We start from the raw sequence: 57,671 nt of genomic DNA, 5'->3' as shown, positions 1-57,671 counted from the left end.
AACCATCCGCATCAAACCGTCCATTCCGACCAAGGAAAAGCTGCTGTACCTGCTGTTGATCTCGCTGATCGTGGCGGGAGTGGGTCTGGTCGGCGTCCGTTACTCGCAAATCTCGCAGTACAACTACGAAATCCAGCGCCTGAAAAAAGAGATCAAGGAGACGAAGGAGCAAAACGCCGCGCTGCTGCTGCAGGTCGAGCAGTTGAGCAACAGCGACCGGATTCTCAGGGAAGCGCAAAAAATGGGAATGGTTTACAATCCGGAAGCCGTGCACCTCATCGGTCAACCCAAGGGGAAGTCCGCGCGGCAGGGATCGCCGCAGACGAGTCCGGCGAACGGGCCCATGCCGAATGACCAAAATGCGAAGACGAAACAGCCCGCTCCGCCGAAAACGAATTCCTGACGGGGACATGCGGATACGGCCGTACTCACAGGTTCAACATGCTGACATCAGCTTCACCGACAGGGGATCGGAGAAGCTTTTCTTTTTAGCCGCCCCCCCTGCACGGCGGGGCGGCCATCATCCGTCGTGTTGGAGGGAGAGGGCATGGACACGAAACGACGCGTCAACTGGCGGATCCTGCTTCTGGCGCTCTGCACCATCTTGCTGTTTTCCGGCCTGACGGTGCGCCTCTGGTGGCTTCAGACCGTGGAAGCGGCAAAGCTTTTGGACTACGCCAAAATCCAATGGGACGACATGGAAAAAACGCTGAAGCCCAAGCGGGGAGAGATTCTCGACCGCAACGGCGAGAAGCTGGCCTTCGAAGGCAAGGCGTACACGGTAAACGCCAGGCTGAAGCCGCAGGACGAGAAGGACCAGGATTACGTCAAAGACCCGTACTACACAGCCTCCAGACTGGCGCCCATTCTGAACGCGCCGGTGGACAAACTGCTCAAATACCTGACGAACCCCACCGCCAAAGTGGTGGAACTGGGCCGCTGGGGCAACAAGATTACGGAAGAACAGCGCAACCGCATTCTCGCCCTGCAGTACCCGACGCTGCCGAACGGGCAAAAGGTGGATGAGAACCAGCTTCCCGGCATCACGCTGATCGAAACCACCCGCCGCTATTACCCCAACGACAGCTTTGCCACCCACGTCCTCGGCTATCTGGACTTTGAAGGCACGCCGCGCATGGGCATCGAGCTGCAGTTGGACAAGGAACTGCGCGGCGAAAAGGGCGAGATGCAGGTGCTGACGGACAGGCTGGGATATCAGCTCCCGGACGGGGAGCGCAAGTACAAACCGGCCAAGGACGGCCTCAACGTCTACCTGACGATCGACCGGACGATCCAGGGCTACGTGGAGCAGGCGCTGGACAAGGCGGAACAGGAGTTCAAGCCGAAGGGCATGACGGTGGTCGTGAGCGATCCCAACACGGGCGAAATCCTGGCCATGGGCAACCGGCCGCAGTTCAACCCCAACGAGTATTACAAAGGGATTCCCAACTACACCAACCACGCCGTCACGAGCATGTTTGAACCGGGCTCCACGTTCAAGATCATCACGCTGGCGGCCGCCATCGAAGAGGGACTGTTCAACCCGAATGAAACCTACCAGTCGGGTACATACAGGAAAATTCCCGGTCCGCCGATCCGCGACCACAACAACGGGGCCGGCTGGGGCACGATCACCTTCCTCAAAGGCGTGCAGCGCTCCAGCAACGTCGCCTTTGTCATCCTGGGGTACGACCGGCTGAAGCAGGACCGTCTGAAAAAGTACTTCAAGGACTTCGGGATGGGCCAGCTTACCGGCATCGAGCTGCCAAACGAAAAGGCCGGCAACCTGAACAACCTCGAAAATCCGCGTTCGCCCCGCGACGTCGCGGTTACCACCTTTGGCCAGGGGGTGACGGTGACGGCCATCCAGCAGGTGATGGCGGTGGGAGCGATCGCCAACGGCGGCGAGCTTTTGAAGCCGCACATCGTCAAGGAACTGCGCGATCCCAACACCGGCGCGGTGGTCAAGCGCAACGAGCGGGAAGTGGTCCGCCGGGTGGTGACGGAATCGACCGCCAAGCAGGTGCGCGACATTCTGGAGACGGTCGTCACAGCCGATGAGGGTACGGGGAAAGCGTACAAGATCGAAGGCTATCACGTCGCCGGAAAGACCGGTACGGCGCAGAAGTACAACCCGGACAACGGTCAGGTCATGGAAGGCCACTACATCGTCTCCTTCATCGGCTTTGCGCCCAAGGACAATCCGCGCCTGCTCGTCTACGTCGTGGTGGACGACCCGCAGGTGGGCGAGTCGTATCGGACGTGGGGCGCCAAGGTGGTGGCGCCGATCTTTACATCCGTCATGGGGCGCAGCCTGCAGTATCTGCAGCTAAAGCCCGACCTGCAGCAGGTGCAGCAGGCGTCGGACAAGACGACCGCGGCGGCCGCTTCCCTGACGCCGGTACAGCCCGTCAAGGAGCTGACGGTGCCCAAACTGGTCGGCATGTCCACGACGGCCGCACAGCTTCGGGCCCAGCAGGACCAGTTGGACGTGAACGTGGTCGGAACCGGCACGAAGATCGTCAGCCAGTTCCCGGCCGCTTATGAAAAAGTGCCCCCCGGCACCCGCGTGATCCTCGTGACGGATCGGGTCAAAGGGGCGAAAATGCCGGACTTTACCGGCAGGTCGCTGCGTGACGTGATGGAGTTCGCCTCGCTCTTGAACATCCAGGTCACGCAGGTCGGGACCGGTTTTGTCACCCAGCAGAGCATCAAGCCCGGCACCGTGCTCAACGGAGGCGAAAAGCTGCAGGTAACGCTGCAGCCCGCTTCCCAACTGCCGCAGACGCCCGCCGCGACCGGAGCGCCGACAGGAGGCGCCCCGCCCGGCGGGGCATCGGGAGCCGCGTCAACCGCGCCGGTTTCGGCGGCAGAGGGCACAGCCGGCTCGGCAGGTCAAGTCCCGCCGGGCAGACAGCCGGATGCCGGCGCCGTCCCGGCAGGCGGTACAACCCCGGCGCCGTAAGTTCTAACCCGTCCCCCCCGCGAATAGGGTAGGAAAGAGACAACCTACGCCGTGAGGGGGGACTCGCTTTGCGGGTATCCAATGTAACTGTGCGCCGCCGCATTTTTGTCGCCTTGGTGATCGGCATCGTCCTGTACACCGCGCTGATCACCCGTCTCGGATACGTGCAACTGGTGCAGGGGCCTTGGCTGCAGGACAAGGCGTTGAAGCTGTGGAACCGCAACATTCCGTTCGAAGCCAAGCGGGGACGCATTCTCGACCGCAACGGCGACGAACTGGTCACCAACATCAGCGTTCCCACGGTCATGGCCATCCCGGTCCAACTGGAAGATGCGCGCGAGACGGCGCGGAAGCTGGCGGTCATTTTGGGCCAGGACGAAGAAAAGGTCTACAAGGACATTACGAAACGAGAGATGATTAACCGCGTGCCGGGAGGACGGAAAATCTCCACGGAGAAAGCCAAGCAGATTCAGGAGCTGAACCTGCCCGGCATCGAGGTGGTGGAAGATACCCAGCGCTTCTATCCGCACGGCACGATGGCCGCCCATCTGCTCGGTTTTACCGGGATCGACAACCAGGGACTGACCGGTCTGGAACGCTTGTACGACGAGTATCTCAAAGGCCAGCCCGGTTACGTTTCGTACCTGGCCGACGCGCGGGGAAAGACGATGCCCGGCGGGGAGGAGCAGTATATCGCCCCGGTTGACGGGATGGACATGTACCTGACCATCGACAGCACGATTCAGTTGTTTATCGAGCGGGAACTGGATCAGGCGATGGTCGCCTATCAGCCTGACGACGTGCTGGCGATCGCCATGAATCCAAAGACGGGCGAGATTCTCGGCATGGGCAGCCGCCCCACCTTTCAGCCCGACCGTTACAAAGACTATCCGTCCGAGGTGTACAACCGCAACCTGCCGATCTGGAAGACGTATGAGCCCGGATCAACGTTCAAGATCGTGACCCTGGCCGCCGCGCTGAACGAAGGCGTGGTCAGCCTGAACGAAGGGTTCTACGATCCGGGCTACATCGTCGTCGCCGGAAAGCGGCTGCGCTGCTGGAAACGGCAGGGGCACGGCCAGGAAACCATGCTGGAAGTGGTGGAAAACTCCTGCAACCCGGGGTTTGTGACGATGGGGCAGCGGCTGCAAAAGGAGCGGCTGTTTGACTACATCAAAAAGTTTGGCTTTGGGCAAAAGACGGGCATCGATCTGATCGGGGAGGAAAACGGCCTGCTGTTCAACATGAACCGGGTGGGGCCGGTGGAATTGGGCACCACTTCGTTCGGCCAGGGCGTGTCCGTCACGCCGATCCAGCAGATGGCCGCCGTGGCTGCGGCGATCAACGGCGGCAAGCTGATGAAGCCGTATGTGGCCAAAGAGTGGCGGGACAGCGTGACCCATGACGTGGTGGGCAGGACGCTTCCCACCGAGGTGCGCCAGGTGATCACGCCCGAGACATCCGCCAAGGTTCGCTACGCGCTGGAGAGCGTCGTGGCGCGCGGAACGGGGAACAAGGCGTACATCGAGGGCTACCGCGTCGGCGGCAAGACCGGTACGGCGCAGAAGGTAAAAAACGGCAGGTACGTTAACGGGGAGTACATCGTCTCCTTTATCGGCTTCGCGCCGGCGGACGACCCCCAGATTCTGGTCTATTTCGCCGTCGACAACCCCAAGGCGCTCGCCTTCGGGGGGCTGATCGCCGCGCCAAGCGTCAAAAGCATTATCGAATCGTCGCTGCAGCATATGGGCGTGCCGAAACGGAAGAACGGCATCGCGCGGGAGTACAATCCCGCCCTCGGCCAGACGCGTTACGTGGAAGTACCCAACATGGTGGGACTTTCGATGCAGGAAGTAGTCACCACCTACGACACGCTGCCGCTGGTCGTCTCCGGCAAGGGATCCCACGTGATCAGCCAGTCGCCTGCCCCGGGAGTAAAAATCGAGGAAGGCTCAAAAATTCGTATCCATCTGGGTGACAAATCGGCCGATTAGCTATACAATGAGATTTCGGAAGCGGGGTGGGGAGGCTTCACGGGAGCCTCACCCGCCGCGTTTTGTAGAAATCGCAAGGCTTTTGTCTATAATAGGGAGAGAATGGGGTGCCTGTTTTATGCTGTTACGGGATCTGCTTGCTCCTCTGTTGCCGGTGCGGGTAACGGGAGACGACAGCTTGGAGATTACAGGATTGACGGCAGACTCACGCAAAGTACAGCCCGGCTGCTTGTTTGTCTGTCTGACAGGCTTCACCGTGGATGGTCATGCCTTCGCGGCGCAGGCGGTGGAAAACGGAGCCGTCGCCGTGCTCGCGGAACAGGATGTGGACGTGCCAGCGACCGTTGTCCGGGTACCGGATACCCGCCGGGCAATGGCTATGCTGGCTGACCGTTTTTACGGGTCGCCTACGCGGGAGCTGAAGCTGATCGGGGTGACCGGAACCAACGGCAAGACGACCACCACCCATCTGATCGACAAGATCCTGCGCGACCAGAACAAGCGCACGGGGCTGATCGGCACCATTCACATGCGGATCGGCGATGTCACCGAAGAGGTGAAAAACACCACGCCGGACGCGCTGGACCTGCAGCACGCTTTTCGCCGCATGCGCGATGTCGACACGGAATACGCGATCATCGAGGTGTCCTCCCACGCCCTGGAGCAGGGGCGCGTACGCGGCTGCGACGTACATACCGCAGTCTTTACCAACCTGACGCAGGATCACCTGGATTTTCACAAGACGATGGAGAACTACCGCTACGCCAAGTCGCTCCTGTTCTCCCAACTGGGAAACAGCTACGATCCCGACCGGTTGAAGACGGCCGTGCTGAACGCCGACGACGAGGCGTCGAAGCTGTATGCCAGGGTTACACCCGCCCGGGTGATCACGTACGGCATCGACAATCCGGCCGACGTGCGGGCCGCCGAGATCGAGATCACCAGCCGCGGCACGTCGTTTACCGCCCACACCTTCGCCGGTTCCATCCGGCTCAATCTGAAGCTGGTGGGCAAATTCAACGTCTACAACGCGTTGGCCGCCATCGCCGTCGCTCTGGCCGAAGGCGTGCCGCTCGACGAGATCAAGGCGAGTCTGGAGGCGGTGCCGGGCGTAAACGGGCGGTTTGAACCCGTCGACGCGGGCCAGCCGTTTGCCGTGCTGGTTGACTACTCGCACACGCCGGACAGCCTGGAAAACGCGCTTGCGACCGTCAAGGAGTTCGCCAAGGGGCGGATTTTCTGCGTGGTCGGCTGCGGCGGAGACCGCGACAGGACCAAGCGCCCAATTATGGCGCGGATTGCAACAAAATACGCCGACCTGACCGTCTTAACGTCAGATAACCCGCGCTCCGAGGATCCGCAGGCGATCATTGACGACATGCTGGCGGGCCTCACCGAAGTGGCCAAGGAGCGATACGTCTCCATGGTGGACAGAAGGGAAGCGATCCGCTACGCCGTGGCGCAGGCCAAGCAGGACGACGTCATCCTGATCGCCGGAAAGGGACATGAAACATACCAAATCATCAAAGGACAGGTGCTGCCGTTTGACGACCGTGAAGTGGCCCGGGAGGCCATCGCCGAACGGCGGAACGAATAGAGGCACGCGTCCATGAATAGCATCAGAGAAAGGAGGGTCGGGCATGTTCGCTGACAATGTACTACTCGTCACGATCGTCGCCGCGTTTCTCATTGCCGTACTGATCGGTCCGCTGTTCATCCCCGTGCTGCGCCGCCTGAAATTCGGGCAGGCGATCCGGGAGGAAGGGCCGCAATCCCACCAAAAAAAGGCAGGGACTCCCACCATGGGTGGGACGATTATCCTGATGGCACTTATTTTTACCGTGCTGAAGTTCGCCAACATCACTACGGAAATCCTGTTTTTGATGCTGGTGACACTTGGATACGGATTGATCGGATTTTTGGATGACTACATCAAAATCATCCGGAAGCGGAATCTCGGGCTGACCGCCAAGCAGAAATTTACCGGCCAAGTCCTCCTGGCCGTCGGCGCGTATTACCTCCTGGTGCAGATGGGACACGATACGACGCTGCATCTGCCGGGGACGCCGTGGAAGCTGGAGCTCGGCCTCTTTTACTTCCCGTTTCTGCTGTTTCTCTTGGTAGGCACGACCAATGCCGTCAACCTCACCGACGGACTGGACGGCCTGCTCGCCGGGACGGGCGCGATCGCCTTCGGGGCGTACGCCATCATCGCCTGGATCAGCCAGGATTTTGACACGGCCATCTTCAGTGCGGCCGTCGTCGGGGCCGTTCTCGGCTTTCTCGTCTTCAACGCGCATCCCGCCCGCGTCTTCATGGGGGACACGGGGTCGCTGGCGCTCGGCGGCGCCTTGGCGGGAATCGCGATCATGACCAAGACGGAGCTGCTGTTGGCCGTCATCGGCGGCGTGTTTGTCGTGGAGACGCTCTCCGTCATTCTGCAAGTCGTCTCCTTTAAAACGAGAGGGAAGCGCATTTTCCGGATGAGTCCGCTTCATCACCACTTTGAACTGACAGGGTGGTCGGAGTGGCGCGTTGTCGTCACCTTCTGGCTGGTGGGCATCATCTTTGCCGGACTGGGCGTGTACCTAGAGGTGGTGGCAATGCGATGAAACGTTATCACAATCAGCACATTGTCGTGTTGGGCATGGCAAAAAGCGGTGTGGCGGTGGCAAAACTGCTGCACCGCTTTGGCGCGCATGTTGTCGTCAACGACAAAAAGCCGCGCGAGGAAGCGGCCGGAGCCGACGAACTGGAAGCGCTCGGCATTCCGGTCATCTGCGGGCATCACCCCGATGACCTGATTCACGAAGGCGTGGCGCTGGTGGTGAAAAACCCGGGCATCCCCTACGAAGCGCCGCCGGTGGCCAAAGCGCTGGCGCTCGGCATCCCGGTGGTGACGGAGGTGGAGCTGGCCTACCTCATCTCGCAGGCGCCGATCATCGGCATCACCGGTTCCAACGGCAAGACCACCACGACCACGCTGATCGGGCTGATCCTCAAGGAAGCGGGCATCGACTCCCTGGTGGGGGGCAACATCGGCACGGTGCTGTGCTCGCTCGCCGAAACGGCCCGCCCGGACCAGCTCCTGGTGGCGGAGCTGAGCAGCTTTCAACTGATGGGGACGCAGGCGTTCAAGCCGCATATCGGCGTGCTTCTGAACCTGTATCCGGCCCACCTCGACTACCATCACACGATGGACGAGTACCTGGCCGCCAAGCTGAAGCTGTTTGCCAACCAGACGGCGGACGACATCGCCATCCTGCCGTACGACCAGCCGGACGTGCTGGCCAAATGCGGGGAGATCAAGGCGGCCACCTACTATTTCAGCAAGCGGCAGCCGGTGCCGCAGGGCGTATATGTGGACGGCGGGGACATCGTCTTCGTCGGGCCGGAGGGGGAGCGGGACGTGATCATGGCCGCGGCCGACCTGTCCGTCGCCCATCTGGACAACGCCCTGGCAGCCGCGCTGGTGACCAGGCTGGCAGGAGCGGACAAGCAGTCCATCGCCAAGGTGCTCTCCACTTTTCCGGGCGTGGAGCACCGCATGGAGTACGTGGCGACGATTCACGGCGTCAAATACTACAACGACTCCAAGGCGACCAACCCGGAAGCGGCTTCGCGGGCGCTGCAGGCCCTGGACGAACCGATCGTCTGGATCTGCGGCGGGCTGGACCGGGGCGTGGATTTTCGCGAGCTGGTGCCGGTCATCGGGCCGCGGGTGAAAGCGGTGGTCGCGCTCGGACAGACCGCCCCGATTTTGCTGGAGCGGGCTAAAGAAGCAGGAATTACCAGGCTCATCCATGTCGATACTGTGGAAAAAGCCGTTCTTGCCGCCAGCGGCGAGGCCGCGCCGGGCGACGCGGTGCTGCTCAGTCCGGCGTGCGCAAGCTGGGACATGTTCCCTTCGTTCGAAGTGCGGGGGAGCATGTTTAAGGACGCTGTGCATAGACTTAGAACAAGCCTAGCATAACGTCCGTCCCATACAGCAGGGTTGCTGCCATCAGCGAAGGACGGCGCGAGAAAGGATGACCTGTCACAATGAGCAAGTCACGCTCCGCTCCCGACTTCGTGATTATTTTTGCAACACTTTTTTTATTGGGAATAGGCATCGTGATGGTGTACAGCGCCAGCGCGATCGTGGCGCAGAAGTTCAACGACCCGTTTTTCTTTGCCAAGCGGCAGTTGATTTTTGCCCTCCTGGGGATCACCTCCATGTACCTGACGATGAACCTGGACTACTGGATCTGGAAGCGGTGGGCCAAAATCGGGTTTTACGCCAGCATCGGCCTCTTGATCCTGGTGCTTGTCATCGGCATCGAGGTGAACGGCTCCAAAAGCTGGCTGGGCATCGGCGCCTTCGGGATTCAGCCGGGCGAATTCGCCAAGCTGGGCGTCGTCGCCTTTTTGGCCCGCTGGCTCTCCGACAATCAGAAGCAGATCGTGCAGTTTCGCAAAGGGCTGGTTCCCGCGCTGGCGATTCCGGCCGTCTGTTTCGGCCTGATCATGTTGCAGCCCGACCTCGGGACGGGTACCGTGCTGATGGGAACCGCGCTGGTGATGATTTTCGCCGCCGGGGCAAAGATCAGCCACTTCGCCGGTCTGGGCGTGCTCGGCCTGGCCGGGTTTGTCGGCCTGGTCCTGTCCGCGCCGTACCGGATCAAGCGGATTACCTCGTTTCTCGACCCCTGGCAGGACCCGCTGAACACCGGTTACCAGATCATCCAGTCCCTGTACGCCATCGGTCCCGGCGGACTGTTTGGCCTGGGGCTGGGGCAGAGCCGGCAGAAGCACTTCTACCTGCCGGAGCCGTACAACGACTTTATTTTCTCGGTGATCGCCGAGGAGCTTGGCTTTGTGGGCGGAACGCTGGTGCTCCTCTTGTTTTTGCTGCTGTTGTGGCGGGGCATGCGCACGGCAATTACGGCGCCGGATTTGTTCGGCAGCCTGCTGGCGCTGGGCATCATCGGGATGATCGCGATCCAGGTGGTCATCAACGTCGGCGTGGTGACCGGCATGTTTCCGGTTACCGGGATCACCCTGCCGTTTTTAAGCTACGGCGGCTCGTCGCTGACGCTGATGCTGACCGGGGTCGGCGTGCTGTTAAACATTTCGCGTTTTTCCAGATAGAATAGAAGGTGATCGTATGCGTGTCGTCCTCACAGGCGGAGGCACAGGTGGACATATTTACCCGGCGCTTGCGGTGGCGAAAGAAGTTTCCCGCCAGGAACCGCAGGCGGCCTTTTTGTATATCGGCAGCAAGCACGGCTTGGAGGCCCAGATCGTGCCGCGGGCCGGGATTCCGTTTGAAGCGGTGGAAATCGCCGGCTTGAAGCGGAAGCTCACCCTGGACAACGTGAAGACGCTGTGGAAGTTTTTCCGCGCCGTCTCCGCTTCGAAACGGATGCTGCGGAGCTTCCGGCCGGACGTGGTCGTCGGCACCGGGGGCTACGTCTGCGGTCCCGTGGTCTACGCGGCGGCCCGGCTGGGGATTCCCACCATCATCCACGAACAAAACGTGGTACCCGGCCTGACCAACAAATTTCTGGCCCGTTTCGTCGACAAGGTGGCCGTCTCGTTTGCCGAGTCCCTGTCGTTATTTCCCCGGGCGAAAAGCGTGCTGACCGGCAATCCCCGGGCGACGGAAGTGATGCACGGAGACGAGCGGGCGGGCCGTTCGTTTTTGGGCGTCGGCGGGGACAAGCGTATCGTCCTCATGTTTGGCGGCAGCCGCGGGGCGAAAGCGATCAACGAAGCGGTGCTGGCCATCGTGCCGGAACTGGAGCAATTTGAGGATACCCACTTTGTCTACGTGACCGGCGAGGTTCACTACGAGGCGATTTCCGCCGCCTTGCGGGAAAAGGGAAACCTGCCGCGCAACATTTCCCTCCTGCCGTTCGTCCACAATATGCCGGATGTTCTGGCGGCCACGCATGTGCTGGTCAGCCGGGCAGGCGCATCCACGCTGGCGGAAATCACCGCCTTGGGCATCCCCGCCATCCTGATCCCGTCCCCGTACGTGACCAACAACCATCAGGAGAAAAACGCGCGCGGACTGGAGAAGGCCGGGGCGGCCGAAGTGATCCTGGAGCGGGAGCTGACAGGCGAGCGGCTGCGCCAGTCGCTGACCGGCCTGCTGGACGACCGGGAGCGCTGGACGTCCATGCGGGACGCCTCGCTCAAGCTGGGCATGCCGCAGGCGGCGACGGAAATCTATCGGCTGATGAAAAGCCTGTGAGGCGAAAACTGACGTCTGGGCGATTGTCACGCCGTTATGGGCGATCGCATAGGATGAAGCAAACACGTGATAAGACATAGGTCCGACCTAGCATGTGTATCAGGAGGTTCACAGATGAAACAAATCGCAGATGAGTTGAGGCAAGCAGGTATTGGAAAAGTGTGGACCAATGAACCTCTCGCCAACCATACGACGTGGCGGATCGGGGGTCCTGCTGACTTGTTAATCCAGCCCAAGGATAAAGCATCCTTGCTGACAGCCTTGCAAATCATCCATCGTCACGAAATTCCTTGGAGTGTTATCGGGCGCGGCTCCAACCTTCTGGTGAGGGACGGAGGGATTCGCGGAGCCGTGCTCAAGGTGGCTGAGGGCTTGAGTCACTGCGAGTTCAGGGGCGAAGAGGTGTGTGTGGGTGCCGGATATTCCATGATCCGCCTGGCGGTGGAGGCAGGCAAGATGGGGTTAACAGGTATGGAGTTTGCGGGAGGCATTCCTGGTACAGTAGGCGGGGCCGTCTACATGAATGCGGGGGCGCACGGATCAGATCTTTCACGTATTCTACTAGAAGCCGAGATACTCTTCGAAAATGGCGAGGTAAGGGTGTTGAGCAATGAAGAGCTGAGCTTCAGCTATCGTACGTCTCTCTTGCAAAAGCGCAAGGGGATCGTGCTCGAGGCGCGCTTCCGGCTGCGCGAGGGCGACCGCAAGGAGATTGCGGCCACGCTGGCTTCGTACAAGGATCGCCGCCGGCAGACGCAGCCCCTGCAGATGCCGTGCGCCGGCAGCGTGTTCCGCAATCCGCCGGGGGATCACGCCGGACGGCTGATCGAGGCGGCCGGGTTAAAAGGCTTTCAGATCGGAGGAGCTCAGGTCTCTGAGATACACGCCAACTTTATCGTCAATCGCGGAGGGGCCACGGCTGCCGACGTCCTCACCCTGATGGATCACATCAGATGTACGATCAAAGAAAAATTCGGCGTCGAGATGCATCCGGAAGTGTTGGTGGTGGGCGAGGGGTAACACGGAGGTGAAAGTTTGGAGACTTTTACGATCGAAGGCGGAAGACCTCTGTCCGGCTCGCTTCGGATCCAAGGAGCAAAGAACGCTGCCCTTCCCATCCTTGCCGCATCCGTTTTGACGGAAGGGCAATTTTATATCTACGACGTTCCCCACCTCAAGGACATCGAGGTGATGCTGCAGATCCTGACGGCCCTGGGGGCCAAGGCGAAGCATGCGGACGGATGTGTTGATCTGGATACGACGTCTGTCTCCGTACCGCACGTGCCAGATGAACTGATGGGCCAAATGCGTTCTTCCATTTTTCTGGCGGGGCCGCTCCTCGCTCGCCTGGGCGAGGTAACCATATCCAGACCGGGCGGATGCGATATCGGGGAGCGCCGGATCGATCTGCACCTGGCGGGACTGACCGCACTGGGCGCGAAAATCGAAGAAGCGGAAGGCTTCATCACGTTTCGGGCACAGCAGCTGCGCGGGGCCAACATCTTTCTGTCCTTTCCCAGTGTGGGAGCGACGGAAAACATCATGATGGCGGCAGTGCTCGCCAAGGGGACGACCCGCATCTGCAACGCGGCGCGTGAGCCGGAGATTGTAGACCTGCAAAATTTCCTGAACGCCATGGGAGCGCGGATCCGCGGCGCCGGCACCGATACGATCGAGATCAGCGGCGTTCCGCGTCTGCGTTCGGTCAGCTACCGGATCATTCCGGACCGGATCGTGACGGGCACCTTTCTGCTGGCGGCCGGCGTCGCCCAGGGACATATCGAGCTGACCAACACCATTCCCGAACATCTCACCGCCCTGATCGAGGTAGCCCGTAGCTGTGGTGTTGAAATCAAGACCTACCATGATATAATGGAAGTCAAGAGTACGACTCGTCCTCGCGCCTACGAACGGATCATCACCTCTCCCTTCCCGGGGTTTCCGACGGATTTGCAGGCGCAATTGATGGTGTTTTTGGCGCAGGCCAGGGGAACGAGCGTCATCAAGGAAACCATTTTTGAGGGAAGGTTCAAACATGTAAACGAATTGGCGCGAATGGGCGCCTCCGTATACGTCGACCTGGGGTCCGCGATCATTCGCGGCGTCAACAAGCTGACGGGAACGAGCGTGGAAGCAACCGATTTACGGGCAGGCGCTGCGCTTGTGCTCGCCGGGTTGGCCGCGGAAGGCACCACCACGGTTGCGCAGATTCATCACATCGACCGCGGGTACGAACGGCTGGAGCTGCAGCTTCGCCAGCTCGGCGCCGAAATCACCCGCACGTCGACATAGCTCAGGTAAGGTTGCAGAGTGACAAGCGGCATAAGGCTATGCCGCTTTCCCTGTTTTGTATGGTGTCAGATATTCCATGACCATCCATTTTTTGTGTAGAAACCGTGTGTACGAAGACGCCGCGCATTCGGTGTTTCGGGCTTGCGCGCGCGACAGTTTGTTTAGTGAGGAAGGGTAGGCTCATGGCGGTATACGAAGAACGCATTCCGCATGTCAAGGAACAGCGCCCCAGGCGCAGAGGCAATCGCAAGCTGGTGTTTCTGCTCGGCCTGTTCTTTCTGATCGTTCTCATCATCGTGTTTATTCGCTCTCCATACAGCAAGGTTCAGCAGATTCAGGTGTACGGCAACGATATCTACCCTGCCGAGCAAATTGTGAAAAACTCCGGCCTGGTCATCGGGATGCAGTTTCTCAACGTGTGGGAATCCGATGTGCGGACAAGCCTGAAGCCGCTGGAAGGCATCAAGGAGGTGTCCGTCGAGCGTTCCTTTCCCGGCGTGATCCGACTGCACGTGCAGGAGTACCGGCGCGTCGCGTTCTGGAACGGACAGGACGGCAGCCGCTACCCGCTGCTGGAGAACGGGCGGGTGCTCAGACAGGTCAATTTTGCCAAACGCGTGGTGGACAGGCCGCTGATCAGTTCCTGGTCGGCACCGGAACTGCTCCCGCAGCTCGCGAAGGCGCTGGCCAAGATGTCGCCGGGCGTGCTCGGCGAGATCTCCGACATCGCGCTGACGCCCACGGTGTACGACAAGCAGCGCGTGACGCTGTACATGCGCGACGGCAACGAGGTGCGAAGCGTGCTGTACAAACTGGACACCATGCTCAACTGGTATCCGACGATCGCCAAGGAACTGCCGCAGGGCGTCAAGGGAGTGCTCTCCCTGTTTGAGCAGCCGTGGTTCGTGCCGTACGGAACTCCGGATGCGCCGATCCCGCTGCAGTCCGGTGAAGCACAGCCTCCACAGTCTTAGTATCGTGTAAAAGGGGAAGCAGCCAATGGGTCGCCACAAGTTTCAGTTGTATTTAACCATCGTCACGTTCTGCACCGGCTTTCTCGTCGCCACTTCGATCGAAACGACCAAACTGCTGCGGACGGAACGTTTGAACGACCTGCAGTTTCAGCAGGAGACACAGCTCAACGAGCGCATCCTGGCGGAAAAGGAGCAGAACCGCCAGCTCGAGGACCAGCTCTTGGACCTGCAGCGTCAGGTGGGCAAGGTGGAGGAGGCGATGGCTCAGCGCAAGTCGGAAGCGGCGGAGATTCTCAGCCAGTTGGAAGCGGCGCGGATGATGGCGGGTGTCGTGCCGGTCGAGGGACCGGGCGTCGTCGTGACGATGCAGGACAGTCAAAATGCGGCGAACAGCGCCGACGTGACCAACTACATCGTCCACGAGCAGGATGTGCGCCTGGTGGTCAACGAACTGCGGGCCGCCGGAGCGGAAGCGATCAGCATCAACGGCCAGCGGCTGGTCAGCAACTCGTCCATCCGCTGTGTCGGCCCCACGATCATCGTCAACGGCATCAAGTCGGCCGCCCCGTTCGTCATTACGGCCATCGGCGATCCGAACACGCTGGAAAGCGCCCTCAATCTGCCGGGCGGCGTCCTGCAGACGCTGCGGGATTTCGTGCAGATCGAGGTGGCAAAAAAGGACAAGGTGATCCTGCCTGCCTTTGTCGGTGACGCCAAAACCAAACACTCCTAGCGAAGGAAGCGTTTCCCATGTCGCAAAAAAGCCGTAAAATCACGTTTATTCTTGCCTTTATTAGTGCTATCATAGGTGTTATGTTGACGGTACAGCTTCGCAGCAACCTGCATCCGGTGCACAAGGAGTCCCGCAGCATCGCAGAACTGCGCACGACGCTGCAGAAAGAGTTAGAAAGACACAAGAATCTGCTGGCCGATATTTCCAAATACAACCAACTCTACTATCAGTACGAGACGGCTCTCAACGAAGACGAGAGCATCTCGGTCATGAAGGAAGAGTTGGCGCGCAACCGCCGCATGGCGGGCATGGTCAGCGTGGAGGGAGAAGGGATTGTGCTGCGGATCGTGGAAGCCCAGCAGCCGCCGGCCGATCCGGCGGTGGACGGGTCCCCCCACGAACCGGCTGCAGGCGGCTATACGGTCGACGACGAGGATTTGCGCTGGCTGGTCAACATCCTCTTTGCCAACGGCGCGCAAGCGGTTTCCATCAACGGACACCGCCTGATCGCCACAACGTCCATCCGCTTGGTCGGCGACGCCATCCAGATCGACACGAAGACGATTCAGCCGCCGTATGAACTGAAGGCGCTGGGGGAGCCGGATGTGCTCCTGTCCGCCTTGAAGCTGGAGGGCGTGGAGGAGAATTTCAAGCTCGCCAACAAGACCATTGTGGCCGAGAAGCGGGACAAGCTCATCATTCCCGCCAATCGTGAGCCGCACGTCATCCAATACATGAAACCTGTCAAAGAAAAAGGAGATTCGTAACATGTGGCTCCCGCTCGTCGGTTTGATCGTCGGCATCGCTGTCGGCTTGCTGCTGGATTGGCGCGTGCCGCAGGAATACGCTAGCTACCTCTCCATCGCCCTCCTGGCCGGACTGGACACGATTTTCGGCGGCATCCGCTCGTACCTGGAACGTACGTTCAACGTGCGCATCTTCATGTCCGGTTTCTTTTTCAACACGCTGTTTGCGGCCGGACTGGCCTTTATGGGCGGTTTTCTGGGCATTGACCTGTACCTCGCCGCCATCGTTGCGTTTGGGGTCCGCCTGTTCAACAACCTGGCGGTCATCCGCCGGATCGTATTGTCCCGCTGGATCAACGAGCAGGAGTAGGGCGCTTTTTGGGAGGAAGGTCATATTTTTACAAAAATTCATGATGAAAAAAAGGGAATGGTAGTCCTGTGTGGAATAAAATACGCAGATGCATTCACTACTCGAAGACGAAAGTCGTAGCAGGGGAGGTGTCACAGGTTTGGTAAGTAATGAACTTATCGTCAGCCTAGATATTGGAACGTCCAAAGTACGCGTCATGATTGGCGAGGTCAACAACGGTTCCATCAACATCATCGGTGTCGGTCAGGCTCACTCCGAAGGGATCAAAAAAGGGGTGATCGTCGACATCGACCAAACCGTGCATGCCATCCGGGAAGCTGTTGACCATGCGGAACGCATGGTAGGAGTATCGATTGACGAAGTGTATGTCGGTATTACCGGGAACCACATTGAGCTGCATGAAACTCAAGGGGTTGTCGCTGTTTCCAGCGAGGACCGTGAAATACGAGAGGAAGACATTCAACGCGTCATTCAGGCAGCGAAAGTTGTTGCCATTCCGCCTGATCGGGAAATTATCGAGGTCGTACCGAATGAATACATCGTGGACGGACAAGGCAGCATCAAGGATCCGCGCGGCATGATCGGCGTCCGGCTGGAAATGGAAGGAACAATTGTAACCGGACTCAAGACGGTCGTACATAACATTGTGCGCTGCGCCGAACGCACCAACCTGCGCGTGGCGGGAATCTTCCTGCAGCCGCTTGCCTCCAGCACCGTGGCGCTTTCCAAGGACGACAAGAACATGGGTGTCGTCCTGGTCGACATCGGTGCCGGTTCCACGACCATCGGTGTATTCAAACAGGGGAAACTGGCTGCCACCACCGTCATTGGCATCGGTGGCGACCATATCACCCATGACATTGCGCTTGGCCTGCGTACGCATACCGACGTGGCCGACCGGGTCAAGATGAAGCACGGCTGCGCCTTGATTGACGAAGCTTCCGACGACGTCACGTTTAAAGTGACCCGCATCGGCAGCGATGTGGAAAAACAGTTTACCCAGGTGGATCTGGCCACGATCATCGAACCGCGTGCAGCGGAGATTTTCAACCTCGTGGAAGAGGCCGTGTACAAGCTGGGCTTCCGCGACGAAATCGCCGGCGGGTACGTGCTCACGGGGGGAACCGTGGCGATGCCGGGCATGCTGGAACTGGCCAAGGAAGAACTGGACGCGCCGGTCCGCATCGCCATCCCGGATTACATCGGGGTACGGGATCCCGCCTATACCACCGGCGTGGGTCTGATTCAGTACGCCCTGCAGCAGATGGAGCGGCGCAGCGTAAACAACACCGCTCCGTTTAAAGGGGCGCAGAAGCAGGCCGTTTCCAAACCGAAGGAAGGCGGCGGCTTCATGGAGAAAGTGAAAAACTGGTTCAGCGAGTTTATCTAACCGACTGCAACCGCAAAACATTTCCAATCGGGCGAAACGGCAGAGGATTGACAATATCCCGCACACGGCCAAACAATACGGGCGTCTGCCGTTTTGCCCGCAGGCTTCATCAGCCGAAGCTTTTCTCAAGTTGAATTGGGGAGGACTAGCAAGATGCTGGAATTTGATATGGATATGGAATCCTTTGCGCGAATTAAAGTGATTGGTTGCGGCGGTGGCGGAAGCAACGCGGTGAACCGCATGATTGCCGGCGGCGTCAAAGGAGTGGAATTCATCACCCTGAACACGGACGCGCAAGCTCTTCAACTGTCCAGCGCCGAGATCAAGCTGCAGATCGGGGAGAAGCTGACGCGCGGTCTGGGTGCCGGGGCCAACCCGGAAATCGGCAAGAAAGCAGCGGAAGAGAGCCGCGAAATGATCGAGAACGCCCTGCGCGGCGCGGACATGGTGTTCGTGACGGCAGGGATGGGCGGCGGTACCGGTACCGGCGCCGCTCCCGTGGTCGCTGAAATCGCCAAGGAACTGGGCGCATTGACCGTAGGCGTGGTCACCCGTCCCTTCTCGTTTGAAGGGCGCAAGCGCGCCATGCAGGGGGAAATGGGCATTGCCGCACTGAAGGAAAAAGTGGACACGCTGATCGTGATCCCGAACGACCGTCTGCTGGAAATCGTGGATAAAAACACGCCCATGCTGGAAGCGTTCCGCGAGGCGGACAACATCCTGCGCCAGGGCGTGCAGGGCATTTCCGACCTGATTGCGGTGCCGGGCCTGATCAACCTGGACTTCGCCGACGTGAAGACGATCATGACCGAACGCGGCTCCGCCCTGATGGGCATCGGGGTGGGCAGCGGAGAAAACCGTGCGGCCGAGGCAGCTCGCCGTGCCATTTCCAGCCCGCTGCTGGAAACGTCCATCGACGGCGCTCGCGGCGTGCTGATGAACATTACGGGCGGTACCAATCTCAGCCTGTACGAGGTGAACGAAGCCGCCGACATCGTGTCGTCCGCTGCCGATCCGGACGTCAACATGATCTTCGGCGCCGTCATCAACGAGGACTTGAAGAACGAGATTGTGGTGACAGTCATCGCCACCGGTTTTGAAGACAACCAAAAACAGGCGTCAGCAGCCCGTCGTACCCAGCAGCCGATCGCGACCAACCGTCCGACGCCGATCTCCAATGCCAATACGGGCCGCAGCAAGGAAGAGGAAGAAGAAAAATCGTTCTTCTCCATGAGCAATCTGGACAACCTGGACATCCCGGCGTTTCTGCGCAACCGCCGTCGCAACAAAAAATAGGGAAAGACAGAAAAAACCTTGTTCCGCAAAAGGGACAAGGTTTTTTTCGATTTTCTGCGACGGGACAGCGGGACGGGTCAGCGGTAGCTTTCGCTGGTGCGTCAGCGGTAGCCTTCGCTGGTGCGGCCCCGGTAGGAATGAATATGCCGGTCGTTGAGCGTCGTGTCGCCCGCGAATGTGTGATAATGGCCGCCGCCGGGAAGCGAAATGGGCGGACCGGTCCATCCGCGGAAATAGTGAACGTGGCCATCGTCAAACGAGGTGACGCCTTCGTAGTAGTGGACGTGACCCCGCCCCGTCCCCCGGTAGGGACCCGACGTCCGTCCCTGCACCTGGTGGCGGTGCCCGTTGTTGAAACTGGTTCGGGTCGAATAGGCATGAATGTGTTCCGGGGTGTCGGCGAAGCGGATGAAGTCGATGGAATGGGTGTGCTGTTTTTGCCGTTTTCTTCGCAAGGGAATACCGCCTTTCGAGAATGCCGTTTCCTATATAACATGCAGGCTGGGGGAAAACGGCAACGGTAGATGCCTACCGCATCATGCCAAATCCCGAGAACGTGCGGAACCTCGTCCCAGGGAATGTTCGTTGGGCGACCTGAATGCCGTTTATCAACAGAATATTGCAACAATGGAAGCTGTCCGGATTTACAATTGACATCGATAATCATTATCAATTAAACTGATCTTGTACCTTCCAGTTTTGACCATCGCAAGGATGTCGTCACGGAAGTGCGCGTCTTTGTCAGGGATACCCACGCGCTGCCGGTCACGGCCAACGCTGCACGCTGCTGTCCGCGGCGGGGCAGAAACGCCGTCGCATGTCCGGCACGCCAATCCATTTCATCAATCAATCAGGAGGGGCTTCATGGAAAAAGTGATAGAGCTTCTGCACCAACGGATGCGTGAGCACCGGCAAAGCGACCGGCCGCTTTGCGCGTTCGTGTACGATCTGGAACACCTGCGCCGTCATGCCGCCCGGCGGATCGATTCGCTCCCGCCGTCGTGCCGGCTGTTTTACGCCGTCAAGGCCAACACCAGCCGTCCGATCCTGGAGGCCCTGGCTGGCATCGTCCACGGCTTTGAAGTGGCCTCCTTGGGGGAGATTGAAAAAGTGAGGGCGGTTGCTCCGGACATCCCGATCATTTTCGGCGGTCCCGGCAAGACCCGCGAGGAGATTGATGGGGCGATGCGCCACAACGTCAGCCTGATCCATGTGGAAAGCGAGCATGAGCTGCACAAGGTGGCCCACATCGCCGCCGCACGCGGCATCCAAATGCCCGTGCTGCTGCGGGTGAACCTGCGCGGTCCGCTGCCGCAGGCGACGCTGGCGATGGCCGGCCGTCCCACGCAGTTCGGCATTGACGAGGCCAGGCTGCCGGATGTGATCCGGATCGCCCGGCAGTACGAGTCCGTTCGGATCGAAGGGTTTCACCTCCATTCGATCTCCAACAACCTGGACCACGGACAGCATCTCCACCTGATTGACACCTATCTCGACCGGCTGACGGGCTGGATCGAGCAGTTCGGTTTGACCGTCACCTGCCTGAATGTCGGCGGCGGCATCGGCGTCAACTATGCCGACCTGGGAAGGCAGTTTCGCTGGAACGACTTTGCCGCCCGCCTCGGCCCCCTGCTCGCGGCCAAGTGTCCGCCCGGCGTCACCGTCGTATTCGAGTGCGGCCGATACCTGACCGCCTCCTGCGGCTACTACGCCGCCGAGGTGATCGACCTCAAGGAAAATCACGGTAAAAAGTATGCCGTCATCCGCGGCGGCACCCATCACTTCCGCCTGCCGGCCTCCTGGCAGCACAGTCATCCGTTCCGGATCATCCCCCGGGAAGAGTGGGCGTATCCCTATCCCCGCACGGAATGGACCGATGCGGCGATCAGCGTCGTCGGCCAGTTGTGCACGCCCAAAGACGTGCTGGCCCAAGACGTCCCCGTCCCCCGCGTGCGGATCGGCGACATCGTCCTGTTCCTGTACGCCGGAGCCTACGGGTGGGCCATTTCCCACCACGACTTTCTCAGCCATCCCCACCCGGAGCATCTGTACATCGGGGAGGACGGCCAGGCATTCGCGTATGGAGGTGCCAGCCGCGCAGAACGTCTTGGGTAAACGGGAGCGGACGGAGCCGGCTGCCGGTGCGGAAGGGAAAGGCTTCGCGCCCGGCGGTCCGGTTCGCGCTCGGCTCCGTCCCGGGCGGTGTACAAACTGCGTAGGGCAGCCGGAGGGAGAAGATATGCGGCGACAGGTTTCCCTGTGCCGTGTATCTTCTTTTTTTGCCGCCCCAATGATATAATGACAGACGGACTCGACGTACGTCCCATCGAATCGTGTTCCGGCAGCGGGTGCTTGCTGACCCTTTGTTTCCCGGCGGATGCAAAGGGTTTTTTCGCTTTGCGGCAGGCTGTCAGAAGGTTTTCATACATACGGAAAGGAAGAGTGAACGATGAAACGATCCCTGTGGCTCGTAATGGGTGCGCTGGTAATGGCGCTGCTTGGCGGCTGCGGCGGCAGCGGACAAACCGCGGGCGGCCCGGACCAGGCGCCCACGCCGGCGGCGGCCGGCACAGAACAGAAGTCCGGCCAGACAACTTCTCCAGGCGCCAAACAGACGAGCTATCCCCTCACCGTGAAGGATGCGACCGGGACCGCCCATACCTTTGCCAAGGCCCCGGAGCGGATTGTCTCCACGTCCCCGGCCGAAACGGAAATCTTGTTTGCCCTGGGGCTTGGCGACCGCGTGGTGGCCGTCTCTGACTACGACGATTACCCTGAGGAAGCCAAAGCCAAGCCGAAAGTGGGGGGCGTGGTCAACCCCAACGAGGAGGCGATCATCGCCCAGCGGCCGGACCTGGTGATTACGGGTATTTCCATGCAGGACCAGGTGGCGGAAAAGCTGCGCTCGCTTGGCCTGGTCGTCTGGAAGACCAACCCCCGCACGACGGCGGACATCATGAACAACATCCTGCTGATCGGGCAGATTACCAACCGGCAGGAACAGGCGGAGTCGGTGGTCGCGCGGATGAAGGAAGACATCCAGCGGGTGAAAAACGCCGTGCAGGACGTCAAGCCGAACGAGCGGAAAAAGGTGTACGTCGAATTCGCGCCCGGCTGGACCGTCGGAAAGGGCGAATTCATGGACGAGCTGATCACGCTGGCGGGAGGCGTCAACATCGCCGCCGACATGGAAGGCTGGAATCCGATCAGCGAGGAGAAGGTGCTGAAAGAAGACCCGGACGTGATTCTGTACGCGAGCGGCGTGACGGATGAGAAAAGCGGCCAGACCCTGGAGCAGATCATCCGCAAGCGGAGCGGTTGGGACAAGATGAAGGCCGTTCGCGATCAGCGGGTCGTCGGCGTGGACCAGAATCTGCTGTCCCGCCCGGGCCCCCGGATCACCCAGGGGCTGTATGAGGTGGCCAAAGCGATTTACCCGGATCGGGTGAAATGATGAGAACGCGATTGTTTCTGTGGGGAGGAGCAGGCTGCCTGCTCCTTTTCCTGTCGGTCGTGGTCAGCTTGTCGCTGGGAGCGGCCCAACTGCCCCTCTCGCAGGTCTGGGCCATCCTGCTTCATCAGCTTCCGGTGATCGGCCAGCATGTCCCCGTCGATTGGCCGGCGTCGTCCGAGCAGATCGTGATGAAAGTGCGTTTTCCCCGTATCATGCTGGCTGTTCTCGTCGGGGCCTGTCTGTCGCTGGCCGGCGCCGGTTTTCAGGGCGTTCTGCGCAATCCTTTGGCCGATCCCTACACGCTGGGAGTCGCTTCGGGGTCTGCCGTCGGCGCCGCTTTCCTCATCCTGTTCGGCTACCAGTTTGTCCTGCTTGGCCAATGGACCGTTCCGATCGCCGCTTTTTTGACCGGCATGGGCAGTCTGTGGGCGGTCCTCCGGCTGGCCAACACGAACGGCACGTTTCACGTCGAAACCCTGCTGCTGTCGGGCGTCGTTATCCAGGCGTTCCTGGGGTCGCTGGTCTCGTTCATGGTCTCGCTCTCCGACCAGGTAGTGAACGAGATCGTCTTCTGGCTGATGGGCAGCCTGGCGTACCGGGGGTGGGCGTTTTCGTCCGTGCTGGTTCCCTACCTCTGTGGCGGACTGGTCGTGCTGGCCGCTTACAGCCGGACGTTAAACCTGTTTGCGCTGGGCGAACGGCAGGCCGCTCACCTAGGGGTTCATGTGGAACGGACGAAACTGGTGGTCTTGTGCGTGTCCGCTTTGCTGACCGCCGCTGCCGTCTCCATCGCCGGGGTCGTCGGCTTTGTCGGATTGGTGGTGCCCCATCTGGTTCGCCTGCTGGCGGGGCCGGACTACCGCCTGCTGCTGCCGTTGTCGGTGATTTACGGTGGCGCGTATGTGCTGTGGGCGGACACGCTGGCACGAACGATCCTGGCCCCGACGGAGATTCCGCTTGGGGTGGTCACCGCCTTTCTGGGCGCGCCGTTCTTTGCCTATCTGCTGAAGAAAAACAAACGGCTGGCGAGGAGGTAGACGGATGATACGGGTCGACGGAGTGGGAAAGGCGTACGACGGCATTCCGGTCCTGCACGACGTTCATTTTTCGGTGGAAAGCGGAGAATGTTTCGGCATCATCGGCCCCAACGGCAGCGGGAAATCCACCTTGTTGAAGCTCTTGTCCGGCGTCGAATCTCCCGATGCGGGGCACATCTGGCTGGACGGCCGGCCGATCGAAGCGCACTCGCGCAAGGAGCGGGCCCGCCGGATTGCCGTGCTGCAGCAGGAGCCCCTGCCGGCCGTCGGCTTTACGGTCAGGGACGTGGTGGAAATGGGTCGGTTTCCGTTTCAGAATTGGCTCGGGGAAGAGCGGGAGGATGCCGCCCAGTTGATTGACGCAATCATCCAGATGCTCGGATTGAGCGACCTGCAGCACCGCACGCTGGAATGGCTGAGCGGGGGAGAGAAGCAGCGGGTGGCCTTGGCCAAGGCGATGGCCCAGCAGCCTCGGCTTCTGCTCCTGGACGAGCCGACGACGTACCTGGACATCGGCTATCAGGTGCAGCTCATGGATATGGTCCGCGCCTGGCAGCGAAAGGAGGGGGTGACCGTGATCGCCGTCCTGCACGATTTGAATCTGGCGTCGCTGTACTGCGACCGGCTCCTCCTGCTGCAAAAGGGGCGGCCGTGCCGGATCGGAACCCCGCGGGAGATTGTGCGCGCCGATGTGATTCGGGAAGTGTACGGCACCCAGCCGATCGTAATTGATCACCCGGTGCGCCAATCGCCGCAAATCCTGCTGCAATCGGGAAGCGAATAGCGGCTCATCGCGGGCGTGTCCGAAAAAAGGAGGGATCGTCATGATCGTGCTGGTTACAGGCGGCGCGCGGAGCGGCAAGAGCACGTTTGCGGAAGCGTACGCCGCCCGTCTCGGTTCACAAGGGGTGTACATCGCCACGTCCCCCGTTTTTGACGAGGAACTGCGGGAGAGGGTACGCCGCCATCGTCAGCGCCGCGAGCGGTCGCCGTTTTCGTGGGAGACGTTTGAGATTCCGTACGACCTCGCCGGCATTTTGCGCCGGCTCTCCTCCGAACCGGCGATCGGCTCCGGCGAGCGCGTGGTTCTGGTCGACTGCCTGACGCTCTGGCTCTCTAATTGGCTGCTGAGACATGAGCGGGATCAGCCGATGGAGCACACGCTGGAAAAGGTGGACGAACTGGTGGAAGCGCTGCGGTCGTTTCCGGGAACGATCATCCTGGTCTCCAACGAGGTGGGGTACGGCATCGTTCCCGACAATCCGCTCGGCAGGATGTTCCGGGATGCGGCCGGTATCATGAATCAGCGGGTGGCGGAAGCGAGCGACCAGGTGTTTCTGGTGACGGCGGGCATTCCGGTGGAGCTGAAATCGCGCGCCTTTCGCCTGTGACGATCAAAACGAAAAAAGGGGCTGTCGTGCGTATCGTAGCGACAGCCCTCAGTGTGTAGACAACGTGACTGCTGGGGGGAGAAGCACGTTTCCGTCATCCGCTCCTTGCTTTACCCACCGAACACAAGCTAACGCTCGCGTTCGGCGGGGCCCAGTTAACGCCCAACAGGGAAGCCCAGACTGCACGCTCCTCACCGATTTGCGGGGGAGCGCCAAAGTCGTATCGCTACGCAGCCCATTCAGAGGTGGCGCTCCTTTTTCCCGCAAATCGCTGCTCCGCTCGGTAGGGCTCACAAGTCGCTCTGCCTGGAAACATGCTTCTCCTTCGGTACAATCGGTTTGTTTTCAGACTGAGGGCTGTCGTACGCATTGTAACGACAGCCCTTTCCGTTTGCTTTCGGTCATGCGCCCCGTCCGAAACCGCCCGCAGTCCGCTTGGTCCCTTCTACAAAAAATCCGAAAAAACACGGTCAAGAATTGACAGACTTTACATACACATTGATATATACTGTCTTTGCCGGGCGGGGGTGAAGGCAGAGTGATCGTCTATCTCGATATCATTCTACTCCTGAATATGGCCATTGATACCTTGCTGCTCTGGTTTACGGCCTATTTTCGCAAAGAGCGGGTAATATGGTGGAGGATCCTGCTGGCTTCTCTGTTCGGGTCTGTGTACCTGGTGTTTTTCTTTCTCCCTTCCTTCGCCTCGATGTACCAGTGGACCGTCAAGCTGCTGTTTTCCGTCCTCATGCTGTGGATCGCGTTTGGCAATCGAAGACTGCGCGCCTTCCTGCAAAATCTCGCCATTTTCTACTTCGTGGCCTTCATCTTCGGCGGCGGTGTGTTTGGCCTGCAGTATTTCCTCGCCTCGCACAACGAGATCCTGAACGGGTTGGTGTCCCTCCACAGCGACGGATTCGGCATCGGGTTCAAGCCGACACTGGGCGTTCTTGCCGTGGGGTTTTCCCTCGTCTGCGTCCTCAGCCGGAAGAGCTACCATGCCGTTCAGGAGCCGCGACGGATCGAGGCGTTCCTCGCCGAGGTGACGGTGACGATCGCAGGGGAACGCGTCGTCTGCCGCGGACTGGTGGACACCGGCAACCAGCTCCACGAGCCGATTACCCGCCAGCCGGTGATGATTGTGGAGAGCGAACTGGTTGCCCATATCCTGCCGGCTTCGCTTCGCCAGCGGATCGCCGGCGGCCCGACGGCATGGGAAAACCTGGACGGCCTCTTCGAGCAGGTGCCCGCGGAATGGCAGCCGCGGCTGCGGCTGATTCCCTACCGCAGCGTGTCCCGGGGGATGGATGTTCTGCTCGCCGTCAAGCCGGACGAAGTGATCATCGTGCAAAACGGCGCCCGCTACTGTACCAGGAAAGTGCTGATCGGTCTCAATCCGATCCCGTTGGCCGCCGACGGCCGGTATCAAGCCATCGTGCACCCCGCCATCATACAAAGCGATGACCAAAACCTTACTCCCTTACGCGAACAGGAGGGCTAGTATGTATGTGAAACTTCGCCTACAACTCCAATTGCTCTGGTACCGTTTCCTGCTGTGGATTGGTGCACGCGCCGAAGAGATCTACTACATCGGGGGAAGTGAAGCCCTGCCGCCGCCGCTGACCAGAGAAGAAGAAGAGATTCTCCTGAGCCGGCTGCCGTCCGGCGATCCCGCCGTGCGCAGCATGCTGATCGAGCGCAACCTGCGGCTTGTCGTGTACATCGCCCGCAAGTTCGAGAACACGGGGATCAACATCGAGGACCTGGTCAGCATTGGGACGATCGGCTTGATCAAGGCGGTCAACACGTTTGATCCGGAGAAAAACATCAAGCTGGCCACTTACGCTTCCCGCTGTATCGAAAACGAAATTCTCATGTACCTCAGGCGGAACAACAAGATCCGCTCGGAAGTGTCGTTCGACGAACCGCTCAACATCGACTGGGACGGCAACGAACTGCTGCTCTCCGACGTGTTGGGGACGGATAACGACACCATTTACAAGAATATCGAAGACCAGGTGGACCGCAAGCTGCTGAAAAAAGCGCTGGATAAGCTGACGGAGAGGGAGCGCATCATCATGGAGCTGCGCTTCGGATTGGCGGGCGAAGAAGAGAAGACGCAAAAGGACGTCGCCGATCTGTTGGGCATCTCCCAGTCGTACATTTCCCGCCTGGAAAAGCGAATTATAAAACGGTTGCGAAAAGAGTTCAACAAAATGGTGTAGCGCATATTTTCCCAGTCGAAGGAGATACTGTTCCTAAACCGTGCCAGACAGTGGCAGCGCCACTTGCTCGTACTACCGCCTTCACACGGCTCCGCTCTCGCCGGAAGCTCGGCCATCGCCGAGTTTTCTTTCATCCGGCCATGCGTCGGTACGCGGCCTTTCAAGACAACCGGGTTGGGAACTTTCTTGCTTCGAGGAGGGAAAGACGTGACGCGCAACAAGGTAGAGATTTGCGGGGTGGACACCTCAAAGCTTCCGGTGCTTACCAACAAAGAGATGAGGGACCTGTTCGAACGCCTGCAGAGCGGCGAACTGGCAGCGCGGGAGAAGCTGGTCAACGGAAACCTGCGGCTGGTGCTGAGCGTGATCCAGCGCTTCAACAACCGGGGCGAGTACGTGGATGACCTGTTTCAGGTGGGCTGCATCGGACTGATGAAGGCCATCGACAACTTTGACCTCGGCCAAAACGTGAAGTTTTCCACGTACGCCGTGCCGATGATCATCGGGGAGATTCGCCGCTACCTGCGGGACAACAACCCGATCCGCGTATCGCGGTCCCTGCGGGATATCGCCTACAAAGCGCTTCAGGTGCGGGACAATCTGACCAACAAGCACTCGCGGGAACCCACCATCACCGAGATATCCCAGGAACTGAACGTGCCCAAGGAAGACGTCGTGTTCGCGCTGGACGCCATCCAGGACCCGGTCTCGCTGTTTGAACCGATCTATCAGGACGGCGGCGATCCCATCTACGTGATGGACCAGATCAGCGACGAGAAAAACAAGGATGCCACCTGGGTGGAAGAGATCGCCCTGCGCGAGGGCATGCAGAGGCTGGGCGAACGGGAGAAGATGATTCTCTCGATGCGCTTCTACGAAGGAAAGACGCAGATGGAGGTGGCCGAGGAGATTGGTATTTCCCAGGCGCAGGTCTCCCGGCTGGAAAAAGCGGCCATCGCCCACATGCAAAAACACGTGCAATCGTAACGCTCATCATATGCCGCCTCCGTGCCAACAGCGACGGAGGTTTTTGTTTGCTGTTTATTTACGCTTCGGATTAATGCAGATAACATGCGGGATGGGCTGATGGAACGTTCCCCGCAATTTGTGCCGCAGGGGTGCCGTGATTTCGAAAGGCATTTCGCTTTGGAGCGAAACCAATTGGTATTCCCCGGAAAATGACAGGATCAGGTACGTCAAGTGCCGATCGATTCTGATCTGCTCCAGACGAGTCTCAAATGACGAAAGCTTCGCAAATTCCTCCTCAACGACAAAAAAAGCATTCACCTCTGTCAGCGCGGCCAACTGATACCCTTTCGACCGGGCGACTCTCACCAGCGCGGCCACCGAACATCCGGTGTGGTTGTCGTAATCGGGGTAGATGTCGATATGAGCCGGCATGGTCGGATTGTATTCACAGATGATCACACGCGGTCTGAGGGTGGTCAGGCTTTGAAAAATGTAGTAGTCGTTCCCGTCAATGTCAATCGACAGCAGGTCGATTGGTTCCGTGATGCCCCGTCGGTGCAAAATGGTTTCCAAATGGTTGTCTTCGTCGATCCCGACCTTTGCCAGGATCGGCACGCACGAATAGTTTCTCACATTGTCCAACTGCGCAAGAAACTTGTTTTGTTCCGCTTCAATCAATACGCCTTTCCAGTCTTTTGTCCATAAGGCGGCCGTATTGGACAGAAAGAAGCCGTCCCACGCGCCAAATTCCACGCATACTTTTGACGTGGTGCCGATGATCTCGAAAATCTTTTCAATGATGCCATCCTCGCCAAATTGGGAATGAATGGTTTTGCGAAAATCAAGCAATCTGGGTTTCCGGGTCGTGTCGCCTGTATCCACCGCCGAGAACCTCCTTTGCATGGCCAACCTCTCACGATACCTTATGTATGGCAAAGAAAAGTGTGTGTCCGCAATTGACCAAGCTGATCGGCCAGGATGGCGGCGCAAACGACTTGCCGTGACGCCGGTCCAATCTTTCTCCGCTTTTTCACGGGGCATATTTGTCTGCCCGGTCATATACTTGAACTAACGGAGAAAAAGTGGGTGAGGAAAATGGTCAAGATCTCGGACTTCCAGACCAAAGAAGTGGTGAACATTTTGGATGGCAAGCGGCTGGGGCAGATATCCGACCTGGAGATAGACCTGCGCCACGGGCGGGTGGAGGCGATTGTCGTCCCCGGACCGGGCAAATTCCTCGGGTTCTTTTCAGCGGGCAACGACTACGTGATTCCCTGGCGCAACATCATCAAGATCGGCAAGGACGTCGTTCTGGTTCGCCTGGAGGAGTCGCTGCGGGTAGAGGCGAAAACCAGCGGGGAAGACGAATACCGGGCATAGAAAGGCGAGAGAGAGCCTTTCTTTTCTTTTGGGCTGTGGTATCATAAGCCATATAAGGAAGGTGACAACATGAACGAACCGTTTGTTGGCAGAGAGGGCGGCGCGCTGCTTCATCTGCGGGAGTGGGAAGAGCGCTTTCCCGGCTTGGCGGCCGGGTTTACCCTCAGGACCGGGGGTGTGAGCGAAGGGCCGTACCACTCTTTTAACATGGGCCTGCACGTGGGGGACGACCCGGAACACGTGGTGGCCAACCGGCGCAAGCTGGCGGCGGAGCTGGGCATGCCGTTTGAAGCCTGGACGTGCGCGGACCAGGTGCACGGCAGCCGGGTATGCCAGGTGACGTTCAAAACCAAAGGTGCGGGCAGGGAGAGCCTGGACGACGTGATACCGGCGACGGACGGCCTGCTTACGGATCAGCCGGGCGTGCTGCTCACGTCCTTTTATGCCGACTGCGTGCCGCTGTTTTTCCTCGATCCGGCGTCGCGGGCGATCGGCTTGGCCCACGCCGGCTGGAAGGGGACGGTGGCGCGTATTGCCGAGGAAATGGTGCGGGCGTTTCAGCGTCACTACGGCAGCAGGGCGGAGGAGCTGCTGGTGGCGATCGGTCCTGCCATCGGCGGCTGCTGCTACGAAGTGGACGAACGAATCATGGAACGGGTGCGGACGGCGGCTGCTCGCTGGGAAGCGGCCGTGATTCCCAGGGAAAACGGCCGGTACATGCTGGATCTGCCCCGTCTGAACGAGGAAATATTGGCGGAATGCGGCGTCGCGCCAGAGCGCGTGCTGCGCACGGGATGGTGTACAAGCTGCCGGACCGACCTGTTTTTCTCCCACCGGAAAGAGGCGGGGAAAACGGGACGGATGGCGTCGTTTATCGGGTGGAGAGAGTCTGAAAAGGAGCTGTGAACGAATCGTGACGAGAGAGAGGGAAATGCTGAAAGAGAGGCTGGCAGCCGTCGAAGAGCGCATCGCGGCCGCCTGCGCCCGGGCCAACCGGAAGCGGGAAGAGGTGAAAGTCATCGCCGTCACCAAGTACGTCGACGCCGACACGATCGGCGATTTGCTGGCCATCGGGGTGGAGCACATCGGGGAAAACCGCGTGCAGGATGCACTGCCCAAGTTCGAGCGCTACGGCCACCTGGGGACGTGGCACTTCATCGGCCATCTGCAGACCAACAAGGTAAAAGACGTTGTAGGGAAGTTTCCGTTCATCCACTCGCTGGACAGGCTTTCGCTCGCCCAGGAGCTGAACAAGCGCGGCGAAGCGCTGAACCGTGTCGTTTCCTGTTTTCTGCAGCTCAATATCTCCGGAGAAGAGACAAAATTTGGGCTTAGTCCCAATGACGTATTGGCTTTTTTGCAGGAAACCAGTAATATGAAACATATAAAGATCGTCGGATTGATGACCATGGCGCCTTTTGTCGAAAATCCCGAGGAGGCGCGTCCCGTGTTCCGCGGCCTGCGCGAATGGAAAGAGCGGATCAACGGCTGGAACTTTCCGCACGCCGCAATCGACGAGCTGTCGATGGGCATGTCCAACGATTTTGAAGTGGCGATTGAAGAAGGAGCGACATATATCCGGCTCGGTTCGGTACTGGTAAAGCCGGAATCACCGTAACTCCGCACGAGAGGAGGATGGCCATGGGCGTAATGAACAAGATCATGGGGTTCCTGGGATTGGAAAACGAAGAGTACATCGAAGAGACGGTGGAAGAGGAGCGCGAAGAGCAGGAGCGGGAGTCTTTCACCAAACGGCAGCCGGCGCCTCGCGCCAGCAACGTGGTGCCGTTTCAGGCGCGGGAAAAGGAGGGCATTCGGTTGATTCTATGTGAACCACGGCATTACAGCGACGCGCAGGACATCGCTGACAACCTCCGTCACCGCCGGCCGGTCGTCGTCAACCTGCAGCGGGTGGACAAGGAACAGGCCAAGCGCATCGTCGACTTTTTGAGCGGAACGGTGTACGCGCTGAACGGAGACATTCAAAAGGTGGGCGACTACATCTTTGTCTGCACGCCGGATCACGTCGACATCCAGGGTACGATCTCCAGTGTCGTCGAAGAGTAAGAGAACTCAGCAAAAAGGGTGAGTGAATGACAACGGCCATATTTACCATCGTGTATTACGCTTTTACCGTCTATCAATTCATGGTCATTGCCTACGTCCTCATGTCGTGGGTGCCGCAGATGCGGGAAACGCCCATCGGCCAACTGCTGGAGCGGTTGGTGGAGCCGTTTCTGGCGCCGTTTCGCCGCTTTATCCCGCCGCTCGGCTTTATCGACATCTCGCCGATCGTGGCGCTGATCGCGCTCAACTTCGCCCACAGGGGCCTCAATGCGATCCTGCAGCAACTGCTGCTGTGAGGTGCGTGACGGCATGAGCGTGTTTGATCATTTTCGAAAAGAGGAACGTCCCTTTGCGGAACGGGCGCTGGAGATGCTGACGCTGACAGAGCGGAAGCAGGCCATGCGCCTTACTGATTTTCTGGACCCGAGGCAGCTTGCGATCATGCAGAGCCTCACCTCGCAGGTGCGTGACGTGACCGTTTCGGCCAGCGGGGGCTACGACGGCGCGGAGCGGGTGCGCGTGCTGCTCCATCCCGATTACCTCGTGCCCGAGCCGGAGGACTACCGCCTGGCCCTGCTGCGGATTGCCGCCGACCAGCGCTTCCGGACACTGGAGCACCGGGATGTGATGGGAGCGCTCCTGAACGTGGGGCTGAAGCGGGAGAAGTTCGGCGACATGATCGTGGCCGAAGAGGCGATCCATGTCGTCATCGCGGAAGAAGTGGCCGATTTCGTCTGTTCCCAGGTGACGCATATTCACCGGACGCCGGTCCAATTCGAGCGGATTGATTGGGAGTCGTTTCAGCCGCCCGCTCCCCGGTTTGCGGAAAAGACGGTCACCGTTCCGTCGCCGCGCGTCGACGCGGTCGTCGGCGAGGTGTACAACCTGTCGCGGGCAAAGGCGCTGGTGCCGATCCGGGCGGGCAAGCTGAAGGTCAACTGGAAAGTGGTGGACGACCCGTCGCATCTGCTGGAGCCGGGCGATATGGTGTCGCTGGCCGGATTCGGACGGTTCAAGCTGCTGGACGTGACCGGTCCGACGCGGAGTGGACGGCTGCGCATGATCGTCGGGCTGGTCACCTGAGAGCAGGCTCAATAATTTTGCAAAATCCGGCAGGAAATGCGGCTTTGCCTGTCGAAGAGAATGGGTACGACTACCGGGAAAAGTGGGGGGTTCATGTGCCTTTAACGCCATTGGACATACACAATAAGGAATTCAGCACGGGTTTTCGCGGATACAACATTGACGAAGTGAACGAGTTCCTCGATCAGGTGATCAAGGACTTCGAACTCCTGATAAAGGAAAAAAAGGAACTGGAAGAGCGCGTCGCCATGCTGAACGAGCGGGTGGAGCACTACAAGAGCCTGGAGGAGAACCTGAGCAAATCCATCCTCGTGGCCCAGGAAACGGCCGAGGATGTCAAGTCCAACGCCCGCAAGGAAGCGCAGTTGATCCTGAAGGAAGCGGAGAAAAACGCCGACCGGATCGTCAACGAAGCACTGGCGAAATCCCGCAAGATCGCGATTGAAATCGAAGAGTTGAAAAAGCGCGCCTCCGTCTATCGGATGCGCTTCCGCACCCTGCTCGAAGCCCAGTTGGAGATGCTGGAAAACGGGGCGTGGGACGATCTCGAGCAGGCTGATTCCACGACGTCCGCCCTGTTGGCGGAATAAACCGTTGACGTTCAGGCCATGATGGTACTATAATATTTGCAAACTTTTCATCACTGTACCAACGATGAACGGGAAGAGTACGTGACCAAGCGCTGCCCAGAGAGCCGGGGAGAGGTGAAAGCCCGGCCAGCTGCCGTCGCCGAAAATCACCCGGGAGTTCACAACTGAAAGCCGGCTGCCGACGTCACGTCCGGCGGGCGAGTAAGGGAGCGCGTCATTCCCGTTACGAATGAAACGAGTGGAGCGGAGCGGCGACTGCCGGCTTGCGGCAGGGGGCGTTCCGTTCAATCAGGGTGGTACCACGGGAGCCTTCTCTCGTCCCTTTTGGGATGAGGGAAGGCTTTTATTTTGATACCAAGTAGGAGTGAAAACAGGCCATGGATTACAGCAAAACGTTATCGCTGCCGAAAACCGACTTCCCCATGCGCGGCAACCTGCCGACCCGCGAACCGCAGATACAGGCCCGCTGGGATGAGCAGGAGATTTACCGGAAAGTGCAGGAGCGGACAAAAGGACGTCCCGCATTCATTCTGCATGACGGTCCTCCGTACGCCAACGGAAACATTCACATCGGCCACGCGCTGAACAAGATCCTCAAGGACTTCATCGTCCGCTACAAGTCGATGGCCGGTTTCTGCGCGCCGTACGTGCCCGGCTGGGATACCCACGGGCTGCCGATCGAGCAGGCGATCATCAACGCCGAGGGGCTGGACCGCCGCAACATCGAGGTAAACGACTTCCGCAAGCGCTGTGAAGCGTACGCCTGGTCCTACATCGAAAAGCAGCGGGATCAGTTCAAGCGGCTCGGCGTCCGCGGCGACTGGGAAAATCCGTACGTGACGCTGAAGCCGGAGTATGAAGCGCGGCAAATCCGCATCTTCGGCGAGATGGCGAAAAAAGGCTACATCTACAAGGGGCTGCGCTGCGTCTACTGGTCTCCGTCGTCCGAGACGGCTTTGGCGGACGCGGAAATCGAATACAAAGACAAGCGCTCGCCGTCCATTTACGTCAGCTTCCAGGTGACCGACGGCAAGGGCAAACTGGACACGGACACCGGCGTCGTCATCTGGACCACCACGCCGTGGACGATCCCGGCCAACCTGGCCATCTCGATTCATCCGGAACTGGAGTACAACGTGGTGAAGGCGGACGGCCGCAAATTCCTGCTGGCGAGCGGTCTGCTGGAAGCAGCGTCCAAGGAGATCGGATGGGAGAACGTGGAAGTGCTGGCTGCCTTCAAGGGGAGCGAACTGGAAGGCGTCGTGACCAAGCACCCGTTTTACGACCGTCCGTCCCCGCTGATCCTGGGCGAACACGTCACCCTGGACGCCGGTACGGGCTGCGTCCACACCGCTCCGGGTCACGGGGAAGACGACTTCAACGTCGGCCAGAAATACGGTCTCGGCGTGCTCTGTCCGGTTGACCACGAGGGCAAGATGACCGCCGAAGCGCCGGGCTTCGAAGGCATGTTCTACGAGGACGCCAACAAGGCGGTTACACAAAAGCTGGAAGAAGCGGGAGCGCTCTTGAAGCTGGGCTTCATCACCCACTCCTACCCGCACGACTGGCGGACGAAAAAGCCGGTCATCTACCGGGCGACCGAGCAGTGGTTTGCGTCGATCGACGGCTTCCGCGAACAGATGCTGGAAGCGATCAAAAACGTGCAGTGGCTTCCGCACTGGGGCGAAACGCGCCTGGCCAACATGGTGGCCGACCGCGGCGACTGGTGCATCTCCCGTCAGCGCGTCTGGGGCGTGCCGATTCCGATCTTCTACTGCAAATCCTGCAACGAGCCGGTGATCAACGACACGACGATCGATCACATCGCGGAGCTGTTCCGCAAAGAGGGCTCTTCCGTCTGGTTTGCTCGGGAAGCGAGCGAACTGGTGCCGCCGGGCCTGACTTGCGAAAAGTGCGGCTGCACGGAGTTCCGCAAAGAGACGGACATCATGGACGTGTGGTTCGACTCCGGCTCCAGCCACGAAGCAGTGCTGAGAGAGCGGGAAGAGCTGAAATGGCCGGCTGACCTCTACCTGGAAGGATCGGACCAGTACCGCGGCTGGTTCAACTCGTCGCTCTCCACGTCGGTGGCCGTTTACGGGACGGCGCCGTACAAGGCGGTGCTGAGCCACGGCTTCGCCCTCGACGGCGAAGGACGCAAAATGTCCAAGTCGCTCGGCAACGTCATCGTGCCGCAAGAGGTGATCGACAAGCTGGGGGCGGACATCCTGCGCCTGTGGGTAGCGTCCGTGGACTACCAGGCAGACGTGCGGATTTCCGACGCGATCCTCAACCAGATCGCCGAAGTGTACCGCAAGATCCGCAACACGTTCCGCTTCCTGTTGGGCAACCTGAACGGCTTCGATCCGGCGAAGGACCGCGTCCCGTACGAGCAGTTGGGTGAATTGGACCGCTACGTGCTGGCCAAGGCGGCGCAGGTGGTCAAACGGGTGCGCAAGGCGTACGACGACTATCAATTCCACACGGTGTTCCACGCCGTTCACAACTTCTGTGTCATCGACCTGTCCGCCTTTTATCTGGACATCTGCAAGGACCGGCTCTACGTGGAAGCGCCCGACAGCATCAAGCGCCGCGCCGCACAGACCGTCATGTACGACTGCCTGTTGAACCTGGTGAAGCTGGTGGCGCCGATCCTGCCGCACACCGCAGACGAAGTGTGGAGCTACATCCCGGGCGTGGCCGAGGAAAGCGTGCAGCTCACCGACATGCCGGAAGCGAACGAACAGCATCTCGGCTTCGCGGCGGACATGGAGAGCAAGTGGGACGCGTTCCTGGCGGTGCGCGACGAAGTGCTGAAAGCGATGGAAGAAGCACGCCGCAACAAAGTGTTCGGCAACTCCGTCGACGCCAAGCTGGCGCTCTATCCGCAAACGGAAGAGGTGGCACGCGTCTTGTCCGCCATGGATGACCTGGCCGACCTGTTCATCGTCGCCCATGTGGATCTGCATCCGCACGGTGCCAGCGTGCCGGCCGAAGCGGCTGCGCTGGAAGGCATCGCGGTCGTCGTCGCTCCCGCCGACGGCGTCAAGTGCGAACGCTGCCGCGTGGTGAAGCAGGACGTCGGGGCGGACAGCGCCCATCCGACCCTCTGCAAGCGCTGCGCGACGATTGTACACGAACACTACGCCCACGTGGCGGAATAACTTCATCCGACAAGCTGTACGGCCCTGCCTGTGCCCCCGTGGTGAGGCAGGGCCGTTTTTTTGTCTGCCGGGTCCCTCCAAAAAGGCGGCCAACCGCTGCCGGTACTGCCGCGGGGCAGGCAGGGGGTTATTTTCGCTGTCCGCAAGACATACTACCCATCAAGGAAACCAAACAGAGGAGGGTGGCATGCGTGGACAAGGAGAAGCTGGCTCGATTCAGGGAGCGGCTGCTGCAGGAAAAGCGGGAGCTGGAGGAGCGGGTGCAGGCCCACTACGGCATGCGGGAGCAGATGTCGACATCCCTGCAGGAGTTTTCCATGTACGACAATCACCCGGCCGACATTGGCAGCGAGCTGTTTGAGCGCGAAAAAGACCTCGCGCTGGACAGTCTGGACCGGGAGACGCTGAAGGAGATCGACCAGGCGCTCACCCGCATGGACGAAGGGACGTACGGGCGCTGCACCGTCTGCGGGCAGCCCATCCCGGAAGAGCGGCTGGAGGCGCTGCCCCACGCCCAAACCTGCAAGGAACACGCACCGGCGCCCAACATCAACGAGTCCCGTCCGATCGAAGAGGAGTTTTTGCAGCCGCCGTTCGGCCGCACCTCGCTGGACGAAAAGGAAGGGCAGAACGGCTTCGACGGGGAGGACGCCTGGCAGATCGTCGAGGCGTGGGGAACGTCAAGCACGCCGTTTTCCTATGTGGACAACGACAAGACCGACTACAAGGAGATGTACGTGGAGAGCGACGAGGCGGACGGGTCCGTCGAGGCCGTCGAGCAGATCGGCTACACGAACATGGACGGCTACCACGGTCGGGAGAGCGTCAATTTCATGCGCAGCGGCACCTATGAGGAGTACATGCGCAAAGGGGAAGGCAAAGGCATGTTCCTTGATTACGAAGCGTATCTACGAGAGCGGGCGGAGCGCGAAGGACGCGACGACCTGTTGTGAGGAGCACATGAGATGCAGATCGAACGCGTGGAGACCTACCCGCTGCTCTATCGGCTGGCGCAGCCGTACGGCGACGCCAACGGCTACAAGAAGTACCGCACTTGTTACTTGATCCGCATCATCACGACCTCCGGGGCCGACGGATGGGGAGAAGCGGTGGACTGGCTGCCGACGTTGGACAAGGGATTTCGCGAGCGAATCGTTCCGTACCTCATGGGCAAACGGGTGACGGACCGCCTGCGCCTGGTGGAGGTGATCGGCAAATGGCATCAACGCTCCGCGGCGGCGGTCAGCATGGCCCTGACCGAGATCGCTGCCAAACTGGCCGGCTTGTCCGTCTGCGAGCTCTGGGGAGGGGCGTACCACACCAGCATCCCGATTTACGCGTCCTTTCAATCCTACAGCGAGCGGCCGGATTGGGCGGAGCATTCCGTCCGGCTGGTGGAACAACAGGTGCAGGCCGGATTTCGCCGCATCAAGGTGAAAATCGGGGGCCGTTCCTGGCAGGAAGACCGCCGTCACATCGAGCGGCTGATGGCGTCCCTGCCGGCAGACGTCCAGGTGGCGGTAGACGCCAACCAAAGCTACGATCTGGCCGCCGCCCGGCAGTGGGAACAGGTCTTTTCCCGTCATGAGAACTGGATGTGGCTGGAAGAACCGATGCCGATGGAGCGGACGGAGGAGTACGCCAAATTGCGGCAGGCGCTGTCGATTCCGCTGGCCGGCGGAGAAAACCTGATCCACTGCCACCAGTACCTGCCGCTCTTGAAGCAGGGAGCAGTCGACATCATCCAGCCCGATCCGATGCATGCCGACGGGGTGGACGGCTTTCGCTTCAATTTGCAGGTGGGGCGGCAGTTCGGGCACCGCGTCTCTCCGCACGTGTTTGACGGATCGCTGGCTCGTTTGTACGCGATATACGCGCAGGCGTGTCTTCCGGCGTGGAGCAAAATGGATGCCGACCCGATCGAACCGGTGGAGTGGGACGTCATGGAAAATCCGTTTACCCGTCTGTTTCCCGTCACCCCGGTCAACGGACAGGTGGCCCTGCCCGGGGGAGCGGGCATCGGCGTGGAGCCGGATTGGCAGATTATCAATGGGTTGCGCTGGGATGGCAGCGCATACGCGTGACGCGAGGGAGTACGGTATGGCACAGAACACGAAAAACCTGATGGGACTGGCGGGCATCCCGCTGGTCATGGTGTTGGGAAACTCGATGCTGATCCCCGTCCTGCCCACGATGAAAGCCAAGCTGCAACTGACGGGCCTGCAGACGAGCCTGTTGATTACCGCGTTTTCCATCGCGGCGGGCGTCGTGATTCCGCTGGCGGGCTATCTGTCCGACCGGTTTGGACGCAAAATTGTCGTGATCCTGTCCCTGATCCTGTACGGGGCGGGCGGTCTTTTGGCCGGATTGGCGGCGCTCTGGTGGGACAAGCCGTACGGGATCATCATGATCGGGCGGGTCCTGCAGGGCATCGGCGCCGCCGGTACCGCCCCGATCGCGATGGCGATGGTGGGCGACCTGTTTAACGGGGCGGCGGAGAGCCGGGCGCTGGGCTTGATGGAGACATCCAACGGTTTGGGCAAGGTGCTCAGTCCGGTTTTGGGCGCGCTTTTGGCCATGATTTCCTGGTACATGGTGTTTCTGGCGTTTCCGATCATCTGCGGAGCGGTCCTGCTGCTGTTTTGGTTCTGTACCCGGGAAAACAGGCAGCAGAAACAGCCGATGCAGGTCAGCCAGTACCTGCAGTCCATCGGGCAGGTGTTCCGGCAGCACGGACGCTGGCTGGTGCCGGCGTTCTTCATCGGCAGCATCTGCCTGTTCACGCTGTTTGGCGTGCTCTTTTACCTGTCTGACCTGCTGGAGGAGACGTACAAGATCGACGGTGTGCTGAAGGGCGGCTTCCTGGCCATTCCGCTGCTGGTGATGAGCATCGTCGCGTACGTGACCGGCCTGATCATCAAGAAAAAGCTGCGCGTGATGCGCCTGTTCGTGATCAGCGGGATGTTCCTGCTGGCCGCCTCCTACGTGATCGCCAGTTTTGTGCAGGGGGTGTACCTCCTGATCGGGGTGCTGGTGATCGGCAGCGCCGGAACGGGCATGATCCTTCCCTGTCTCAACAGCATGATCGTCGGGGCAGTGAAAAAGGCGGAGAGGGGCATGATCACGTCGCTCTACAGCGGCGTCCGGTTTATCGGCGTGGCTGTGGGACCGCCGGTGTTTACCTGGCTCCTGGGCATTTCCCGCAGCGTGATGTTTTACTCCATCGCCGGTTTGACCGCTTTGTTTGCGGTGGTCGCGCTGTTCTTCCTGAAACCGCAGCAGGATTCCCGGGAGGCTTCCGGCCAACGGGCGCAAGCGGAGAACGAGCAGGCAAAGGAGACGGAAGCGATGCGGCAGGCGGCGGAAATCCTCGGACTCCAGGCGGAGAGCGACGAGGAGAGACGGCGATCGGAGGCGGTGCGCAGGATGGGGTTTGATCCGAACGAGCTGGTCAACCGTCTGTTGGGAGAGAAAAAGGAAAAAGGAAAAAGCTGAAACAGGCATCGCCCACGAGCGGGGGGATGCCTGTCACGTTGCGGCAAACGGATGGCGGCTTGCCCGCTCCAGCGCGAGCGGGTACACATCGTCGTACAGATAGCGGCTGAAGCGGGGATCATCCCGTACCTGGAGCGGTGTCTCTTCGAACAACACCCGCTCCGCCACGTCCGCCCCGGGCGGCTCAGCCTCCAGGTTCAGCACGCGGGCGACGTAAATATCCTTGACCAGATCGTGGTTGACGGTGTATTGGCCGATGCGTTCGATCGCCTCCAGCGTGGCACCGGTTTCCTCGTAGGTTTCCCGGACGGCGGCGGCCAGACTGGATTCGCCCGGCTCCACCTTGCCCCCGGGCAGCTCGATGCCCCGCGTGCGGTGGCGGGTAAAAACCAGCCGGCCTTTCCAAAACGGAAAGACCAGTACATGCCGGGCGCGCCGTTTCCGGTAGACGGCCGGGTCAAACGTAAGCGTCACCGGCAGGCCAAAGTTATCGACGAACGAGTACATGATCACGGCTCCTTTTGCTCGGATGGTAACCCGACGCGATCGGTTACGGCGACGGGACCTGAAGCGAAATGTGCTTGACCGCCTTCATCGCTTGGCCGACGGCGAGGGACAGGCTGGCGTAGGCGGCGCCGTTGGCGACGTCTCCGATGGCGTAGACCCAGTCGGCTCCGACCTGCTGGTTGACGTCAGCCTGCAGATACCCGCCTTCCAAGGCAGGCAGTTGTCCCAGCCCGTCGATGTTTCCACGCACGCCGATTCGCGGCAGGACCCAATCGACGACGAGCGTTTGGGGTGTACCGGGGCGGGGGGAATCCAGGGTGAGCACGGCTTTGCCGTTTTGCTCCCGGCAGCCGCTCACCACTGTCTCCCACAGCACGTGGAGCGAAGGGTGAGGGTGGAGGCGCTCCACCCACTGCGGACGGGCCCGCAGCCGATCGCTGCGGACGAGGAGGTAGAGGCTGCGGACGTGGGGCAGGAGGTTGCAGGCGCTTTCCACCGCCCGGTCGCCGCCCCCGATCACCGCCACATCCTGGCCGGCGACGGCGGTTCCCTGCGAGGTGGTGGAGAACCACGGCGGCAGCACCCGCGAACAGCCGGCGAGGGCGGGAATCCGGTTGGGGCGCACTCCCGTCGCGATGATCAGGTAGTCGGCCCGGTACACCGCCTTGTCGGTATGGACCAGGTGCTCGTCGAGATCGACCGACCGAAGCGCTTCCCCCAGGCGGGGGCGGAGTGCGCGAATCGATCGATGGGCGAGCAGTTCGTCCAGCAAAGCCGCGCCGTCCGGGTAGACGCGCGGCGGAAAGTCCCAAATTTGGTTGTGGATGTCCGAAAGCTGCCCGCCGAGCCGATCCCCTTTTTCCACCAGGACACAGGACAATCCGAGCCGTTCACACCAGATGGCGGCGGACAACCCGGCGATGCCGCCGCCTGCGATCAGCACCTGTACGCGTTCCACACTCAGCCCCTCCGCTTCCCGTAAACGTTCCGGTTTCTTTTTGGATAGTTTTAGACTACCGTTTTCCTGTGGTGAGCGCAAGTGCGTTCTGGAGGGCGGGAATGATCAGAAACAATCCGTAGGCGAATGCCATCCAGACGGTAAAGGCCAGTACCTGATCCCGGTTCATCCCGGGAAAAAACAGCGGGTGAAATGAAAGGGAAACGCTGTCCAGCATCAAGCCGACCGCTGATCCGATCAGGGCGAACCGCAGCAGAGCGCGGGGCGAACGATCAATCTTTCGGTACAACAAGCCGATCAGGTAGAGGCCGATGCCAGTGGCCCCCTCCAACCCGATGAAGATTACGGGAAACCGCTCATCGTGTACGCTCGTCAGGATAAGATGCCCAAACCAACGAAAGAACATCGTCACAGCCGCCCAGACGATCAGGCCAGCCGCTGTCGGAATCGCAATCGCGCGGAGGGAGAGGTTCATGCCGACGCCCCTCCTTGCGGCAGAAGCTGGCGGCGGATCAGTTTTTCCAGGTCGGCATAGGCACGTTCCACGTCAAACGTGGGAGAAAGAAGTGCCTGCAGCGCCAGTCCGTCGATCAGGGCGTTCATCAACAGCGCCCAGCTCTCTGCTGAGATGTCTCCCAACTGTTCGGCGTGCCAATGGCGGCGGATCTGACTGGCAAGCGCGTCGTTTTCCTCCTGAAGCAGGCGGCTCAGTTCCGCCCGCAGTTTCTCCTGGTGAAAGCCGGCGGCGACAAGTGAAAAAAACAGCCGATGGTACAACGATTCATGCGAGCAGCGGCTTTTCGCCGAATCGAGCGCAGCCTCCAGGAACCCGTCCGCCGTATCGGCGTCCGTCTCCAGGTGCTGCCAGGATCGGCGGCACATCTCCTGCACCAACTCCAGGATAAGCTGTTCTTTGCTCCGAAAATGGTAGTAGACAGTGCCCGGCGTGACGTTGGCCCCTTCTGCAACCGCTTTAAGCGTCAGCGCCTGCAGACCTTGCCGGGCGACGCATTGCTGCGCAGAACGCAGCAGTTCCTGTTTGGACACGACATTGGGTTTGGCCATGGAATCATCCTCGCTTTATTTATAAGTTAGCTATATAACTAACTTTTCTTCTGCACTCAACAATATGGAAAAACGAGGAATGTGTCAAGAGGTACGTAATCTACGAGACGATAAAGATGACAGTAAGTCCATATACAGGCTGAACAAGAAATCACCATTCTACAAAACCAGACAAAACTGTGATAGAATGGTACATATTTTTTCCAGAAAAAGTAGAAACGTCGAATCAAACGTCACGTACACTGGGATTGAGGAGTTGACGACGCATGCGGAAGATGGATGAAGCGACTGCTCCTGCACAAAAGGGGCGCCGCGCCAGACGGAGCCGGCGGACATGGGGGATGCGCCTGCTGCTGGCGGGCTGCCTGTTTCTCTGTTTGCTGGCAGCCGGAGCCGCCTACAGCATCACCCGGATCAACGACACCCTGGGGACGATCACGGATGACCCGTACAAGCTGCCGGACCAGCCCGCAGCACAGCAGGCGTACGAGAAAAAGAAGCCGCTCTCCGTGCTGATTGTCGGGACCGACACCCGGAAACAGGAGGGCATGTTAAACACCGACGTGCTGATTCTGGCCGTCGTCGATCCCGGCGCGCAGCAGGTGACGATGGTCTCCCTGCCGCGCGACACCCGCGTCCAGATGCCGGGTTACCCGGGGTACCACAAAATCAACAGCGTGTTTGCCGCCGGGGAAAGCGCGCGGACTCGCGCGGAGCAGCGGGGCGAGACGGTGACCGAAAACGGCGTCTCGCTGTTGAAAAAAACGGTCGAAGCGATGGTGGGCATCCCGGTTCAGCATTACATCCTGTTCGACTTTGAGGGCTTCACCGCGGTGATTGACAAGCTGGGCGGGGTAGAGGTGACGGTCGACCGCGACCTCGTCTATGAGCTGCCGCAAGGGGGCGTCTACAAGCGTCTGAAAAAGGGGCGGCAGGTGCTGAACGGCGAGCAGGCTCTCGGTTTTGTCCGCCACCGTGTGGACCGGCGGGGACACGCATACGACTCCAGCGATTTTGACCGCAACCGGCGGCAGCAGGACGTGATCAAGGCCGTGGCCGACAAGGTGACGTCGATGGACGGTCTGACGAACGCGTTCGCCATTCTCGAGACGGCGGGACAGCACGTCAAAACCGATCTGTCCAAAGAGCAGATCACCGGATTGGCCCTCGATTTCGCCGGCTTTTCCCCGGAGCGGATGGTTTCGCTGGACAACGGCGCCTTGTGGGATTCCCGCCTCTTGTACACGCTGTGGCCCAAAGAGAAGATGGATCACGTCCGCTCCGCCCTGCAAAGCGCCATGGGGGTCAAAACCGGCGGAACCTTGAGCGAGGCGGCCGTCGCCGAGTACGCCCGCGCGGAACGAAAAGAGCCGGCAGCGGCAAGCAAACAGACGGCTGGAAACGGGTCGGCGGGAGCCCCCAAACAGGCGGGGGGAACCGGCCAAACGGCTGCCGGTTCTACGCCTGCACTCAGCGGCGGCAAGTCCAAGCCGGCTGCTTCCGGCGACGAGTCGGCCGGAGGGGGGAGAACGGGCGGTTCCCCGGCGGACAGTCCCGCCTCGGGCGGAACCGGCGGACAGCAATCGCCTCCGCAGCCAAAGAACAGCCCCGAAGCCCCGCAGCCGCCCGCCAATCTGCCGCCGCCCGACATCATCGCCCCGCCCTCTTTTGAACCGCTTCCTGCCGAGGCGGCCGGCAAAGAAGAGAGCGGCGGTGCGGTTCTTCACTAGCAGGCGAAGAAACGACACGCGGAACCCCGGCGAACAGGCCGGCTGCCCGCAACCCCTCCTCGATGCTGCCGAGGAGGGGTTTTGTTGTTGGCACATCCCTTTTTCCCTATATCCATGATGTATAGATTGCTTCAAACTTTGCCACGCTACTTAATGTATTTTTCTGGAGAAGGGTGTGGTTCGGTGGCAAACGAAGCGAAAGGGCAAGATTCTCTCATCATCGGCGTCGACGTCGGGTCGACCACCGTCAAAGCAACCGTGGTCGATCCCCGCACCAGGGAGATTCTCTGGTCGGACTACCAGCGCCATCATACCAAGCAGGCGGAAAAAGTGCTCGAATTCCTGGTGGCGATCGGCAATCAGTTTGCCGACGTCCGGCGTGAAAACATTCGTGTCTTTATGACCGGCTCCGGAGCCGGCCCGATTGCGGAACACGTCGGCGCCAAGTTCGTCCAGGAAGTGAACGCCGTCACCATGGCGGTGGAACAGCTTCACCCCGACGTGGGCAGCGTGATCGAACTGGGCGGTCAGGACGCGAAAATCATCATTTTCAAAGCGAACGAAGAGACGGGGGACAAACAAGCCCTCACCTCGATGAACGACAAGTGCGCCTCCGGGACGGGAGCCACCATCGACAAGTGCATGATCAAGGTGGGCATGCCGATGGAGGAAGTGGGCAGGCTGCATTTCGACGATTCGAAACTGCACCACGTGGCCGCCAAATGCGGCGTGTTTGCGGAGACGGACATCGTCAACCTGGTGAAGAGCGGCATACCCGCGGCGGAAATCATGTGTTCGCTGGCGGACGCGATCGTCATGCAGAACCTGTCCGTGCTCACACGGGGAAACACGCTCAGGCACCGGGTGCTGCTCCTGGGTGGTCCCAATACATACCTGCCGTTCCTGCAGGAGTGCTGGCGCAAGCGCATTCCGCAGACGTGGGAAGAGCGGGGATATCAGTACCCCAGGGACATCCCCATCGAAGAGCTGATCTTTGTGCCGGAAAACTCCCAGTACTACGCCGCGTACGGCGCCGTCATGTACGGCATGCACGAGCCGGCTGAGGTCGGCGCCTACAAGGGGATCGAAGCGTTGAAGGCCTTCATCGCCCACGGCCGCAAAGCCAAACTGGGCGAAAATGCCGGCCCGCCGCTTGTGGGCAGCGTCACCGAGCTGGAAGAATTCCGCCGCACGTACAGCATCCCGCGGTTCACGCCCGCCAGCTTCTCGCCGGGGCAAAAAGTGAGGGCGGTGATCGGACTGGACGGAGGGTCGACGTCGTCCAAGGCGGTGCTCGTCGACGAGAGCGGCACCATTCTCTTGAAAGAGTACCAACTGTCCAAGGGCAACCCTCTCGAAGACACCAAAGAGATGCTGCAGCGGATCCGCGACAAGGTGACGGGCGAGGGAGCGGAGCTGGAGATCATCGGCTTTGGCGCCACCGGGTACGCGGCGGACGTGCTGGAAAAGACGCTCAGGGCGGACGTCAACATCGTGGAGACGGTCGCCCACATGATGAGCGCCGTCCACCAGTTCGGGGATGTCGACGTGATCTGCGACATTGGCGGACAGGACATCAAGGTGCTCTTTTTGAAAAACGGCGACATCCGCAACTTCCGGCTGTCCAATCAATGCTCGGCGGGAAACGGCATGCTGCTGCAGGCGATGGCCGACCAGTTCGGCATCCCCATCCAGGAGTATGCGGAAACGGCCTTCAAGGCGGATCTCAGTCCCAAGTTTTCGTACGGCTGTGCGGTGTTCCTCGATGCCGACCGGGTCAATTTCCAAAAGGAAGGGTATTCCAAGGAAGAACTGCTGGCCGGCCTCGCCCTGGTCCTGCCGAAAAACGTCTGGCAGTACGTCGTGCAGATTCCGCGCATGGCCGAGCTGGGCCGCAAATTCGTCCTCCAGGGCGGCACGCAGTACAACCTGGCGGCCGTCAAGGCGCAGGTCGACTACATCCGGGAGCGGGTTCCCGACGCCGAGGTGTACGTGCATCCCCATCCCGGCGAAGCGGGCGCGATTGGCGCCGCGATGGAGACTCTGCGCGTCGTCAAGCGGCGGGGATATTCCACCTTCCTGGGGTTGGACGCAGCGATTGGGCTCACTTACATCACCCGCAACGACGAATCCACCCGCTGCACCTTCTGTCCCAACCACTGCAGCCGCACCTTTATCGACTCTGAGACGCCGGACGGACAGACGGCCCGCTACATCTCCGGCTTTAGCTGCGAAAAGGGAACGGTGGAAGACAAGGAGGCGGTCATTCGCCTGACCAAGAAGCGGCAGGAACTGAAAAAGCACTATCCCAACCTGGTGGAATACGAAGCGACCCGCATGTTCCAGCACTTCTACGATCCGGAACCGATGCCGTCGGCGGACGAGACGGTGAGCGACGTCGTCGTGACGCGCGGCTTGCTGGGCCTTGGGGGCATGCGGAGAAAGGTGTATACGCGCCATTTTCAGCGCTCCTCGGCGGAGGCGGCGGAGCGGCGCGGCCGGATGCGCATCGGAATTCCGCGGGTGCTGAACATCTGGTCGACGGCTCCGTTTTGGCGCACCTATTTTGAAGCGCTCGGCGTCGACAAGAACAACATCGTCTTCAGCGACTTCACCAGCGAAGAGATGTGGCTGGAGGGCGGCAAGTACGGCTCGATCGACCCGTGCTACCCGTCGAAGGTGGCCCAGGCGCACATCCACAACCTGCTGTTCAAGCATCACGAGCGAAAGCCGCTGGACTGCATCGTGTTCCCGTGCATCACCCATATCCCGACCCACCTGCAGAACGTGATGGATTCGGCGAGCTGTCCCATCGTCGCGGGGGCGCCCAACGTGATCAAGGCGGCCTTTACGAAAGAAATCGACTTCTTTGCGACGAGAGGCGTCGCCTACCTCGATCCGGCCGTCACCTTTACGGAGCGGCACATGATGAAGAAGCAGCTGTTCGAGGCGTTTCGGGACGTGCTGCAGATCACCGAGGACGAGAGCGATTTTGCCGTGGAGCAGGGATGGCGGGCGATGGATCTCTTCGACGCCGAAATGCAGGAGCGGGGCAAGGTGATCCTGGAGCAGGTGGAAGCGGAGAACCGTCTCGCCATCCTGATGATCGGGCGGCCGTACCACTCCGATCCCGGCCTCAATCACGGGGTGCTGGAAGAGTTTCAGGTATTGGGCTACCCCATTCTCTCGATGCGCTCCATCCCCAAGGACGAGCAGTGGCTGCGGCGCTTTTTCCGCGACGACATCGAGAGCGGGCGCGTGGAGCACGCGCTGGAGGTGACGGACGTCTGGCCGGAAAACTTCAGTTCCAACAGCGTGCAAAAGGTGTGGGCAGCCAAGTTCGCCGCCCGCCATCCCAACGTCGCGGTGCTTGATCTGTCCAGCTTCAAGTGCGGCCACGACGCGCCGACCTACGGGCTGATCGACGCGGTCATCTCGACGGCGGGAACGCCTTACTCCGCCTTGCACGACATCGACGCCAACAAGCCGAGCGGCTCGATCAACATTCGTGTAAAAACCTATGCACACAGCCTGAGTCTGCACGAGGAGCGCCTGCAGGATGTGGCCGCGAAAAAAGCGGAGCTTCAGCAGCGCATCGAACAGAAGCGGCGGGAACTGCTCGGCATCAACACGCAAGAACCGGCGGCTGCGATGGACCCGACCGGTTTCCCGCAGACGGGCAACGAATCGATCCCGTCATGACGAATCTGAAAGGGGCGAAAACGCATGTCAACCACCAAAGAAATTCCCGTAAACGAGAACGCTTTTGCCGATGAATTGCGCCGTTTTCAGGAGGAGCAGGAACAGGCGCTGGGATTGACAGCCAGTCGGTCGCAGTGGTTCGATCCGGTTCCCCGCCAGTTTTTGGCCAAGGACAAAGCCAGCACCACCATCCTCTTCGGCGGACTGACCATGGCCCACGACTACCTGGTCGAAGGGGCGCTGTCCGGGCTGGGCTACAACGTGAAGCACCTGGACTGTCCGGACAACGAGGCGCTCCGGTTTGGCAAGGAGTTCGGCAACCGCGGCCAGTGCAACCCGACGTATTTTACCGTGGGCAACCTGATCAAGCATTTGACGCATCTGCGGGACGTGGAGGGCAAATCAAAAGAGGAGATCGTCCAGAACTACCTGTTCATCACCAGCGGTTCGTGCGGGCCCTGCCGCTTCGGCACGTATGTGACGGAGTATCGCAAGGCGCTGCGCGATGCCGGGTTTGACGGCTTCCGCGTGCTCTTGTTTCAGCAGCAGAGCGGGTTGAAGCAGGCGACCGGCGACGACTCCGCCCTCAAGCTGGACACCTCGTTTTTCCTCAGCTTCTTGAAAGCGGTCCTGTTGGGCGACATTTTGAACGCCATCGGCTACCGCATCCGTCCCTACGAGGTGGAACCGGGCGCCACCGATGCCGCGCTCGAAAGCTGCAAACATCGTCTGTACGAGGCCCTGCGCCAGCGCAGGCGGCTGATTCCCGCCCTGCTGGCATGCCGCAGGGAGCTGCAGGCGATCCGGGTGGACAAGACGCGGGTAAAACCCAAGGTGAGCATCATCGGCGAGTTTTGGGCGATGACGACGGAGGGGGACGGCAACTATCAACTGCAGCGCTTTCTGGAAAAGGAAGGGGCCGAGGTGGACGTGCAATCGCTGACCGCCTGGATCCTCTACCTGATCTGGGAAGGGCGCTACGACACGCTGAAGCGCATGAAGCTGCGCGGCGAGGACGGCGGCCGCTACGGGCTCGCCGGCAAAAATCCTGTCATGCGCCTGCGCATGCTGTGGGCGGCCGACCGCGTCCTCCGCTTGATGTTTTACAGCTACGCGAAGCTGTTGGGCTTGTCCGGCTACCATCTGCCGGACATGGACGAGGTGGCCCGGGTCGCCCATCAGCACTACAACAACCACCTGCGCGGCGGCGAAGGCCACATGGAAGTGGGCAAACTGATCCTGAACGTGGTCAAGCGAAAAGTGAACATGACGATCTCCGTCAAGCCGTTCGGCTGCATGCCGTCTTCCGGCGTATCGGACGGCGTTCAGTCGCTGATCACGGAAAAGTACCCGGATGCCATTTTCCTCCCGATCGAGACGACGGGAGACGGCGCGATCAACGTCTACAGCAGGGTGCAGATGATGCTGTTCAAAGCAAAGCAAGCAGCCCAGAAGGAATTCGAGGAAGCTCTGGCGAAACAGGGGGTGACGCTGGAGGGGCTGCGGAAACTGACGGACCGCCCGGCGTTTGCCAAACCGCTGAAGACCAGCCGGCACCGGGTTGCATGTACGGCGGCCAACGCCGTTTACAGCCTGCGCCGCTTCCCCCGGCTGTCCGTCCGGAGCAGCAAAGAGGAGATGCAAAGCGTCTAGCATGATGAAAAACGCGTTTTCCGCCAAGCAGCGGGAAGCGCGTTTTTTGCATATCCTGATGGAAAATGAAACTGGGGGAGAAGACATGAAGGAAAAAGAGGACCGGCTGACACCCGCACAGGAACTGCAGCTAATCGGGCAGGTATTGTCTCTGATCGGCGCTGCCCTTCAATTGATAGGCTACTTCGAGGAAGTGACGGACAAGAAGAAATGAAGTACCCCATCGCTCGAAGCGATCATGGAGAGGCGTACAGGCATCATATACATGTTGATGAACGCGAGGAGAGGAGTCTATGGGCATCTCATGGCTGAAGGAGCGATGGACCCGCTGTCGGCAGAGCCGGTTTCCGTCGTTCTGGCGAATCAGACGAGCGCTGACGCGAAAATCGGCGGAACAGCCCGGCGGCCTGGCTGTGCTGTCCGGCCGCGATCAGGCCCTGGTGGACGCCATCCGCGAACAAACACGCCAGCATAATCGCAACAATGTCACGCGGACGATGGCCTATTTGCAGTTTTACCTCAGGCATCCCGAAATCCATTGGGCGCTGCTCGGCCACATGGTCTCCCGAAACGGGGGGTGGAACATGACGGACATCAAGGGGGAACTGCTGTCCCGGCTCCTCTCCCGAAAGGAGCAGGAGGATTTTTTTGCGTTTTTGGAGCGGGGAAACTGGCTGATCTTCCACGACGTCTATCCGCAAATGCTGGTGTACGAGGAAAGCGTGAAGAGGCAGGCCAACCTGTTTTACCTGCTGCCGCACCTGCACGTCTCCCGCTTCATGCAGGTGCTGTGGGAGGAATTCTGGCGGTTTGGCGATTGTGAGCTGCTGGCGATCGGGCTTGTCATCAACGAGCAGAGTTACCTGGAGAAGCACGTCATCCGACAGCCCCACTATCAGCAGACCGTGCTGCACACTCTGGAATTCAAGCTGCAGGAGCTGCTGGGTCTGAATCAGATTCTCTTTCCCTGCCTGGCCGAGGGGCGGGGCGGCGATGGCGGCAAACCGGTGTTGATTGGCCAAACCTTGCGTCATTTTGCCTCCCTGCCCGAACGGATCGCCCTGGGAAAGCGGCTGTACGCCCTCTTGTTTCGCGATCCCGACGTCCTGCGGGCGGTGACGGGGTGGGCGGTGCGGCAGCCGCACACCGGTTCCCGCAAGGATTACTGGCCGCACCTGTTCCATGACGTGAACGAATCCGTGCCGGGCTCCCCCTACAAGCGAAAACTGGCCAACTGCCGACTGCTCCCGGGCGCCGCACGGTTGTACAGTCCCCGGCTCATCCACGCCTGGGGCGACGTGACCCATGCGGAGCCGGAACCGGAGGATTGGTGCACGGACGCGAGGTGCATCCTGTTTTTGCTGAATGAAAACGAAGAGGCGGGCGGTGATGTGGAGGATGCCTATTGTCAAACGCTGGAGAAAATCGAACGGGCGATTGTCGCCAAGGAAGCGATCTTTCCTGCCTGACGGCGGCCGTGCCTCGTTCAGAAGGTACGTGCCGGGGATGCTCCTGGCTTCCTGGGCGGGAACCTATTTGGACCTGATTTTCGTAAACGGCGGGTTCTACAGCTTTCCCGTCCGGCCGTTTCCGGGCGTGTTTGACATCAACGTGGCCTTTACGTTGATTCTGCTTCCCCTCTTTACCGCCTGGTTTCTGTTCTGGGCCGAACGGATGCCCGCTCTCGGCCGCGCCGCGTTCATCACGGTGCTGAGCCTGGCGATGGCGCTGGCCGAACCCTTGTCCGAGAAGGCGGGATGGTTTGTCCATCGTGAAGACTGGCGCCATTTGTATTCCGTCTTCGGATATTTCGGCTTTCTCTGGCTGATGTGGACATTTCATCGATGGCTGCGCTTCCGTGCGTGATGCCTGCAAAAAGGGCGGAGAACATGCAAGGGGAGAACGCCCCCGAATTCTCCCTTTGCATGTATCTGTCTTCTCCGCTTAGTCCTCGTCAATTGCAGCTGCAGCCCACGATCACCAACAGGACAAACAGCACCAGCACCAGACCGAATTCGTCCAGTCCACAACTGTTGAAGATACTGCTCATCGCTTCCCCTCCTTTCCGCGATTAGTCATACTGTATGTGTGTCCCGTGGGTTTTGCCTGTACGCTCGCCCAATGTTGGCCGGCACGCCCGGGGCAAAATCCCGGTGCTGTTTCCTGCTTGATCGCCGCGTGTTCCGCGTGGTGTTTTCGGAAAGCGGAAGACGGCCGGTGCCGACGAGGAAGTACCCCGGTTTGGGGAACGGATGGACAAGCCGGGACAGGTCTGCGGACTTGTAGTACAATAGACGTCAGAACAAATGTTTCCAGACGGATGGGGAGAATGCCGCGCATGAAAGTCATCATCGCCGAAAAACCGGACCAGGCGCTCAAGCTGGCCAGTCCGTTCGTGCATAAAAAGAAGCAGGGCTATGTGGAAATCCAGCCGAACCGGCTGTTTCCCCGGGGGGCGTTCATCACCTGGGCGGTCGGTCACGTGTGCGAGCTGGTGCCGCCGGAAGCGTACAACCCCGCGTGGAAAAAGTGGACGGTGGAGACGCTGCCGATCATTCCGAAATCGTTTCGCCATCAGGTGATAAAGGGCAAGGCCAAGCAGTTCGGCGTGATCAAGCAGCTTCTCAGGCGGCCCGATGTGAACGAGATCATCCACGCGGGCGACGCCGGACGGGAAGGGGAGCTGATCGTCCGGACCATCGTGGAGATGAGCGGGGTTCGCAAGCCGATGAAGCGGCTGTGGATCTCGTCGCTGACGGAGCGGGCCGTCGTCGCCGGCTTCGAATCGCTGCTGCAGGAGGAGCAGACGCGCAGCCTGTACCACGAGGCGTACAGCCGGGCCTGCGCCGACTGGCTGGTGGGCATGAACGCCTCCCGCGTCTACACCGTTTTGCTGAAAGAAAAAGGGATCAGCGACGTGTTCTCCGCCGGCCGGGTGCAGACCCCGACCCTGGCGCTGGTGGTGAAGCGGGAAAAGGAAATCGCATCGTTTAAGCCGGAACCGTTCTGGGAGGTGAAGGCCACCTTCGACGTGGACGGCAAACGGTATGAAGGCGTCTGGCACAAGGACGGGCAGTCGCGGATCAACGACCCCGAGCTGGCGGAGCGGATCGCCGCGTTTTGCCGCGAGAAACCGGCGCGTGTGTCGGAGGTGAAGACGGAGCGAAAAGAGTTCCTGCCCCCGTACCTGTTCAACCTCTCCGCCCTGCAGGCGGCCGCCAACAAGCTGTACAAGTTTTCGCCGCAAAAGACGCTGGACGTGGCGCAAAAGCTGTACGTCAAGGGGTATCTCTCCTATCCCCGCTCCGATTCCGCCTTTGTGACGGCCGAGGAGGCGCGGGCGTTCCCCGACATCCTCTCCAGGCTGGCCAGGCAGCCGGAGTACCGCGGCTTTTTTCCCGCTCCGAAAGCCTCGATCGCCCAGGATCGACGCTACGTCAACCAAAAAAAGGTGACGGACCACTACGCGATTATCCCGACGGAGCAGGTGCCCACCGTGGCCAAGCTGGGGGATGACGAGCGGAAAATCTACGACCTGGTGGCCCGCCGGCTGATCGCCGCCCATTACGAGAGCGCGCTGTTTGATTACACCACGGTGGTCACGCTGGTGGACGGCCGGGCCGCATTTGTCAGCAAGGGAAAGGTGCAGCTCAGGGCCGGATGGCGGTCGGTGCTGTTCGACGAGGAGAAGGAGGAAGACGAACCGGTACTGCCGCCGCTGGCTGAGGGAGAAGAGGGCCGGGTGCGCAAGGCCAGCGTCAAGGAGAGCAGGACGCAGCCGCCCAAGCGCTACACCGAAGGCCAACTGATCACGCTGATGAAGACGGCGGGCAAGCATCTGGACAACGAAGAGCTGGAGAAGGTGCTGATGAAGACGGAAGGGCTGGGCACCGAAGCGACCCGCGCCGCCATCATCGCCACGCTGAAGCAGCGAAAGTACATCGAGGTCAAGCGGAACCAGGTGTACGCCACCCCCAAGGGCATGCTCTTGATCGACCTGATCGGTGACAAGATCCTGGCCTCGCCGGAAATGACCGCCCGGTGGGAGCAGCGTCTGGCGGAGATCGGGCAGGGATTGGCCTCGCCGCAGGCGTTCATGGAGCAGGTGAAAAAGCTGTCCCGCAAGATCGTGCAGGATGCGGTGGAGCAGTCGCGAAGCTGGAATCTGGACGGATACGACGTGGCGGCGATGCCGAAGCAGGCCTCCCGGTTCAGCCTGGGCAAAAAGGTGGCCGTCTGCCGCGCCTGCGGCGGCGATCTGGTGGACAAGGGGGATTTTTACGGCTGCGCCAACTACCGCAAAACCGGGTGCGGCGTGACGCTGTCCAAAACCATTTTGGGCAAGAAAATCACCGCCGCCAACGTCAAACGGCTGATGGAGACGGGCAGGAGCAATACGATCAAAGGATTTCAAAAGGGAGAGGAGCGCTTCGACGCCTATCTGCTGTGGGACGACCGGGAGCGGAAGGTGCGCTTGCAGCAGGAAGCCGGCAGCAAGGCCGTGCGTGCGGGCGACATACGCAAAAGGAAGGAGTCCCGGTGAAACCGGGACGTCTCTTTTTTCGTAGATACGTTATAGAGAAGCGCAGCCGCACGTGCGCTGACGATCCCTTACCCAAGGAGGAAAAAAGTCATGTCCTTTTTCAAACGTCTGCGAGACCTGACCATGGCCAATCTGTTTGCTTTGATTGAAAAAGCGGAAGACCCCATCAAAATGACGGACCAGTACCTGCGCGACATGCAGGAGGATCTGGAAGAGGCGGAAAAAGCCGTCGCCGCCCAGATTGCACTGGAGAAAAAATTCAAGCTGCTGTACGAGGAGCAGGAAGCCCTCGTCAAGAAGCGCGACGAGCAGGCCCATCTGGCCGCGCAGGCGAAGAACGTCGATCTCGCCCGCCGCGCCCTGGAAGAAAAGAAAGCGGCTCAGCAGAAGATGGAGGAGTACAAGGCGAGCTACGAGCAGAATAAACGGGCGGCCGACAACCTGCGCGAGAAGCTGGCGGAAATGCGCAAGCAGATCAACGAGCTGAAACACAAACGGGAGACCCTGGTCGCCCGCGTCAACGCCGCCAAGGCCCAGAAAAACATCAACAAGGCGATGACCGGGTTTGACGCGAATACGGCGATGGCCGGGTTGAAGCGCATGGAAGAGAAGGCGCTGCAGCTCGAAGCGGAAGCGGAGGCCAGCGGGGACGTGTACAAGAAAGAAACGTCGCTGGACGAGGAGATCGCCAAGCTGAACCGGGATCAGCAAATCGAAGACGAACTGGCGGCCCTGCTGAAAAAATACGAGGGGTAAACCGCTCCGGGCGGTTCCCCTCTTCCCTGTTTCGGCGCGCTGCCGCAAGTGAATATTGACCGTGTGGAGGGATGGCCATTGTCGTGGATCGAAGTGCTGGCCATGCTGGTGTGGACCGGGGCCGGCGCCATTCTCTTGTTTGTGCTCATGTGGGTGGACGCGCTGTTCACCAGGTACAAGGACATTACGGAGATGAAGAACGGGAACGTGGCGGTGACGACCCGTTTTGTCATGAAGCTGTTTGCCCAGGGCTATATCTTGTCCCGGTCGATTGCCACTTCAAACGATTTGTGGATTGCCCTCTTGGTGTCTGTGGTCTCGTTTGTCATTTTGTTTATTCTGGAATGGATTGTCGAACTGCTGTTGAAAAAGGCCGCTTCGTTTGATTTGGACGAAGGAACGCGGCAGGGAAAAGTCTCGTACGCACTGTTGGCCGGCTCTTTCCACATCGTCGGCGCCTTGATTTTGGCCGCCTGTTTGTAGAGCGGGCCGGAAAGGAGCGCATCCATGAGTTTGTTCAAGCGAATCCACCATCTCTTTGCCAAGCATGAGCCGCCGCGGGTAGAGCCCGGCATCCTCACCGTGGGGCCGGGAGATGTGGTGGAGGTTTCCCTGGTCACCTACCAGGTGACGGGCAGGACCCGGAACGTCAGTCGAAACGCCGTGATGCTGACCCTGCAGGACGGCCATCAGATTCGCTATCTCCACATCGAAGAGCGGGAACAGGTGGTGTACCAGCTCTACAGCGCCATTGACGGCCGGTTGGATTCCGTCGATGCGGTCCCGACCACCATTGAAATGGACGGGGTCGCCTATCATCTGGAGGAACACTACACCGGTCACGTGACGGCCCAGGGCAAAACCCCGTTCCCTTCGTCAGGAGAGCAGCACATCTGGCAGTTTCAATCCGACCAGCGCCATCTGCTGCGGATCGAATGGCAGGACGGCCGTTTCATGCTGTACGAGGGAGAGTTTGTCCTCCCGGCTGACGTGCAGGTCTTGCGCGGAACGTAGGGAGGGATGAGGATGGAACAGCGGCTGTTTCGAGCGGTCACGATCCTCCTGGTGCCAGCGCTCTTGCTCTTGGCCCTGGCCGGCTGCGGGACACCGGCGGCCGGTTCCGGCTATCCGCTGGAATCGGTGATCTCCAAGGACGACGGGCAGTATTCCCGCGTCTACCGCGCCGAAAACAAAACGGTGCCGGAAGTGGCCCGCGAACTGGCAGAGCAGCGAGAGCCGGACGAGATCTCCAAAGAAGACGAGAAACACATGTTTCTCATCTATCCGGATGAATGGTACCACCTGCAGCAGGATGAGAAGAAACCTTCGGACACGCTCATCGAAGTGGACAGCAAGGAGTTTGTCCGGCAAAATTACGATCCGTCGTTTCTGGAGGGGTACATCCTGGCCAGCCTGCTGGATGACCTCTTTGACGCGCACAAACATGCCCCCGGCTCATATCGCGGGTATACCACGAGAGACATCTACAAACCAGTGGGGACGTACCACATCCCCACCCAGCAGGAGAAAAAGGCGGCTCCTCCCGTCACCAAGCAGGGAACGGGGAGCATCATCAAGCGGAGCGACAAGCCGGCCGATCGGAGTTCCGTGATCGGTGCGGACGGCAGCATCACCAAAAAACAGGCGGAGCCGTCCACGGAACCGGCCGGGCGGGTCGGACGGATTATCCGAAAATCTGACAAGGACACGACGATCTCCGATTCTTCCTCCTCATGGGGATCCTCGATCTTCTCCTCACCGCGAAGCAAATCGCCTCCGCGCACAAAGGTCGGAGGCTTCGGCCGAATCACGAAACGACGATAACCCGCTGATCACAGCGGGTTCTTTTCTTGTCGGCCACAAACGGGCATTCGCCCAACACCGCAGGTAGGTGAATGACATACAGTGATACTGGTTAGTCAAACACCTACACAAGGAGGTCGCCTTCGTTGCATTCGCAGACGAGAGTGTATTATCCGTATGTCAGCCCGTTTGATCCGTGTCCGCCGATGCGGGTGAAGACATATGTGGTACCCCCCAACCTGTTCATCGGATTCCAGCCCCCCGGTTTGCCGCAGTTTTCTCCTCCCGAAGCCCTGCACCACGGCGTACTCTGGCCGTCACTGTACAGTCCGTACGAGGGACGGGACAGGAAAGGGAGGGAACGGAAGTGAGCGACCACAAGCAAGTGGACGAACGCTACTACCAGCTTATGCATGAACTGCAGACGCTCGATTTCGTGCTGGTGGAGCTGTCGCTGTACCTGAACACCCACCGAGACGACATGAATGCGATCCAGCAGTTCAACGAGTACTCCGGCAGACGCTGGCAGGTGGCGTGCGAGTTCGAGGCTCACTACGGGCCGCTTCTGCAATACGGACACAGCTATTCCGGATATCCCTGGCAGTGGCCCGAATCGCCGTGGCCGTGGCAGGTATGAGGATGAGGAGGAGAACCGAACGTGTGGATTTATGAGAAGAAACTGCAATACCCTGTTCGCGTGAGCAAATGCGACCCGCGCATGGCGAAGTTCCTGATCGAGCAGTACGGCGGCGCCGACGGGGAACTGGCGGCGGCGCTCCGCTATCTGAACCAGCGCTACTCCATCCCCGACAAGGTGATCGGTTTGCTGACGGATATCGGAACCGAGGAATTTGCCCATCTGGAAATGATTGCCACCATGGTGTACAAATTGACGAAAGACGCCACGCCAGAGCAGATGGAGGAAGCCGGCCTCGGCGCCCACTACGCCAATCACGACAAGGCGCTGTTTTACAACAATGCCGGCGGCGTTCCCTGGACGGCTGCGTACATCCAGGCCAAGGGCGAACCAATCATACTTCGAGGCACAAATTAGCACTTCCAAATAATGCTCGCCAGCTCCGAGTTCTCTATGTCAATCCT

At 60.1% G+C, this 57,671-nt stretch carries 55 protein-coding genes, 1 pseudogene and 1 other annotated feature (1 of these 57 running past the window's edge); of the genes and pseudogenes, 49 read left to right on the top strand and 7 right to left on the bottom strand.

The features are described from left to right. The 16 genes from ftsL to ftsZ all read left to right on the top strand — a co-directional run. Positions 1-403, top strand: the 3' portion of a protein-coding gene (ftsL, locus tag FOI68_RS20120) for a cell division protein FtsL (RefSeq protein WP_081656566.1). It extends 71 nt beyond the left edge of the window; the window shows 403 of its 474 coding nt (coding positions 72-474); the start codon falls outside the window, past its left edge; its stop codon occupies positions 401-403. A gap of 144 nt (positions 404-547) precedes the next feature. After that, positions 548-2,965 carry a penicillin-binding protein gene (locus FOI68_RS20115; protein WP_143864100.1) on the top strand — a complete coding sequence of 806 codons (2,418 nt, stop codon included), beginning with the start codon at positions 548-550 and terminating at the stop codon, positions 2,963-2,965. 68 nt (positions 2,966-3,033) lie between these two features. Next, positions 3,034-4,959, top strand: a complete 1,926-nt coding sequence (locus tag FOI68_RS20110; RefSeq protein WP_143864099.1) for a stage V sporulation protein D — start codon at positions 3,034-3,036, stop codon at positions 4,957-4,959. Between the two features lie 118 nt (positions 4,960-5,077). Beyond that, positions 5,078-6,556, top strand: coding sequence for a UDP-N-acetylmuramoyl-L-alanyl-D-glutamate--2,6-diaminopimelate ligase (locus FOI68_RS20105; RefSeq protein ID WP_143864098.1), 1,479 nt, complete (start codon positions 5,078-5,080; stop codon positions 6,554-6,556). 43 nt (positions 6,557-6,599) lie between these two features. Beyond that, positions 6,600-7,571, top strand: coding sequence for a phospho-N-acetylmuramoyl-pentapeptide-transferase (mraY, locus tag FOI68_RS20100; protein WP_029099949.1), 972 nt, complete (start codon positions 6,600-6,602; stop codon positions 7,569-7,571). After that, positions 7,568-8,932, top strand: a complete 1,365-nt coding sequence (murD, locus tag FOI68_RS20095; RefSeq protein ID WP_044899396.1) for a UDP-N-acetylmuramoyl-L-alanine--D-glutamate ligase — start codon at positions 7,568-7,570, stop codon at positions 8,930-8,932. The genes mraY and murD overlap by 4 nt, the downstream gene beginning before the upstream one ends. 68 nt (positions 8,933-9,000) lie before the next feature. Beyond that, entirely contained in the window at positions 9,001-10,089 is a 1,089-nt protein-coding gene (spoVE, locus tag FOI68_RS20090; RefSeq protein WP_035295233.1) for a stage V sporulation protein E, read from the top strand. Positions 10,090-10,105: 16 nt separating this feature from the next. Continuing rightward, on the top strand, positions 10,106-11,197 hold the full coding sequence (gene murG, locus FOI68_RS20085) for an undecaprenyldiphospho-muramoylpentapeptide beta-N-acetylglucosaminyltransferase (protein WP_044899397.1): 1,092 nt from the start codon (positions 10,106-10,108) through the stop codon (positions 11,195-11,197). A gap of 114 nt (positions 11,198-11,311) precedes the next feature. Continuing rightward, positions 11,312-12,217 (top strand): UDP-N-acetylmuramate dehydrogenase, encoded by a 906-nt coding sequence (gene murB, locus FOI68_RS20080; protein WP_044899398.1) that lies wholly within the window; start codon positions 11,312-11,314, stop codon positions 12,215-12,217. 15 nt (positions 12,218-12,232) lie between these two features. After that, a complete protein-coding gene (murA, locus tag FOI68_RS20075) occupies positions 12,233-13,489 on the top strand; it encodes a UDP-N-acetylglucosamine 1-carboxyvinyltransferase (RefSeq protein WP_029099954.1) in 1,257 nt (418 codons plus the stop codon). A gap of 182 nt (positions 13,490-13,671) precedes the next feature. Next, entirely contained in the window at positions 13,672-14,463 is a 792-nt protein-coding gene (locus FOI68_RS20070; protein WP_044899399.1) for a cell division protein FtsQ/DivIB, read from the top strand. Between the two features lie 25 nt (positions 14,464-14,488). Next, a complete protein-coding gene (locus FOI68_RS20065) occupies positions 14,489-15,196 on the top strand; it encodes a DUF881 domain-containing protein (RefSeq protein ID WP_143864097.1) in 708 nt (235 codons plus the stop codon). A gap of 17 nt (positions 15,197-15,213) precedes the next feature. Continuing rightward, a complete protein-coding gene (locus FOI68_RS20060; protein ID WP_143864096.1) occupies positions 15,214-15,963 on the top strand; it encodes a DUF881 domain-containing protein in 750 nt (249 codons plus the stop codon). Position 15,964: 1 nt separating this feature from the next. Next, positions 15,965-16,312 (top strand): small basic family protein, encoded by a 348-nt coding sequence (locus FOI68_RS20055; protein WP_029099958.1) that lies wholly within the window; start codon positions 15,965-15,967, stop codon positions 16,310-16,312. A gap of 139 nt (positions 16,313-16,451) precedes the next feature. Continuing rightward, positions 16,452-17,702, top strand: a complete 1,251-nt coding sequence (gene ftsA, locus FOI68_RS20050; RefSeq protein ID WP_029099959.1) for a cell division protein FtsA — start codon at positions 16,452-16,454, stop codon at positions 17,700-17,702. A gap of 153 nt (positions 17,703-17,855) precedes the next feature. Further along, the gene (ftsZ, locus tag FOI68_RS20045; RefSeq protein ID WP_029099960.1) at positions 17,856-18,998 is read left to right on the top strand and encodes a cell division protein FtsZ; all 1,143 of its coding nucleotides are present in this window, start codon (positions 17,856-17,858) and stop codon (positions 18,996-18,998) included. Positions 18,999-19,099: 101 nt separating this feature from the next. Here ftsZ and FOI68_RS20040 read toward each other — a convergent pair whose 3' ends face one another. Then, complete coding sequence (locus FOI68_RS20040; protein ID WP_143864095.1) at positions 19,100-19,453, bottom strand: YmaF family protein; 354 nt, start codon at positions 19,451-19,453, stop codon at positions 19,100-19,102. A 409-nt stretch (positions 19,454-19,862) separates the two neighbouring features. Here FOI68_RS20040 and FOI68_RS20035 point away from each other — a divergent pair, with 409 nt between their 5' ends. From FOI68_RS20035 to sigG, 8 genes are all read left to right on the top strand, one after another. After that, on the top strand, positions 19,863-21,113 hold the full coding sequence (locus FOI68_RS20035; RefSeq protein WP_143864094.1) for a type III PLP-dependent enzyme: 1,251 nt from the start codon (positions 19,863-19,865) through the stop codon (positions 21,111-21,113). Positions 21,114-21,447: 334 nt separating this feature from the next. Further along, entirely contained in the window at positions 21,448-22,452 is a 1,005-nt protein-coding gene (locus FOI68_RS20030; protein ID WP_143864093.1) for an ABC transporter substrate-binding protein, read from the top strand. After that, positions 22,452-23,489, top strand: a complete 1,038-nt coding sequence (locus FOI68_RS20025) for a FecCD family ABC transporter permease (RefSeq protein ID WP_035295223.1) — start codon at positions 22,452-22,454, stop codon at positions 23,487-23,489. The genes FOI68_RS20030 and FOI68_RS20025 overlap by 1 nt, the downstream gene beginning before the upstream one ends. A 4-nt stretch (positions 23,490-23,493) precedes the next feature. Beyond that, a complete protein-coding gene (locus tag FOI68_RS20020) occupies positions 23,494-24,273 on the top strand; it encodes an ABC transporter ATP-binding protein (RefSeq protein WP_029099964.1) in 780 nt (259 codons plus the stop codon). 40 nt (positions 24,274-24,313) lie between these two features. After that, on the top strand, positions 24,314-24,880 hold the full coding sequence (cobU, locus tag FOI68_RS20015) for a bifunctional adenosylcobinamide kinase/adenosylcobinamide-phosphate guanylyltransferase (RefSeq protein WP_044899404.1): 567 nt from the start codon (positions 24,314-24,316) through the stop codon (positions 24,878-24,880). A gap of 538 nt (positions 24,881-25,418) precedes the next feature. After that, positions 25,419-26,381 carry a sigma-E processing peptidase SpoIIGA gene (spoIIGA, locus tag FOI68_RS20010; protein WP_044899405.1) on the top strand — a complete coding sequence of 321 codons (963 nt, stop codon included), beginning with the start codon at positions 25,419-25,421 and terminating at the stop codon, positions 26,379-26,381. A 1-nt stretch (position 26,382) separates the two neighbouring features. After that, the gene (sigE, locus tag FOI68_RS20005) at positions 26,383-27,105 is read left to right on the top strand and encodes an RNA polymerase sporulation sigma factor SigE (RefSeq protein ID WP_029099967.1); all 723 of its coding nucleotides are present in this window, start codon (positions 26,383-26,385) and stop codon (positions 27,103-27,105) included. Between the two features lie 207 nt (positions 27,106-27,312). Continuing rightward, complete coding sequence (sigG, locus tag FOI68_RS20000) at positions 27,313-28,092, top strand: RNA polymerase sporulation sigma factor SigG (protein WP_029099968.1); 780 nt, start codon at positions 27,313-27,315, stop codon at positions 28,090-28,092. Between the two features lie 54 nt (positions 28,093-28,146). Here sigG and FOI68_RS19995 read toward each other — a convergent pair whose 3' ends face one another. Next, a complete protein-coding gene (locus tag FOI68_RS19995) occupies positions 28,147-28,956 on the bottom strand; it encodes an FkbM family methyltransferase (RefSeq protein ID WP_185973986.1) in 810 nt (269 codons plus the stop codon). A 213-nt stretch (positions 28,957-29,169) separates the two neighbouring features. Here FOI68_RS19995 and FOI68_RS19990 point away from each other — a divergent pair, with 213 nt between their 5' ends. The 11 genes from FOI68_RS19990 (at position 29,170) to FOI68_RS19940 (ending at position 39,853) form a co-directional block, all read left to right on the top strand. Then, positions 29,170-29,454, top strand: a complete 285-nt coding sequence (locus FOI68_RS19990; RefSeq protein ID WP_029099969.1) for a YlmC/YmxH family sporulation protein — start codon at positions 29,170-29,172, stop codon at positions 29,452-29,454. Between the two features lie 69 nt (positions 29,455-29,523). Further along, a complete protein-coding gene (pgeF, locus tag FOI68_RS19985) occupies positions 29,524-30,360 on the top strand; it encodes a peptidoglycan editing factor PgeF (protein WP_143864091.1) in 837 nt (278 codons plus the stop codon). Between the two features lie 7 nt (positions 30,361-30,367). After that, on the top strand, positions 30,368-31,072 hold the full coding sequence (locus FOI68_RS19980; RefSeq protein ID WP_143864090.1) for a YggS family pyridoxal phosphate-dependent enzyme: 705 nt from the start codon (positions 30,368-30,370) through the stop codon (positions 31,070-31,072). A gap of 23 nt (positions 31,073-31,095) precedes the next feature. Continuing rightward, entirely contained in the window at positions 31,096-31,521 is a 426-nt protein-coding gene (locus FOI68_RS19975; RefSeq protein WP_044899409.1) for a cell division protein SepF, read from the top strand. Positions 31,522-31,547: 26 nt separating this feature from the next. Continuing rightward, positions 31,548-31,817, top strand: coding sequence for a YggT family protein (locus FOI68_RS19970; protein WP_029099973.1), 270 nt, complete (start codon positions 31,548-31,550; stop codon positions 31,815-31,817). Between the two features lie 13 nt (positions 31,818-31,830). Beyond that, the gene (locus tag FOI68_RS24195; RefSeq protein ID WP_143864089.1) at positions 31,831-32,604 is read left to right on the top strand and encodes a YlmH family RNA-binding protein; all 774 of its coding nucleotides are present in this window, start codon (positions 31,831-31,833) and stop codon (positions 32,602-32,604) included. 95 nt (positions 32,605-32,699) lie between these two features. Further along, a complete protein-coding gene (locus tag FOI68_RS19960; protein ID WP_029099975.1) occupies positions 32,700-33,194 on the top strand; it encodes a DivIVA domain-containing protein in 495 nt (164 codons plus the stop codon). 55 nt (positions 33,195-33,249) lie between these two features. After that, positions 33,250-33,520 (top strand) — a binding site (T-box leader). Positions 33,521-33,571: 51 nt separating this feature from the next. Continuing rightward, entirely contained in the window at positions 33,572-36,358 is a 2,787-nt protein-coding gene (ileS, locus tag FOI68_RS19955; RefSeq protein ID WP_143864088.1) for an isoleucine--tRNA ligase, read from the top strand. A gap of 191 nt (positions 36,359-36,549) precedes the next feature. Next, positions 36,550-37,311: a TraR/DksA C4-type zinc finger protein gene (locus FOI68_RS19950; protein ID WP_143864087.1), complete on the top strand. Its 762-nt coding sequence runs from the start codon at positions 36,550-36,552 to the stop codon at positions 37,309-37,311. A gap of 12 nt (positions 37,312-37,323) precedes the next feature. Then, positions 37,324-38,442 carry a mandelate racemase/muconate lactonizing enzyme family protein gene (locus tag FOI68_RS19945; protein WP_143864086.1) on the top strand — a complete coding sequence of 373 codons (1,119 nt, stop codon included), beginning with the start codon at positions 37,324-37,326 and terminating at the stop codon, positions 38,440-38,442. Positions 38,443-38,458: 16 nt separating this feature from the next. Next, a complete protein-coding gene (locus FOI68_RS19940; protein ID WP_143864085.1) occupies positions 38,459-39,853 on the top strand; it encodes an MFS transporter in 1,395 nt (464 codons plus the stop codon). Between the two features lie 33 nt (positions 39,854-39,886). Here the strand turns inward: FOI68_RS19940 and FOI68_RS19935 are convergent, their stop codons facing one another. Genes FOI68_RS19935 through FOI68_RS19920 form a run of 4 tightly spaced genes read right to left on the bottom strand, consistent with a single transcriptional unit; the run spans position 39,887 to position 42,383 of the window. Next, positions 39,887-40,360, bottom strand: coding sequence for an NUDIX domain-containing protein (locus FOI68_RS19935; RefSeq protein WP_029099980.1), 474 nt, complete (start codon positions 40,358-40,360; stop codon positions 39,887-39,889). A 43-nt stretch (positions 40,361-40,403) separates the two neighbouring features. Further along, complete coding sequence (locus tag FOI68_RS19930) at positions 40,404-41,318, bottom strand: NAD(P)/FAD-dependent oxidoreductase (protein WP_143864084.1); 915 nt, start codon at positions 41,316-41,318, stop codon at positions 40,404-40,406. Positions 41,319-41,373: 55 nt separating this feature from the next. Continuing rightward, positions 41,374-41,793 carry a hypothetical protein gene (locus FOI68_RS19925; protein ID WP_044899416.1) on the bottom strand — a complete coding sequence of 140 codons (420 nt, stop codon included), beginning with the start codon at positions 41,791-41,793 and terminating at the stop codon, positions 41,374-41,376. Then, on the bottom strand, positions 41,790-42,383 hold the full coding sequence (locus FOI68_RS19920) for a TetR/AcrR family transcriptional regulator (RefSeq protein ID WP_143864083.1): 594 nt from the start codon (positions 42,381-42,383) through the stop codon (positions 41,790-41,792). The genes FOI68_RS19925 and FOI68_RS19920 overlap by 4 nt, the downstream gene beginning before the upstream one ends. 266 nt (positions 42,384-42,649) lie before the next feature. On the opposite strand from FOI68_RS19920, the gene FOI68_RS19915 reads away from it, so the two are divergent. From FOI68_RS19915 to FOI68_RS19890, 6 genes are all read left to right on the top strand, one after another. After that, positions 42,650-44,113, top strand: a complete 1,464-nt coding sequence (locus FOI68_RS19915) for an LCP family protein (RefSeq protein ID WP_143864082.1) — start codon at positions 42,650-42,652, stop codon at positions 44,111-44,113. Positions 44,114-44,296: 183 nt separating this feature from the next. Beyond that, on the top strand, positions 44,297-47,815 hold the full coding sequence (locus FOI68_RS19910; RefSeq protein WP_255433739.1) for a BadF/BadG/BcrA/BcrD ATPase family protein: 3,519 nt from the start codon (positions 44,297-44,299) through the stop codon (positions 47,813-47,815). 24 nt (positions 47,816-47,839) lie between these two features. Next, entirely contained in the window at positions 47,840-49,468 is a 1,629-nt protein-coding gene (locus FOI68_RS19905; protein ID WP_035295197.1) for a 2-hydroxyglutaryl-CoA dehydratase, read from the top strand. A 1-nt stretch (position 49,469) separates the two neighbouring features. Further along, complete coding sequence (locus FOI68_RS19900; protein WP_143864081.1) at positions 49,470-49,682, top strand: hypothetical protein; 213 nt, start codon at positions 49,470-49,472, stop codon at positions 49,680-49,682. A gap of 79 nt (positions 49,683-49,761) precedes the next feature. Then, positions 49,762-50,937 (top strand): DUF2515 domain-containing protein, encoded by a 1,176-nt coding sequence (locus FOI68_RS19895; protein ID WP_143864080.1) that lies wholly within the window; start codon positions 49,762-49,764, stop codon positions 50,935-50,937. Further along, the gene (locus FOI68_RS19890; protein WP_370512158.1) at positions 50,834-51,334 is read left to right on the top strand and encodes a CBO0543 family protein; all 501 of its coding nucleotides are present in this window, start codon (positions 50,834-50,836) and stop codon (positions 51,332-51,334) included. Before FOI68_RS19895 ends, FOI68_RS19890 begins: the two co-directional genes overlap by 104 nt. 88 nt (positions 51,335-51,422) lie before the next feature. Here the strand turns inward: FOI68_RS19890 and FOI68_RS19885 are convergent, their stop codons facing one another. Further along, a complete protein-coding gene (locus tag FOI68_RS19885) occupies positions 51,423-51,518 on the bottom strand; it encodes a YjcZ family sporulation protein (protein WP_029099988.1) in 96 nt (31 codons plus the stop codon). A 288-nt stretch (positions 51,519-51,806) separates the two neighbouring features. Here FOI68_RS19885 and FOI68_RS19880 point away from each other — a divergent pair, with 288 nt between their 5' ends. From FOI68_RS19880 to FOI68_RS19845, 8 genes and pseudogenes are all read left to right on the top strand, one after another. Then, positions 51,807-54,011, top strand: a complete 2,205-nt coding sequence (locus tag FOI68_RS19880) for a DNA topoisomerase III (RefSeq protein WP_143864078.1) — start codon at positions 51,807-51,809, stop codon at positions 54,009-54,011. A 90-nt stretch (positions 54,012-54,101) separates the two neighbouring features. Continuing rightward, positions 54,102-54,767 (top strand): PspA/IM30 family protein, encoded by a 666-nt coding sequence (locus FOI68_RS19875; RefSeq protein WP_035295188.1) that lies wholly within the window; start codon positions 54,102-54,104, stop codon positions 54,765-54,767. A 78-nt stretch (positions 54,768-54,845) separates the two neighbouring features. Continuing rightward, positions 54,846-55,250, top strand: a complete 405-nt coding sequence (locus tag FOI68_RS19870; RefSeq protein ID WP_035295186.1) for a DUF350 domain-containing protein — start codon at positions 54,846-54,848, stop codon at positions 55,248-55,250. Between the two features lie 24 nt (positions 55,251-55,274). Further along, the gene (locus FOI68_RS19865) at positions 55,275-55,781 is read left to right on the top strand and encodes a DUF4178 domain-containing protein (protein ID WP_029099992.1); all 507 of its coding nucleotides are present in this window, start codon (positions 55,275-55,277) and stop codon (positions 55,779-55,781) included. A 12-nt stretch (positions 55,782-55,793) separates the two neighbouring features. Beyond that, positions 55,794-56,591: a DUF4247 domain-containing protein gene (locus FOI68_RS19860; RefSeq protein ID WP_044899425.1), complete on the top strand. Its 798-nt coding sequence runs from the start codon at positions 55,794-55,796 to the stop codon at positions 56,589-56,591. 125 nt (positions 56,592-56,716) lie between these two features. Next, on the top strand, positions 56,717-56,941 hold the full coding sequence (locus FOI68_RS19855; protein WP_044899426.1) for a spore coat associated protein CotJA: 225 nt from the start codon (positions 56,717-56,719) through the stop codon (positions 56,939-56,941). Beyond that, the gene (locus tag FOI68_RS19850; RefSeq protein ID WP_044899427.1) at positions 56,938-57,207 is read left to right on the top strand and encodes a spore coat protein CotJB; all 270 of its coding nucleotides are present in this window, start codon (positions 56,938-56,940) and stop codon (positions 57,205-57,207) included. Before FOI68_RS19855 ends, FOI68_RS19850 begins: the two co-directional genes overlap by 4 nt. Before the next feature lie 21 nt (positions 57,208-57,228). Further along, positions 57,229-57,603, top strand: a pseudogene (locus FOI68_RS19845) (manganese catalase family protein); the annotation flags it as partial. Between the last annotated feature and the right edge of the window lie 68 nt (positions 57,604-57,671).

It is taken from the genome of Brevibacillus sp. LEMMJ03 (genome assembly GCF_007197875.1).
In the GTDB taxonomy this organism is placed as follows: Bacteria; Bacillota; Bacilli; order Brevibacillales; family Brevibacillaceae; genus Brevibacillus; species Brevibacillus thermoruber.
Note: the sequence above shows the minus strand (reverse complement) of the source record. Positions and strands in the feature narration are given on the sequence as shown.

Excerpts from the sequence above, each read along its gene's own strand:
- FOI68_RS20115 (WP_143864100.1), top strand. The coding sequence starts at position 548 with ATGGACACGAAACGACGCGTCAACTGGCGGATCCTGCTTCTGGCGCTC.
- FOI68_RS20105 (WP_143864098.1), top strand. The coding sequence starts at position 5,078 with ATGCTGTTACGGGATCTGCTTGCTCCTCTGTTGCCGGTGCGGGTAACG.
- mraY (WP_029099949.1), top strand. The coding sequence starts at position 6,600 with ATGTTCGCTGACAATGTACTACTCGTCACGATCGTCGCCGCGTTTCTC.
- murD (WP_044899396.1), top strand. The coding sequence starts at position 7,568 with ATGAAACGTTATCACAATCAGCACATTGTCGTGTTGGGCATGGCAAAA.
- spoVE (WP_035295233.1), top strand. The coding sequence starts at position 9,001 with ATGAGCAAGTCACGCTCCGCTCCCGACTTCGTGATTATTTTTGCAACA.
- murG (WP_044899397.1), top strand. The coding sequence starts at position 10,106 with ATGCGTGTCGTCCTCACAGGCGGAGGCACAGGTGGACATATTTACCCG.
- murB (WP_044899398.1), top strand. The coding sequence starts at position 11,312 with ATGAAACAAATCGCAGATGAGTTGAGGCAAGCAGGTATTGGAAAAGTG.
- FOI68_RS20070 (WP_044899399.1), top strand. The coding sequence starts at position 13,672 with ATGGCGGTATACGAAGAACGCATTCCGCATGTCAAGGAACAGCGCCCC.
- FOI68_RS20065 (WP_143864097.1), top strand. The coding sequence starts at position 14,489 with ATGGGTCGCCACAAGTTTCAGTTGTATTTAACCATCGTCACGTTCTGC.
- FOI68_RS20060 (WP_143864096.1), top strand. The coding sequence starts at position 15,214 with ATGTCGCAAAAAAGCCGTAAAATCACGTTTATTCTTGCCTTTATTAGT.
- FOI68_RS20055 (WP_029099958.1), top strand. The coding sequence starts at position 15,965 with ATGTGGCTCCCGCTCGTCGGTTTGATCGTCGGCATCGCTGTCGGCTTG.
- ftsZ (WP_029099960.1), top strand. The coding sequence starts at position 17,856 with ATGCTGGAATTTGATATGGATATGGAATCCTTTGCGCGAATTAAAGTG.
- FOI68_RS20035 (WP_143864094.1), top strand. The coding sequence starts at position 19,863 with ATGGAAAAAGTGATAGAGCTTCTGCACCAACGGATGCGTGAGCACCGG.
- FOI68_RS20030 (WP_143864093.1), top strand. The coding sequence starts at position 21,448 with ATGAAACGATCCCTGTGGCTCGTAATGGGTGCGCTGGTAATGGCGCTG.
- FOI68_RS20025 (WP_035295223.1), top strand. The coding sequence starts at position 22,452 with ATGAGAACGCGATTGTTTCTGTGGGGAGGAGCAGGCTGCCTGCTCCTT.
- FOI68_RS20020 (WP_029099964.1), top strand. The coding sequence starts at position 23,494 with ATGATACGGGTCGACGGAGTGGGAAAGGCGTACGACGGCATTCCGGTC.
- cobU (WP_044899404.1), top strand. The coding sequence starts at position 24,314 with ATGATCGTGCTGGTTACAGGCGGCGCGCGGAGCGGCAAGAGCACGTTT.
- sigE (WP_029099967.1), top strand. The coding sequence starts at position 26,383 with ATGTATGTGAAACTTCGCCTACAACTCCAATTGCTCTGGTACCGTTTC.
- FOI68_RS19990 (WP_029099969.1), top strand. The coding sequence starts at position 29,170 with ATGGTCAAGATCTCGGACTTCCAGACCAAAGAAGTGGTGAACATTTTG.
- pgeF (WP_143864091.1), top strand. The coding sequence starts at position 29,524 with ATGAACGAACCGTTTGTTGGCAGAGAGGGCGGCGCGCTGCTTCATCTG.
- FOI68_RS19975 (WP_044899409.1), top strand. The coding sequence starts at position 31,096 with ATGGGCGTAATGAACAAGATCATGGGGTTCCTGGGATTGGAAAACGAA.
- FOI68_RS19970 (WP_029099973.1), top strand. The coding sequence starts at position 31,548 with ATGACAACGGCCATATTTACCATCGTGTATTACGCTTTTACCGTCTAT.
- FOI68_RS24195 (WP_143864089.1), top strand. The coding sequence starts at position 31,831 with ATGAGCGTGTTTGATCATTTTCGAAAAGAGGAACGTCCCTTTGCGGAA.
- ileS (WP_143864088.1), top strand. The coding sequence starts at position 33,572 with ATGGATTACAGCAAAACGTTATCGCTGCCGAAAACCGACTTCCCCATG.
- FOI68_RS19945 (WP_143864086.1), top strand. The coding sequence starts at position 37,324 with ATGCAGATCGAACGCGTGGAGACCTACCCGCTGCTCTATCGGCTGGCG.
- FOI68_RS19940 (WP_143864085.1), top strand. The coding sequence starts at position 38,459 with ATGGCACAGAACACGAAAAACCTGATGGGACTGGCGGGCATCCCGCTG.
- FOI68_RS19935 (WP_029099980.1), bottom strand. The coding sequence starts at position 40,360 with ATGTACTCGTTCGTCGATAACTTTGGCCTGCCGGTGACGCTTACGTTT.
- FOI68_RS19925 (WP_044899416.1), bottom strand. The coding sequence starts at position 41,793 with ATGAACCTCTCCCTCCGCGCGATTGCGATTCCGACAGCGGCTGGCCTG.
- FOI68_RS19920 (WP_143864083.1), bottom strand. The coding sequence starts at position 42,383 with ATGGCCAAACCCAATGTCGTGTCCAAACAGGAACTGCTGCGTTCTGCG.
- FOI68_RS19915 (WP_143864082.1), top strand. The coding sequence starts at position 42,650 with ATGCGGAAGATGGATGAAGCGACTGCTCCTGCACAAAAGGGGCGCCGC.
- FOI68_RS19905 (WP_035295197.1), top strand. The coding sequence starts at position 47,840 with ATGTCAACCACCAAAGAAATTCCCGTAAACGAGAACGCTTTTGCCGAT.
- FOI68_RS19900 (WP_143864081.1), top strand. The coding sequence starts at position 49,470 with ATGATGAAAAACGCGTTTTCCGCCAAGCAGCGGGAAGCGCGTTTTTTG.
- FOI68_RS19895 (WP_143864080.1), top strand. The coding sequence starts at position 49,762 with ATGGGCATCTCATGGCTGAAGGAGCGATGGACCCGCTGTCGGCAGAGC.
- FOI68_RS19890 (WP_370512158.1), top strand. The coding sequence starts at position 50,834 with ATGAAAACGAAGAGGCGGGCGGTGATGTGGAGGATGCCTATTGTCAAA.
- FOI68_RS19885 (WP_029099988.1), bottom strand. The coding sequence starts at position 51,518 with ATGAGCAGTATCTTCAACAGTTGTGGACTGGACGAATTCGGTCTGGTG.
- FOI68_RS19880 (WP_143864078.1), top strand. The coding sequence starts at position 51,807 with ATGAAAGTCATCATCGCCGAAAAACCGGACCAGGCGCTCAAGCTGGCC.
- FOI68_RS19875 (WP_035295188.1), top strand. The coding sequence starts at position 54,102 with ATGTCCTTTTTCAAACGTCTGCGAGACCTGACCATGGCCAATCTGTTT.
- FOI68_RS19865 (WP_029099992.1), top strand. The coding sequence starts at position 55,275 with ATGAGTTTGTTCAAGCGAATCCACCATCTCTTTGCCAAGCATGAGCCG.
- FOI68_RS19860 (WP_044899425.1), top strand. The coding sequence starts at position 55,794 with ATGGAACAGCGGCTGTTTCGAGCGGTCACGATCCTCCTGGTGCCAGCG.